Here is a 57,671-nt window from a genome sequence, read left to right on the forward strand (position 1 = left end):
TCCCGTAGCCGATGACCGCGACCTTGCGGCCCTGGATGATGGACAGGTCGGCATCGTCGTCGTAGAACAGCTCGGCCACTTGAGGTCTCTCCTTGGATCTGGCGGGTTGCCCACACAGTACGTCCGTGGGCGGAGAACTAGTTTTGCGGTCTCGCTATGCGGTCCGGTCGAGGGCACGCAGGGACCGGTCGGTGATCGAACGGGCGCCGCGGCCGATCGCGATCGTGCCGGACTGGACCAGCTCCTTGATGCCGAACGGCTCCAGCATCTTCAGCATCGCCTCCAGCTTGTCGGCGCCGCCGGTGGCCTCGATGGTGACGGCCTCCGGGGAGACGTCGACGGTCTTGGCCCGGAACAGCTGCACGATCTCGACGATCTGGGAGCGCGACTCGTTGTCGGCCCGCACCTTCACCAGGACCAGCTCGCGCTGGACGGCGGAACCGGGCTCCAGCTCGACGATCTTCAGCACATTGACGAGCTTGTTGAGCTGCTTGGTGACCTGCTCCAGCGGGAGCTCGTCGATCACGTTCACCACGATGGTGATACGGGAGATGTCGGGGTGCTCCGTGGTGCCGACGGCGAGGGAGTCGATGTTGAAGCCGCGGCGGGAGAACAGGGCGGTGATCCGGGCGAGGACACCGGGCTTGTTCTCCACCAGGACGGAGAGCGTGTGCTTGGACATGTCGCGTCGTTCCTCTGCTTCTCTCGGTCCTCAGTCGTCGGCCGCGTCGCCGAAGTCCGGGCGGACGTCGCGGGCGGCCATGATCTCGTCGTTGGAGGTGCCGGCGGCGACCATCGGCCACACCATGGCGTCCTCGTGGACGATGAAGTCGACGACCACGGGGCGGTCGTTGATGGCGTTGGCCTTCTCGATGATCTCGTCGAGGTCGGCGGGGTCCTCGCAGCGCAGGCCGACGCATCCCATGGCCTCGGCCAGCTTCACGAAGTCCGGGACACGGGTGCCGCTGCGCGGGCCGTCGCTGGCGCCCGTGTGGGAGCCGCTGCCGGCATTGGTCTCGCCGCCGTGCAGGACGGTGTTGGAGTAGCGCTCGTTGTAGAAGAGCGACTGCCACTGGCGGACCATGCCGAGGGCACCGTTGTTGATGACGGCGACCTTGATGGGGATGTTGTTCAGCGCGCAGGTGGTCAGTTCCTGATTGGTCATCTGGAAGCAGCCGTCGCCGTCGATCGCCCACACGGTGGAGCCGGGCATGCCCGCCTTGGCACCCATCGCCGCGGGCACCGCGTAGCCCATGGTCCCGGCGCCGCCGGAGTTGAACCAGGTGTTGGGCCGCTCGAAGGAGATGAACTGCGAGGACCACATCTGGTGCTGGCCGACGCCGGCGGCGAAGAGGGTGCCCTCCGGGGCCAGCTCGCCGATGCGCTGGATGACCTGCTGCGGGGACAGGCTGCCGTCGGCGGGCAGGTCGTAACCGAGCGGGTAGGTGTCGCGCAGACCGTTGAGCAGCTTCCACCACTCGGTGTAGTCGCCGCGGTGGCCGGCGTCGTGGTCGGCCTGGACGGCGACGATCAGGTCGGCGAGGACCTCGCGGGCGTCACCGACGATCGGCACGTCGGCGACCCGGTTCTTGGAGATCTCGGCCGGGTCGATGTCGGCGTGGACGATCTTGGCGTACGGGGCGAAGGAGTCCAGCTTGCCGGTGACCCGGTCGTCGAAGCGGGCGCCGAGGGCGACGATCAGATCGGCCTTCTGCAGCGCGGCGACGGCGGAGACCGAGCCGTGCATGCCGGGCATTCCGACATGCTGGGCGTGGCTGTCGGGGAAAGCGCCGAGCGCCATCAGCGTGGTGGTCACCGGGGCGCCGGTCAGCTCGGCCAGGATGCGCAGCTCGGCCGTGGCGCGGGCCTTCAGGACGCCGCCGCCGACGTACAGCACGGGACGCCGGGCCTCGTTGATCAGCCGGGCGGCCTCGCGGATCTGCTTGGCGTGCGGCTTGGTCACCGGGCGGTAGCCGGGCAGATCGGTGGCCGGCGGCCAGGAGAAGGTGGTCTGCGCCTGGAGGGCGTCCTTGGCGATGTCGACCAGGACCGGGCCGGGGCGGCCGGTGGAGGCGATGTGGAAGGCCTCGGCGATGGTCCGCGGGATCTCGGCGGCATCGGTGACCAGGAAGTTGTGCTTGGTGATCGGCATGGTGATGCCGCAGATGTCCGCCTCCTGGAAGGCGTCGGTGCCGATCGCCTTGGACGCGACCTGGCCGGTGATCGCGACCATGGGGACCGAGTCCATGTGCGCGTCGGCGATCGGGGTGACGAGGTTGGTGGCACCGGGACCGGAGGTGGCCATGCAGACGCCGACCTTGCCGGTGGCCTGCGCGTAGCCGGTGGCGGCGTGTCCGGCGCCCTGCTCGTGGCGGACCAGGACGTGGCGCACCTTCTTGGAGTCCATCAGCGGGTCGTAGGCCGGAAGGATCGCGCCACCCGGGATACCGAACACCGTGTCGGCGCCGACCGCCTCCAGCGAGCGGATGAGGGACTGGGCGCCCGTGACGCGCTCGGCGGTGACGGGCTGCGGCGCGGCGCCGCGGGCCCGCGGCTGCGGGTGGTGGGCCCCGGTGGCCTGCTCGGTCATCTGCTTCTCATCTCTCAGAAGTTTGAGGGTGGAGAGGGTGGTTTGTCTGAATCCCAGGCAACAAAAAACCCCTCGTGCCCAGGGGCAAGCGAGGGGAGCGCGTCGGTGGTTTCCACGAGGCGGGATGCGGCCTCGGGTCAGCCGACGCGCTTTCCAAGTACGAGAATTCGGGTGCGCATGGGACTGACCTTCCTCCCCGGGCCTGGGGGGTGTCAAGCGGGTGGGACGGGCGTCTCAGCATTCGAGAGAATCTCGTCGGTGGTGCAGGTGCCGTGCGCGGGGGTCCTGCCGCCCGCCAGGAGGGCCGTGTCCCCGGGGACGGGGTAGCCGCCGCGGGTCAGCGAGGAACGCAGCCGGTGCTCGTCCAGAGGCCCTGAGAATGCCATGCCCTGGCCGTGCGTACATCGCATCTCACGCAACACGAGCACCTGCTCCGGGCGGTCCACCCCCTCGGCCACCGAGCGGATACCGAGGTCCTCGGCGATGCCCAGCAGCCCCGTGGTGATCTTGCGCAGCCGGGCGGACTCCACGACGCCCTCGGTCAGGCCCCGGTCCAGCTTGAGGACGTCCAGCGGCAGCCGCCGCAGGACGTTCATCGGCGCGTAGCCGGTGCCGAAGCCCTCCAGCGCGATCTTCACCCCGAGGCGGCGCAGCGCGGTCAGCCGGCGCTCCAGCTCGTCGAAGGAGATACGGGGGTCCTGGTCGGCCAGCTGGAGCAGCAGGGCGCCCGGCGGCAGCTCGTGCTGGGCGAGCAGCGCCTCGATGTCCTTGGTGGGCAGCTCGCGGTGCATCAGCCGGCGCGTGGACAGCCGGACGGCGACGGGGACCGGCAGGCCCGCCGCGTGCCGCAGCGCGGCCTGGCTCACGGCCTCCTCCAGCAGCCAGCGGGCCAGCTGGGAGGTGCGGTCGGTGTCCTCGGCGACCCGCAGGAACTCCGCGGGGGTGAAGAGGATGCCCTGGGCGGAACGCCAGCGGGCCTGCGCCTCGACCGCGGTGACCTCGCCGCTGCACAGGTCGACCACCGGCTGGTGGAGCAGCGCGAACTCGCCGTCGCGCAGCGCCGAGCGCAGGCGTCCGGCCAGTTCGGCACGGCGTACCACCTCGGCCTGCATGGCGGGCGCGTACATCTCCACCCGGCCCTTGCCGGCCTGCTTGGCCCGGTACATCGCCAGGTCGGCGTTGCGCAGCAGCTCACCGGGGCTGACACCCGGGTCGGCGAAGGCGACGCCGATGCTGGCGGCCACCCGTACCTCCGTGCCGTCCACGCGGTAGGGCTCGGAGAGCGCGGCCCGCAGCCGGTCGGCGACCTCGTGCACCTGGTACTCGCGCAGATGGCGGTCGGCGCTGGTGCCGCAGATGAGGGCGGCGAACTCGTCGCCGCCGAGACGGGCCGCGGTGTCGCCCGCGCGCACGGACTCCTGGAGCCGGCGGGCGGCCTGGATCAGCAGCTCGTCGCCGGCCTGGTGGCCCACGGTGTCGTTGACCGCCTTGAAGCCGTCGAGGTCGATGAAGAGCACCGCGGTGGTGCCGGGCTCGCCGTCGCCGGCGCGGCGGCCGCCGAGGGCCTGCCGGATGCGCTCGGTGAACAGGGCGCGGTTGGGCAGATCGGTGAGCGGGTCGTGCGAGGCGCTGTGCTGCAGTTGCGCCTGGAGCCGGACGCGCTCGGTGACGTCGCGGCTGTTGAAGATCAGCCCGCCCTGGTAGCGGTTGACGCTGGACTCGACATTGAGCCAGCTTCCGTCGCCGTGGTGGATGCGGCACTCGATGCGGGTGGCGGGCTCCTGCGCCGGATGCGCGGCCAGGAAGCGCCGCACCTCGTGCAGCACCCGGCCGAGGTCGTCGGGATGGATGTGGGAGGCGAACTCGGTGCCGACCATCTCCTCCGCCTCCCGCCCGTACACACCGGTGGCGGCGGGGCTGACGTACCGCAGCACGCCGGTGGGCGAGGCGATCATGATGACGTCGCTGGAGCCCTGCACCAGGGAGCGGAAGTGGTTCTCCTTCTGGGCGAGCTCCTGAGCGAGGGAGATGTTGTCGAGCAGCATGATGCCCTGGCGCACCACCAGGGCGAGGACGACGGTGCAGCCGGCGAACAGCACCACGCGGTCGATCCTGCGGCCGTCGATGGCGTTGTAGAGGATGCCGAGGACGCAGACCGCGGCGGCGAGGTACGGAGTGAGCGCGGCCAGGGAGCCGCTCGCACGGCGCGGCTCGGGAGCGGCCCGGCGCTCGGCGGCCCGCTCCCGGTGGCCCACCCAGGGCGCGTAGGCCAGCAGCATGCTGCCCGCGAACCAGCCCGCGTCGAGGATCTGGCCGGAACGGTAGTGCTCGCGCAGCAGGGGCGAGGTGAACAGGGCGTCGCACAGCACCGTCAGGGCGAGCGACGCGATGGCGGTGTTGACCGCCGCCCGGTTGGCCGAGGAACGCCGGAAGTGCAGCGCCAGCACCATGCTGACGAGCAGGATGTCGAGCAGCGGGTACGCCAGCGACAGGGCGATGCACGCGGTGCTCCGCCCGTCCCACAGCGCGGCCTGGGCGAGCGCGAGGGTCCAGGACAGGGTGACCAGCGAGCCGGCGATGAGCCAGGCGTCGAGCCCCAGGCAGACCCAGCCGGACCGGTTGTCCGGGCGCTTGGCCAGCACGAGCAGGCCGATGATCGCGGGCGGGGCGAAGAGCAGGAAGCAGAAGTCGGCGAGCGAGGTGCGCGGCACGTCCTCGCGCAGCACGACCTCGTACCAGCCCCAGATGCCGTTGCCGAGCGCGACCATGGCGGACGACAGGGCGAACAGCACCCAGGCGGGCCGCTTCCGGCGCGACACGGTGCGGATGTACGCCAGGCACGAGACAGTGGCCGCCAGGGCGGCGCCGGAGAGCCCGAAGTCCCCCATCACCACGGCCATCTGCTCGGAACCCCACCCGAGGGCGGCGCCGATCGCATAGCCGCCGCAGAGCACGGACACGACGACCTGCGGCAGGATCGCCGACCGGCCCTTGGGGACCGGGGGCCCCGCGAGCACGGCCCCCTGGGCACTCACGGCGTCGTCCGGGAATGCCGTGAGCGCTCCCGGCGTGGTGTGCCGTGATCCCGCTTCCGGTGCTCTCTCCATTGGCAGCACATCGCCCGTCGCCCCCCATCAAGTCCTGAGCCGTCCCGCGCCCGTTCGCGGCATTCCACGCCACGCCGGTCGCGTTCCCCCAATCCGGGACGATACACCAGAGCGGTCACTCAGGGACATAGTTCCTCTACACAGCGTGACCGGCAAGCGGTTCCAGGGGTCTTTCCAGTCACCCGGTGCCACAAGGGAGTTAAGGGGCCGTCAGGTCGTGGTCACGATGTTGGCCAGGTTCTCACCGGCCGCGAACCGGCGCAGCTGCTCGCGCAGCAGCAGCCTGGCCCGCGGGAGGAAGGCGGACGTACTGCCGCCGACGTGCGGGCTGATGAGGGCGCCGGGGGCGTGCCAGAGGGGGTGCCCCGCGGGCAGCGGCTCGGGGTCGGTGACATCGAGTGCCGCGCGCACGCGGCCGGACGTCAGCTCGGCGACCAGGGCACCGGTGTCCACCACGGGCCCGCGCGCGACGTTCACCAGGAGGGCGCCGTCCTTCATCCGGGCCAGGAAAGCGGCGTCCACCAGCCCCCGAGTCGCCTCGGTCAGCGGGGTCGACAGGACGACCACGTCGGCGGCGGGCAGCAGCGCGGGCAGCTCCCCCAGGGCGTGCACCGGGCCGCGCGGGGAGCGGCGCGCCAGGCGGGCGACCCGGACGACGTCGCACTCGAAGGGCGCGAGCCGGTCCTCGATCGCGGCGCCGATGGATCCGTAACCGACGATCAGAACGCTCTTGTCGGCCAGGGCCGGGTAGAAACCGTCGTGCCACTCCTCGGCGTCCTGCCCGCGCACGAAGCGCGGGATGCCGCGCAGGGAGGCCAGGGTGAGCGCCAGGGCCAGTTCCGCGGTGCTCGCCTCGTGGACACCGCGCGCGTTGCACAGGCGCACGCCGGAGGGGAGCTCGGCCAGGTGCGGCAGTACGTGGTCCACGCCGGCGCTGAGCGTCTGCACCACCTGAAGGCCCGTCATCCGCGGGAGCGGGCGGCCCGCGACCTCCGCGCCCTTCATGTACGGCACCACGTAGAAGTCCGTCTCGGCCGGGTCGCCGGGGTAGTCCTCGCCGCCGTCCCAGAAGAGGTAGTCGACGCTGTCCGGGAGTCCCCCGATGTCCTCGGCGGGGATCGGCAGCCATGCGGTGGGGCGGTGGTTCCGGGTGATGTCAGCCATGGTCAGGAGGCTATGACACAGTGGGGCGGCGCGAGTGGTCAGCGGAGGTCATCCAGGTGGAGCGCAGGACGGTCGGGGCGGCGGCTCTCGAGGTGGGCGCCGTGGGACTCGGGTGCATGCCGATGAGCTGGGCGTACACCACCTCGCAGCAGGACGGTGAAGCGTCCTTGCGGACGGTGCACGCGGCGCTCGACCGGGGGACGACGCTGCTGGACACCGCCGACATCTACGGCCCGTTCACCAATGAGCTGCTGCTCGGGCGGGTGCTGAAGCAGCGCCGGGACGAGGCGTTCGTCTCCACCAAGTGCGGTCTGCTGGTGGGCGAGCAGCACCTGGTGGCCAACGGGCGGCCCTCCTATGTGCGGCGGGCCTGCGACGCCTCGCTGCGGCGGCTGCAGACGGACGTGATCGACCTCTACCAACTGCACCGGGCCGATCCGGAGGTGCCGGTCGAGGAGACCTGGGGCGCGATGGCGGAACTGGTCACCGCCGGCAAGGTGCGCGCGCTGGGGTGGTGCGCGGTGGGCGCGCGGGCGCCGCGCCGCGCCGGGTCGCGGATCTACGACGAGACGCTCGCCCATCTGCGGCGGGTGCAGCAGGTGTTCCCGGTCAGCTGCGTGCAGGCCGAACTGTCGGTGTGGTCGCCCGGCGCGCTGGCCGAGCTGCTGCCGTGGTGCACGCAGCGCGGGGTCGGCTTCATGGCCGCGATGCCGCTGGGCAACGGCTTCCTGACGGGCACGCTCACCCCGGGCCAGGGCTTCGAGCGCGACGACACTCGGGCCCGGCATCCGCGGTTCACCGCCGAGATGATGGCCGCCAACCAGCCGATCGTGGCGGGACTGCGCCGGGTCGCCGAGGCGCGCGGCGCGACGCCCGCGCAGGTGGCGCTGGCGTGGGTGCTCGCCCAGGGACCGCAGGTGGTGCCGGTGCCGGGGACCAAGCGGGAGCGGTGGGCGGCGGAGAACGCCGGTGCGGCCGAACTCGTGCTGACCGCGGAGGACTTCACCGAGATAGCCGGCCTGCCGCCGGCCCGCGGCTCCTGGGACTGAGCGCACCGCCCCCTTTTCCCGGGTTTCCCGGGTTTTCTGGTTTTCCCGGGTTTCCCGGTCTTCCCGCCGCGGCGGGAACCGGCAACGGCCGGGCGGTGTAGAGACAGATGTGATGTGCTTGAAGTCCGTGCCGCAGGACCGCCGGGAGGGAAGCGTGGGACGCCGTACCGCCGTTGTCACCGCCGTGCTGGCCGCTGCCGCACTGCTGACCGCGGGATGCTCCTCCGGGGACGCGTTGACGGCCTCCGCGACCTCCGCCCCCGCCGCCTCCTCCTCCGGCGCCGCCCCGGCCCCGCCGTCCGGCGGCTCGACGGTCCCCGCCGCGCCCGCGAAGGGCTCGGTGCAGGTCGTCGGCACCGTCGCGACCGGGCTGAACACCCCGTGGGGCGTGGCCGTCCTGCAGGACGGCGGGCTGCTGGTCGCCTCGCGCGACACCGGCAGGATCGTCCGGGTGGACCCGGCCACCGGCCGCACGACCGAGGCCGGCACGGTGCCCGGGGTCTCCTCGGGCGGCGAGGGCGGCCTCCTCGGGCTGGCGGTCTCCCCCGGCTTCGCGACCGACCACCTGGTGTACGCGTACTTCACCACCGACTCCGACAACCGCATCGCCCGCATGCTCTACGACCCTGCCAAGCCGGCCGGCGAGCAGCTCGGCGCCCCCGACACCATCCTGCGCGGCATTCCGCACGGCGCCATCCACAACGGCGGCCGGATCGCCTTCGGCCCGGACGGCATGCTGTACGCGGGCACCGGCGAGAGCGGCGACCGCGGCCTGGCCCAGGACAAGAAGTCCCTGGGCGGCAAGATCCTGCGCATGACACCCGACGGCGAGCCCGTGCACGGCAATCCCGAGGCGGACTCCCTCGTCTACTCCTTTGGCCACCGCAATGTGCAGGGCCTCACCTGGGACGCCGAGGGGCGGTTGTGGGCCTCGGAGTTCGGCCAGGACACCTGGGACGAGGTCAACCTCATCGAGCCCGGCAAGAACTACGGCTGGCCCGTCGTCGAGGGCCTGGCCCACCGCGCGGGCTACGCCGACCCGATCGCCACCTGGCACACTGACGACGCCTCCCCCAGCGGCATCGCCTACGCCAAGGGCTCCTTGTGGATGGCCTCGCTGCGCGGCGCCCGGCTGTGGCGCATCCCGCTGGCGGGCACGAAGGCCGCGGCACCGCCGCAGGCCTTCCTCGTCGGCACCTACGGGCGGCTGCGCACGGTCGTGGCAGAGCCCGACGGCGATCTGCTGCTGACGACGAGCAACACCGACGGCCGGGGGGAGCCCCGCAAGGGCGACGACCGCATCCTGCGGTTGAAGGTCGGCTGACGACGGCACGCCGGGGCGCGATGTTCGACGCGCTCCAGGAGCTGTTCTCTCCGGCTGGGCCGGCACGTCCCGGAACAGGCGATGCGCGACCGCGGCCTCCTCGCCGCGGCCGGAGGCGCCGAGTTCGGCCACCGCCCGATCGACCCGACCTCCGGCGCCGCGGTGATCCGCACGCCCGCGCCAGACCCCCGGGCCACGGAGAACGCCGACACGTCCCGGAAAAGACGCAGGCGGTACACGAGCGCGGACGGAGACGCCGACCCCGCCCCGGCGCCGCGGAGGAACGCCGTCGCGCGAGCTAGGCCGGCGCGTCCGGGAAGAGACGCAGGCGGTGCGCGAGCGCGGCGGCTTCACCGCGGCCGGAGACGCCGAGTTTGGCCAGGATGTTGGAGACATGCACGCTCGCGGTCTTGGGCGAGATGAACAGCTCCTCGGCGATGCGGCGGTTGGTCCAGCCCGCGGCGACCCGGCGCAGTACCTCGCGCTCACGCGTGGTGAGGCCGAAGGGCTCGGGCTCCTCGTCCGCAGGGGCCTCCGCGGCGTCGAGCGACAGGCGGCCGCGGCGGGCGAGCAGTTCCACGGCCTCGGTCAGGGGCGCCGCGCCCAGGGCCGCCGACGCGTCACGGGCCTGCCGGAGCAGGGCGGCCGCACGGTCGCGGGCCTCGGGGCCGCCCTGGGCGAGCAGCGCCTCGGCGTGCCGCAGCCGTACCTGGGCCAGCGGGTGCGGGCGGTCCAGGGCCGCGAAGGCCTCCTCGGCGGCCGCCCAGGGCGCGGGCTCCGTGCCGCCTTCCGCACGCGTCAGTTCGGCGTCGACCAGCAGGGCGTAGGCCGCCCACACCGGGGCGAGGCGGGGCAGCCGCCCCGCGGCGGCGCGGATGAGGGCGAGCGTGTCGGCCCGGTCGGCGTCGGCGCCGGGCAGGCCCAGCGCGTCGGCCTCCAGCGCGGCGGCGGTGTGCAGCAGCGGCCAGGCGTAGCGGTGGACGGCGGCCGGCAACCCGGCGGCGAGTGCGGCGCGCACCCCGGCGCGGGCTTCGAGGAAGCGTCCGTGTCCGGCCGCGGCGGCCACCGCCAAGTGGCACAGCGGCACGGTGTTCTGGGGCTGGCGGTCCTCGGCGCCCAGGTGCTCGCGGGCGGCGGCGACCTCGGCCTCGGCCGCCGCGTGGTCGCCGCGCAGCACGGCGACATGGGCCAGCAGTGTCGCCGCCCAGCCGAGGTAGAGGGCGTGTTCCGAGGTGTCGCGGCCGTGGGCGGCCAGGGCCGCCGCCTCGTCCCAGCGGCCGAGAGCTAGCAGGGACTCGGCCTCGTTGGCGGCGGCGAAGGCGGCGCCGTCGCGCAGCCCGTGGCACAGGGCGTTCTCGACACCCCGGCGTGCGGTGGCCACGGCCTCCTCCGAGCGGCCCACGGCCTCCAGGGCGGCTGCGAGGTTGGCGTCCGCGTTGACCACGAGGCCGGCGTACCGGCCGGAGGCGGCGGCCTGTTCCCGGGCCGCGGCGAGCTCGTGGAGGCCGCCGTCCACGTCGCCGCAGGCGCCGCGCAGGACGCCGAGGGTGATGCGCGCGCGGATCTCGGTCTCCTCCGCGCCGACGAGCCGGGCCAGTTCGACGGCGCGCTCGGCGGTGCCGATGCTCTCCGGCCCCGGATTGTGCAGCATGCCCCAGCCGGCGGCGCTCTCCAGCACGTCGGCGTGGACGGGTGACGGCGGCAGGCCCTCGACCAGTTGCTCGGCGCGGGATATCTCCGCCCACCCGTCGCCGCGCCCCATCGCCACCATCAGCCGCGACCGCTGGATCCAGAACCAGGCGGCGCGCAGCGGGTCGTCGTCGCGTTCGAGCAGCCGCAGGGCGCGTTTGGTGACGTCGTACGCCCCTTCGCGGTCGGCGCTGAGCCGGGCGGCGACGGCGGTCTCGGCGAGCAGGTCGAGATAGCGCAGGGGTGTGCTGCCGGGGTCGCAGCCGCAGGGCGGGTAGACCTCGACGTAGTCCATCGGCCGCAGTGCCGCGCGGACGTCCCGCGGGGCGTCGTCCCACAGTTCCAGGGCGCGTTCGAGCAGGCCGTGCTGCTCGGCGTAGGCGTGCCGGCGGCGCGCCGCGACCGAGGCGCGCAGCACGGCGGGCAGCGCGCGGGTCGGATCGTGGGCGTGGTACCAGTGACTCGCCAGCCGGGCGGGCAGTTCGTCGGCCGGGACGAGGGCGGGCTCGGCCTCCAGCGCCTCGGCGTAGCGGCGGTTGAGGCGGCTGCGCTCCCCGGGCAGCAGGTCGTCGCCGACGGCCTCGCGGACCAGCGCGTGCCGGAAGCGGTAGCCGTCGCCGTCGTCGGTCGGCAGGAGGATCTTGGCGCCGACGGCGGCCCGCAGCGCCTCCAGGAGTTCGTCCTCGCCGAGCCCGGCGACGGCCGCGAGCAGCCGGTACTCGACGGCGGAGCCGCCCTCGGCGACGACGCGGGCGACTCGTTGCGCGGTCTCGGGCAGGGTCTCGACCCGCACCAGCAGCAGGTCGCGCAGGCTGTCGCTGAGCCCGGTGCGGCAGCCCTGCGTGATGCTGCAGGCCAGTTCCTCGACGAAGAACGGGTTGCCGTCGGAGCGGGCGAAGACCCGCTCGACCAGCGACGGCGTGGGCTCCGCGGCGAGGATGCCGGCGACCTGGGCGCGCACCTCGGCCTGGCTGAAGCGGGACAGCTCGATGCGCTCCACGGTGCGCATCCGGTCGAGTTCGGCGAGGAAGGGCCGCAGCGGGTGGCGGCGGTGGATGTCGTCGGAGCGGTACGTGGCCAGCACGACCAGCCGTCCGCGGGACGCCGACCGCAGCAGGTAGGCGAGGAGTTCGCGGGTGGAGCGGTCCGCCCAGTGCAGGTCCTCCAGGGCGACGACGAGGGTGCGGTCCTCGGAGAGCCGCTCCAGCAGCCGCGCGGTGAGCTCGAACAGCCGGGCGCGGCCGTCCTCGTCGTGCCGGTCCTGCGGTGCGTCGGGGCCGCCGGGCGGCCCGATCCCGGGCAGCAGGCGGGCGAGTTCGCCCTCGCGGCCCGTGGCGGCGGCGGTCAGTTCGTCGCCCAGTTGCCGGTGCAGGGAGCGCAGGATCGTGGCGACGGGGGCGAACGGCAGGCCGTCCGCGCCGATCTCGACGCAGCCGCCGACGGCGGTCACCGTGCCGGGACCGCGGGCCGCCGTGAGGAACTCCTCCACCAGCCGGGTCTTGCCGACGCCCGCCTCGCCGCCGATGACCAGCGCCTGCGGCTCGCCCGCGTGGGCGCGGGCGAGCGCGGAGGCGAGCCGGGTCAGTTCGCGGGCACGGCCCACGAACACCGGGCTGACGGACTGGTTCTGCACGGTCCCGAGCATCGCACGGGGGTCCGACAGGGCGGTACCGGTTTGCGCCGGCACCGTGATGGTCATCCGGCCGCGCCCAGCCGGCGCGGTCGCCGGCCGCGCCGGACGGCCCTGCCGGGCCGGTCCTCCCCGTCGTCGGGTGCGGCCTCGGTGCCGCCGCGGCGCGCGGCCCGGCGAACGGCGGTCTCGCGGGCGGCCTCGCGCGCGGCCTGCCGCGCCGCGTGGGCCAGGCGGAACTCCTCGGCCTCGCGCAGCAGTTCCTCGGTGCGGGCCCGGCCGAGCATTTCGTGCAGGTACATCGCCGACTCCTTGGGGACGGGGCGGATGGTCGACCGGCTTCGTTCTCCGGTGACTTCAGCCTCGTCCCCAAGGCGGGGGCGCCGCATCGGGCAACCTCCCAGGGTTCGGCGGCCGGGATGCCTTAGGCAGCCCCGGCGGGTGCCCAGGGTCAGCCGCCGCTTCCGGCGGGCGCGGCAGGCGTGGCGGGCACGGTGGGCAGGGAGGCGAACAGGTCGAAGTACATCCCGACCGCGATGAGCAGGCCCAGGGCACCGAGCACCAGCCCGCCCCAGGCGAGGGCGCGCGCCCACGGGGCGGAGTCCCGCACGGCGAGCAGCACGATGCCGGTGACGATGAGCGCCACCAGCGCGAAGGCCCCGTTGATCGCGGCCACGGTGTGCCACGGCGCGGCGTATATCTGGTTGATCTGCTCCGCGGGGCTCGCGGAGGAGGCGCCGATCTGCCCGACGAGTTCACGGCGGGCGGACAGGACGGTGCCCATCCAGGTGCCGGTCAGGGAGGCCAGGCCGAGGGCGGCGCCCACGACGGCCGCGGCGCCCGGGGCGACCGCGGAGGAACGGCCGGCGGGGGTGTCCCCGTCGCCCTCGTCCTCGGCGAACTCGTCGTCCGCGTCGGTGTTCTCGACGGGCTCTGCCTTCTCGGCCTGCTCCGTGCTGGTGCTGGTGCTGGTCTCGGTCTGCGCGCTGTTCTTGGTGGCGGCGTCCGTCGTGGCGCCGTCGGACACGGTCTCCACGGCGTCGGTGGTCGTGCCGGCTGCCGCGTCCGCGGTCTTGATGGTCTCCATGAGCGGCAACCGTAGGGTCAAATTCTGAGAACTTCCTGAGAATCCGCGCTTTCGGGCCCCCCGGAGCCGTCGCAGGTGCCTCGGGGACCCTCGATGCAGATCCTCGGCAGGCGCCGGTCCAGCCGTTCCGGCAGCCACCAGTTCCACCGCCCCATCATGTGCATCAACGCCGGGACCAGCAGGGTTCGCAGGACGAAGGCGTCCAGGGCGACGGCGGCGGCCAGTCCGATGCCGAACATCGCGATCACCCGGTCGCCGCTGAGGACGAAGGCCAGGAAGACGGAGACCATGATGACCGCCGCGGAGTTGATCACGCGGCTGGTCTCGGTCAGGCCGACCCGGACGGCGCGGCGGTTGTCGTGCGTCTCCCGCCACTCCTCGTACATCCGGCTCACCAGGAAGACCTGGTAGTCCATCGAGAGCCCGAAGAGCACCGAGACCATGATCACCGGGAGGAACGGCTCGATCGGCCCGGCGGCCCCGAGTCCCAGCAACTCGCTGCCCCAGCCCCATTGGAAGATCGCCACCACGATTCCGAAGGAGGAGGCGACCGCGGCGATGTTCATGACCGCCGCCTTGAGCGGGATGCCGATGCTGCGGAACGCCAGCAGCAGGAGCACGCAGCCCAGGCCGACGACCGAGCCGACGAACAGCGGGAGTTTGCCGACGATCACCGAGGCGAAGTCCGCGTAGCCCGCGGTGACGCCGCCGACGTACACCCGCAGCGAGGTGCCCTCGGTGGCCTCGGGGACGACGTCCCGGCGCAGGTGGGTGACGAGCCGGTCGGTCGCCTGGTCCTGCGGGGAGGTGGTCGGCACGACGTCCACGACGTTGAGGCCGTTGCCGTGCTGCGCGGACTCCATGTGGACCGCGGCGACGCCCTCGGTGCGCCGGAGCACGTCGGTGAGCCGCTCCAGGGCGGCCCGGTCGGCCGCGTCGCCGGACGTGGCGACCAGTTGCAGCGGCCCGTTGAAGCCGGGCCCGAAGCCGTCCGACAGCATGTCGTACGCCTGCCGGGTGGAGGTCCCCGTGGCGTCGTTGCCCTGGTCCGAGGCGCCCAGGTGCAGGGACAGGGTGGGCACGGCCAGGAGCAGCATCACGGCGGCGGCGACCGCCGCGAGGATCCGCGGGTGCCGCTCGACGAAGGCGGACCAGCGGGCGGCGAGCCCGGTGGGCAGTTCCGGCGCGGGACCGTGCTCGGCGAGCCGGCGGCGTTCCCGGCGGCTGAGTGCCTTCATGCCGATCACGCCGAGCAGGGCGGGCAGCAGCGTCACCGAGGCGGCGACCGTGAGCATCACGGTGAGGGACGCGGCGACGGCGACGCCGTTGAGGAAGGACAGCCGCAGGATCAGCATGCCGAGCAGCGCCACGCACACCGTGCCGCCCGCGAAGACCACCGCCCGCCCGGTCGTGGCGACCGCCTTCTGCGCGGCCTCGCGCACCGGCAGTCCCTGTTTGAGGCCCCTGCGGTGCCGGGTGACGATGAACAGCGCGTAGTCGATGCCCACGCCGAGCCCGACGAGCAGACCGAGCATCGGCGCGAAGTCGGCCACCCGCATCAGGTGGCTGAGCAGTTCGACGGCCATGTACGCGGTGCCCACGCTCACCAGCGCGGTGACGATCGGCAGGAACATCGCGAAGAGCGAGCCGAAGGCCAGCAGCAGGACCACGGCCGCGACGGCGACGCCCACGACCTCGCTCATGTGGCCGCCGCCGCCCTCGGTGAGCGCGATGGCACTGCCGCCGAGCGCGACCGTGGTGTCGGCGTCGGCGGCCGCCCGCGCGGTGTCGACGACCTTCTGCACCTCGTCCGCGTGCAGTTCCTCCGACGGCCGGTCGAACATCACCGTGGCGTAGGCGGTGTGGCCGTCCCGGCTGATCTGGCCGGCGCCCTCGGCGCCGTACGGGCCGGTGACCGAGGCGACCCCGGGGAGCGCCGCGACCTCCTCCAGGGCTCCGGTCAGCCGCTCCTTGACGGGCGCGGCACTGACGGTGTCCCGGCCGGTGTGCCAGACGATCGTGTCGCTGTCGCCGGAGGAGCCGGGGAAGGCCTCCTTGAGCAGGGCGGTGGCCCTGCTGGAGTCCGTTCCCTTGATGTCGTAGTCGTTGGAGTACGCGGAGCCGGCCACGAGGGCCGCCGAGGACAGACCGACGAGGGCGGCCAGCCAGAGGACGACGACGAGGAGTCGGCGGTCGAGGCACCACCGGGCCAGTGCGGCCATACCTGCTCCTGCTCTTCCCTGGAGGTTGCGTGGATCTTTCCGGGAGGAGAAGGCCCCGCGAAGAACACCACGTTCGTCTTCGACTGAAGCAGGAAGAGGAGATCGTTGGCCGCTTTCGTGCCTCGAATCACATGGCCCCAGGGGAATTTATCGCGGCCTTATCTCCGGCGGACCCGTGACAAAGCCGAAGGGGCGGGCCCCCGTCAAACGGGAGCCCGCCCCTTCCTGCGCCGCCGCGCCGGTCATGCCGGCCGCGCCGGGATCAGCCCTGCACGCCGAGCTTCTCCAGCACCAGTTCGCGCACGCGCTTGGCGTCCGCCTGGCCGCGGGTGATCTTCATGACGGCGCCGATGAGCGCGCCGGCCGCGGCCAGGTTGCCACCGCGGATCTTGTCGGCGACCGCCGCGTTGGCCGCGATGGCCTCGTCGACGGCCGCGCCGAGCGCGCCCTCGTCCGAGACGACCTTCAGTCCGCGCTTGTCGACGACCTCGTCCGGCCCGCCCTCGCCGGCCAGCACGCCCTCGATGACCTGACGGGCCAGCTTGTCGTTGAGCGAGCCCTCGGCCACCAGCGCCGCCACCCGGGCCACCTGGGCCGGGGTGATCGGCAGGGCGGTCAGCTCCACGCCGTCCTCGTTGGAGCGGCGGGCCAGTTCGCCCATCCACCACTTGCGGGCGGAGGCCGCGTCGGCCCCGGCCTCGATGGTGGCGACGATCGGGTCGATCGCGCCCGCGTTGAGCACCGACTGCATCTCGTGGTCCGAGATGCCCCAGTCCTCCTGGAGGCGCATACGGCGCACCCGCGGCAGCTCCGGCAGGCCGCCCCGCAGCTCCTCGACCCACTCCCGGGCCGGCGCCACGGGGACGAGGTCGGGCTCCGGGAAGTACCGGTAGTCCTCCGCCTCCTCCTTGATGCGGCCGGAGGTGGTGGAGCCGGTGTCCTCGTGGAAGTGCCGGGTCTCCTGGACGATCGTGCCGCCGGAGGAGAGCACCGCCGCGTGCCGCTGGACCTCGAAGCGGACGGCCCGCTCGACGCTGCGCAGCGAGTTGACGTTCTTGGTCTCGCTGCGGGTGCCGAACTTCTCCCGGCCGATGGGGCGCAGCGACAGGTTGACGTCGCAGCGCATCTGGCCCATCTCCATGCGGGCCTCGGAGACGCCCAGCGCCTTGATCAGCTCGCGCAGTTCGGTGACGTACGCCTTGGCGACCTCGGGCGCGCGCTCGCCGGCGCCCTCGATCGGTTTGGTGACGATCTCGATCAGCGGGATGCCGGCCCGGTTGTAGTCCAGCAGCGAGTGCGAGGCGCCGTGGATGCGGCCGGTGGCACCGCCCACGTGGGTGGACTTGCCGGTGTCCTCCTCCATGTGGGCGCGCTCGATCTCCACGCGGAAGATCTCGCCGTCCTCCAACTGCACGTCGAGGTAGCCGTTGAAGGCGATCGGCTCGTCGTACTGGGAGGTCTGGAAGTTCTTCGGCATGTCCGGGTAGAAGTAGTTCTTCCGGGCGAAGCGGCACCACTCGGCGATCTCGCAGTTGAGCGCGAGACCGATCTTGATGGCGGACTCGACGCCGGTCGCGTTGACGGCCGGAAGCGCGCCGGGCATGCCCAGGCACACCGGGCACACCTGGCTGTTCGGCTCGGCGCCCAGGGTGGTCGAGCAGCCGCAGAACATCTTCGTCTTGGTGCCGAGCTCGACGTGGACCTCCAGGCCCATCACCGGGTCGTAGGACGCGAGCGCGTCCTCGTAGGACACCAGGTCCGTGACGGTCACAGTCTTGATACCTCTCAGTTCCCCGTCAGGATGACAGCACGTCATCGTCGCCGAGCCGCCGCAGCTGGCGGACCAGCAGGGCGACGCCGGTCGCGATCGCCGCGGCGCTGACGACCGCGTCGATCAGCAGCAGCGTGTCGCTCTCGGCGCGGCTCTTCTTCATCTGCCGCGCGACGCTCACCGCACCGAAGAGCGTGGTGCCGATGGACAGGTAGGTGCCGGACTTGCTCTTCTTGAAGCCCTTGGCCTTCTCGAGCTTGCTCACAGGATCGGTGCCTCCTCCAGCAGCGGGTGCCCCCAGCGTGCGGTGAAGGCCGCCTCGACGGCCGCACCGACACGGTAGAGCCGGTCGTCGGCCATCGCCGGGGCGATGATCTGCAGCCCGACCGGGAGCCCGTCCTCGGAGGCGAGGCCGCAGGGCACGGACATGGCGGAGTTGCCCGCCAGGTTGGCCGGGATGGTGCACAGGTCGGCGAGGTACATCGCCATGGGGTCGTCCACGCGCTCCCCGATCGGGAAGGCGGTGGTCGGGGTGGTCGGCGAGATCACCACGTCGACCTGCCCGAAAGCGCGCTCGAAGTCCCGCGAGATCAGGGTGCGGACCTTCTGGGCGCTGCCGTAGTACGCGTCGTAGTAGCCGGAGCTGAGCGCGTACGTGCCGAGCATGATGCGGCGCTTGACCTCGGGGCCGAAGCCGGCCTCGCGGGTGAGGGCGGTGACGTCCTCGGCGCTGCGGGTGCCGTCGTCGCCGACGCGCAGGCCGTAGCGCAGGCCGTCGAAGCGGGCCAGGTTGGACGAGGCCTCGGACGGCGCGATCAGGTAGTACGCGGCGAGCGCGTACTGGAACGACGGGCAGGACAGCTCCACGACCTCGGCGCCGAGCTCGCGCAGCAGCTCGACCGACTCGGTGAACCGCTCCATGACGCCGGCCTGGTAGCCCTCGCCCGCGAACTCCTTGACGACGCCGATCCGCATGCCCTTGACGTCGGCCTGGCGCGCGGCCTCGACGACCGGCGGCACCGGCGCGTCGATGGAGGTGGAGTCCATCGGGTCGTGGCCCGCGATGACCTCGTGCAGCAGCGCCGCGTCCAGGACCGTGCGGGCGCAGGGGCCACCCTGGTCCAGGGAGGAGCTGAAGGCCACCATGCCGTAGCGGGAGACGCCGCCGTACGTCGGCTTGACGCCGACGGTGCCGGTGACGGCGGCCGGCTGGCGGATGGAGCCGCCGGTGTCGGTGCCGATGGCCAGCGGGGCCTGGAACGAGGCCAGGGCGGCCGACGAACCGCCGCCGGAACCGCCGGGGATGCGGGTGAGGTCCCACGGGTTGCCGGTCGGGCCGTAGGCGCTGTTCTCGGTCGAGGACCCCATGGCGAACTCGTCCATGTTGGTCTTGCCGAGGATGACGATGCCGGCCTGCTTGAGGCGGGCGGTCAGCGTCGCATCGTACGGCGGGATCCAGCCTTCGAGGATCTTCGAGCCGACGGTCGTCGGGATGCCCTTGGTGGTGAAGATGTCCTTCAGGGCCAGCGGGACGCCCGCGAGGGGCCCCAGCTTCTCGCCCGCGGCACGCTTGTCGTCGACGGCCTTGGCCGCCTTCAGGGCGCCCTCGGTGTCCACGTGCAGGAAGGCGTGCACCTTCTCGTCGACCGCGGCGATGCGGTCCAGGTGGGCCTTGGCGACCTCGACGGCGGAGGTCTCGCCGGAGGCGACGGCGGCCGCGGTCTGCGCGGCGGTGAGCCTGGTCAGTTCGCTCATCGTGATCAGTCCTCCCCCAGGATCTGCGGCACCTTGAAACGCTGCTGCTCCTGTGCGGGGGCGCCGGACAGCGCCTCCGCCGGGGTCAGGCTGGGCCGGACCTCGTCAGGGCGCATGACATTGGTCAGCGGCAGCGGGTGGGAGGTCGGCGGTACGTCCTCGCCGGCCACCTCGGCGACGCGGGCGACCGCGCCGATGATGGCGTCGAGCTGTCCGGCGAAGTGGTCGAGCTCTTCGTCCTTCAGCTCAAGACGCGACAGCCGTCCGAGGTGGGCGACCTCCTCGCGCGTGATGCCTGGCATGCAGCGATCCTCTGGGGGTGAGTTCGGTCTTTTCGCGCCCAATCCTATGGGCGCGGGCGCCCCGGGGGCGAAACGGTTTGCGCCGGCCGCCGTCCGCGGGTCCGCGCGGCCGTCCCTGCGGCCCGTGATGCCCGTGCGGCGGGCGGGATCACCGTGCCGGTTTCCCGGGGCAGGGCAGTAGGCCGCACGGGCGCGGGGGGACCGTCACTGGGCGTCGGGGACGGCGGCGCGCTCCGTGGCGGCCTCCAGCTCGGCCGGGCGGTGCCAGCCGACGTGGCTGCGCAGCCGGAGCCAGGCGGTGGCCTCGTCCGGGGGCATGGCGGCGGCGACGAGCCATCCCTGGATGGCGTCGCACTCCAGGTCGCGCAGGCGCTCCCAGGTCCGGTCGTCCTCGACGCCCTCCGCCACGACGAGGAGGCCGAGGGAGTGCGCGAGGTCGATCGTGCAGCGCACGATCTCCGCGTCCTCGGCGTCGACCACGAGGCGGGCGACGAACGAGCGGTCGATCTTGAGTTCGCTCACCGGCAGGCGCCTGAGGTGGACCAGGGAGGAGTAGCCGGTGCCGAAGTCGTCCAGGGACATCTTCACGCCGTGGCCGGTGAGCCCGGCCATCGTGTCCGCCGCGCGCTGCGGGTCGTCCAGGAGCACATGCTCGGTGATCTCCAGTTGCAGCGCCCCCGGCGGGACCCCGTGCCGGGCCAGGCGCGCGGCGACGGCACCGGCGAAGCCCGGCGAGTGGACGTCGCGCGGGGAGACGTTGACGGCGACGGGCACGTCCAGGCCCATCGCGCGCCAGCGGGCGACCTGGCCGAGCGCGGTCTCCAGGACGTACTCGGTCAGCTGCGGCATCAGCCCGGAGGTCTCGGCGATGGCGATGAACTCCTCCGGGCTCACCCTGCCCCGCTCGGGATGCACCCACCGCACCAGCGCCTCCAGCCCGGCGACGTGCCCGTCGAAGCGCACCTTGGGCTGGTAGTGGAGCTCGACCTCGCCGCGGTCCAGGGCGCGGCGCAGGTCGCCGAGGAGGCCGAGCCGGTCGGGTGTGTTGCCGTCGCGGGAGGACTCGTAGACCTCGACCCCGCTGCGGTCACGTTTCGCCTGGTACATCGCGACGTCGGCGCGGCGCAGCAGTCCCTCGGCGTCGGAGGCGTGGTCGGGGAAGACGGCGACCCCGGCGCTGGCCTCCAGCACCAGGGTCAGGCCGTCGAGACTGAGCGGTGAGCCGAGCGCCGCGACCAGGGCCCGGGCGATGCGCTGGGCGCGGGTGGGCGAGTCGCAGGTCGGCAGCAGGACGGCGAACTCGTCCCCACCGAGCCGGGCGGCCTCCGCGCCGCGCGGCAGCGCCAGCCGCAGCCGGTCCGCGATCTGCAGCAGCAGGCGGTCGCCGGCCATGTGGCCGAGGGTGTCGTTGACGGAACGGAACTTGTCGAGGTCGATCAGCACGAGCGCGGTCCGCGCGCCCTCGCGGTCGGCGTCCTCCAGTGCCGTCCAGGTGCGTTCCAGCAGCCACTGACGATTCGGCAGCCCGGTCAGCGGATCGCGCAACTGCTCCTCGGCGCGCGCGTGGGCGATCCACAAGGTGGAGTCCAGGGCGATGAGCGGCACGGCGAACAGCGGCAGCAGCAGCGGCAGATCGGCCGCCACGATGATGATCAGCGGGGAGATCCCGAGCAGCGCCACACCGACGAAGCCCTGGCGTATCAGGGCGGTCCTGGCCACCGTCGGCAGGGCTCCGGCGCGCGGCACGATGGCGTACCACAACAGGGTCCGGGTCGCAGCCAGGTAGGCGAGCGCGGCGCCGAACACCGACGGGATCGCTCCCATCCCCCACGTGGCGGGTTGCCAGGGGTGCTCGACCGTCGGGTGGATGCCGAAGCCGGACAGCGCGAGCGAGGCCGCGCCGATGCCGAGGATGTCCACCGCGCCGTGCAGCAGGGCCTGCCGCCAGCGGTGCCGGCGGGCCGTGCCGACGAGCACGACGACGGCCAGGCTGACCAGCACCGCGGGCACCCAGCCGTACAGCAGCAGCATCGCCAGGGTCAGGGCGGCGCCGGAGCCCGTGCCGCCCCACCAGCGGTCGCGGCCCATCGCCACGAGGTGGCCGACGATGATCCCGGTGAGCACGGCGAACGCCCAGCCCACGTCACCGCCGGGGAAGAACGCGGCGCCGTCCAGCACCATCCGGACGACACCGACCAGGAGGGCCGCCGTGGCCGCCCCCACGACCGCGTAGCGCAGCGCCGCGGCGGGCAGCACCGGCACGGTCTGCCTGCGCAGCCGTGGCGCCGGTGCGGCGCTGTCCGTCGGTTCCATGCCCGTCCCTCTCGCAGCCGCGTGTGCCGTCGAACCACACGCCCTGCCCGCGGCACGGAGCCGCGGAACCGCTGCAGGGCTGATGCCCGGAAGGCGCGCCTCTCAACAGTAGGCCGCCAAAGGCTGTCACGGGCACCGATCGGCGGGGGTTGCCCGATTGGATCCCGGTCGACCGGATCGTTCTGGTATGGGCCGAACGGGTGGTGATGGGACGTCATTCCGCGGGGTTCACGGTGGCCTCCCGGGCGGCGTCGGCGCCCTGCTCCAGCAGGACGGCGAACCCGGCCTCGTCCAGGATCGGCACCTTGAGCTGCACGGCCTTGTCGTACTTGGATCCCGGGCTGTCACCGACCACCACGAAGTCGGTCTTCTTGGACACCGAGCCGGTGACCTTGGCGCCGCGGGCGGTGAGTTGGTCCTTGGCGCCGTCGCGGGTGTGCGTGGCGAGGGTGCCGGTGACGACGACGGTCAGCCCCTCCAGGGGGCGCGGCCCCTCGTCGGAGCCCTCCTCGGTGAAGCGGACGCCGGCCGCCTTCCACTTGCGCAGGATCTCGCGGTGCCACTCCTCCTCGTGCCACTGCTTGAGGGAGGCCGCGATGATCCCGCCGACCCCGTCCACGCCGGCCAGCCGCTCCTCGTCCGCGGCGAAGACGGCGTCCAGGTCGCGGAACTCGCGGGCCAGCGCCTCGGCGGCGACCGGGCCGACGTGACGGATCGACAGCCCGGCGATGACGCGGGCGAGCGGCTGCTCCTTGGCCTTCTGGATGTTCTCCAGCATCGCCACGGCGTTCTTCTTCAGCTCGCCCTGCTGGTTGGCGAAGACGGAGACGACCTTCTCCTCGCCGGTCTTCGGGTCGCGCTTGGGCAGGCCGCTGTTCTGGTCGAGCACATGCGCGCGGATGGGCAGCAGTTGTTCGGGGGTCAGGTCGAACAGGTCGCCCTCGTCGCGCAGCGGCGGGTCGGCGGGCTCCAGCGGCCCGGTCAGCGCGGCGGCCGCGACGTAGCCGAAGTTCTCGATGTCCAGGCATCTGCGGCCGGCCAGGTAGAACACCCGTTCCCGGATCTGCGCCGGGCAGCCCCGCGCGTTGGGGCACCGCAGGTCGATGTCGCCCTCCTTCATCGGCCGCAGCGGGGTGCCGCACGCGGGGCACTCGGCGGGCATGACGAACGCGCGCTCGCTGCCGTCGCGGAGGTCCACCACCGGGCCGAGGATCTCCGGGATGACGTCGCCGGCCTTGCGCAGCACGACGGTGTCACCGATCAGCACACCCTTGGCCTTGACCACATCCTGGTTGTGCAGGGTGGCGAACTCGACCTCGGAGCCGGCCACCGTGACCGGTTCGACCACGGCGTACGGCGTCACCCGGCCCGTGCGGCCGACGCCGACCCGGATGTCGACCAGCTTGGAGTTGACCTCCTCCGGGGCGTACTTCCAGGCGATCGCCCACCGCGGGGCGCGGGCGGTGGAGCCGAGCCGGCCCTGCAGCGGGATCTCGTCCACCTTGACGACGATGCCGTCGATCTCGTGCTCGACGTCGTGGCGGTGCTCGCCGTAGTAGGCGATGGCCTCCTTGACCCCGGCGATCGTGCCCACGACGCGGGCGTACTTGGTCGTGGGCAGGCCCCACTCGTGCAGCAGCTCGTAGGCGTGCGACTGGCAGTCGATCGTGAAGCCCTCGCGGGCGCCGATGCCGTGCACCACCATGTGCAGCGGCCGGCTCGCGGTGACCCGCGGGTCCTTCTGGCGCAGCGAACCGGCGGCGGCGTTGCGGGGGTTGGCGAAGGGCTTGTCACCCGCCTCGACCAGGCGCGCGTTGAGCTCCTCGAACTTCTCCATGGGGAAGAAGACCTCGCCGCGGATCTCCACCAGGGCCGGCACCCGCTCCCCCGCCAGCCGGTCGGGGATCTCGGCGATCGTGCGGACGTTGGGTGTGATGTCCTCACCGGAGCGGCCGTCGCCGCGGGTGGCGGCCCGCACCAGGCGCCCGTTCTCGTAGGTGAGGTTGACGGCGAGGCCGTCCACCTTGAGCTCGCACAGGAAGTGGTAGCCGCCGCCCTCTCCCGCCGGGGGGCCCAGTTCGCCGGCCAGCCGCTCCGCCCAGGCGTCGAGCTCCTCCTCGGTGAAGGCGTTGTCGAGCGAGAGCATGCGCTCGCGGTGCTCGACCGAGGTGAACTCGGTCTCGTAGGCACCGGACACCTTCTGCGTCGGCGAGTCGGGGGTGCGCAGCGAGGGGTGCTCGTCCTCCAGCGCCTCCAACTGCCGCAGCAGCTTGTCGAAGTCGGCGTCGCTGACGACCGGCTGGTCCTTGACGTAGTAGCGGAAGCGGTGCTCCTCGACCTGCTCGGCCAGCGAGGCGTGCAGCTCGCGCGCCTCCGCCGGCACGTCCTCGTTCCGGGCGGCCTCGGGGATCTCGGAGTTCTCCACGTCCACGTCCTTCCTCACTCAGGGCTCACTCTGGGTTGTCGACGAGCGAGCGTGCCGCCTTCGCGCAGTGCGTGAGCGCGGCACGGGCATAGGCCGGGGAGGCCCCTGCCAGACCGCAGGCCGGCGTCACCGCCACGGAGGTGCCCAGAGCCTCCGGGGACAGCCCCAGCCTGCGCCACAGCGCCCGAACACCACTGACGCTACCGGCAGGGTCGGACAATGGGGCGTCGGTGCCCGGCACGACACCGGTGAAGAGCGCGGTCCCCGCCTCGGCCGCCTCACCGAAGGCGTCCCAGTCACGCTCCGTGAGCAGCGAGAAATCGAACGACACCCCGGCCACCCCGGCCCGGCGCAGCAGCGCGAACGGCACGTCCGGCGCGCACGAGTGCACGATCACCGGGGCGCCACCGACACCGCCGGCGGCCGCCATGACGTCCCGCAGCGCGCCCTCGACCACTCCCCGGTCGGCCGCGCGGTGCGTGCGGTAGCCGCTGGCCGTCCTGACCTGCCCGCGCAGCACGGCGGTCAGCGACGGCTCGTCCAGCTGCAGTACGGGCTGCGCGCCGGGCACGCGCCGGCGGACGTCCTCCAGGTGCAGCCGCAGTCCCTCGCCGAGCGAGGCGGCCAGGTCACGGCAGGCGCCCGGGTCGGACAGGGCCGCCTCGCCGTTCTTCAGCTCGACCGAGGCCGCCAGCGTCCAAGGGCCCACGGCCTGGATCTTCAGCGGTCCCCGGTAGCCCTGGGTGAACTCCTCCAGCGCGTCCAGGTCCTCCACCAGCCACGCCCTGGCCCGCCGGGTGTCGCGCCCCGGCCGGTCCCCGAACCGCCAGCCGCTGGGCTCGACCCGCGCGTACAGCTCGACCAGCATCCCGAGGGTGCGGCCGATCATGTCGGCGCCCGGTCCGCGCGCGGGCAGTTCCGGCAGGAACGGGAGCGCCTCCAGCGCCCCCGTCGCCGTGCGCGCCGCCTCGCGCGCGTCGCCGCCCGGCAGGGAGCCGACGCCGGTGGCCGTGCCGGGGTGCAGCACGAACCGCTTCTCCTCGCCCATGGCCACCGGTCAGGCTCCCGGGCGGATCGTCAGGTCGTTGACCTCGGCGTCCCGCGGCAGGTCCAGGGCGGTCAGGACCGCCGTCGCGACCGACTCCGGGTCGATCCAGCGGGAGGCGTCGTACGGCTTGCCCTCCTGCTGGTGCACCTTGACCTGCATGGGCGTCGCGGTGCGGCCCGGGTAGACGGAGGTGACCCGCACCCCGCCGGCGTGCTCCTCCTCGCGCAGCGAGTCCGCGAGCGCCTTGAGTCCGTGCTTGCTGGCCGCGTACGCACCCCACTGCGCGTGGGCGTTCAGACCCGCGCCGGAGTTGACGAACACCACGTGGCCGCGGGAGAGCCGCAGTTGGGGCAGGACGAGACGGGTCAGCTCGGCGGGGCCGACAAGGTTGGCCGCGAGCGTCTGGTTCCAGGTCTTCGGGGTCAGCTCGCCGACCGGCGCGAGGTCCACCACGCCCGCCACGTGCAGCAGGGAGTCCAGCCGGTCCGGCGGCTCCTGGTGGCCCAGGGCCCACGACAGCCGCTCGGGCTCGGCCAGGTCGCCGACGAGCGTACGGGCCCCGGGGAAGCTGTCGGCCAGCTCCTTGGCGCGTCCGGCGTTGCGGGCCAGCAGCCACAGCTCGTCGCCGCGGTCGAGCAGGCGCCGCGCCACGGCGGCGCCGATGCCGGAACCGGCTCCGGTGATCAGGTGAATCGACATGGCCCCATGCTCGCATCACCCGGGCTCACAGGATGCCCGCGGTCTCCTCCAGCCAGGCGAGCGCCGCGACCTCGTCCTCCGCGAAGAACACCAGGTCGGTCAGCGGCAGCGGCAGGAAGCCCTCCGCGTCCATGCGCTGGAACTGCTGCTTGAGCCCATCGTAGAAGCCCGCGGTGTTGAGCAGGACGACCGGCTTGGCGTGCAGGCCGTGCTTCTTCAGCTCCAGGATCTCGGTGGCCTCGTCCAGCGTGCCGGTGCCGCCCACCATGATCACGACGGCGTCGGCGCGGGCCAGCAGCTGCGCCTTGCGCTCGGCGAGGTCGGCCGTGATCACCATCTCGTCGGCGCCCTTGCGGGTCTTGGCCGCCAGGAACTCCACCGAGACCCCGACCAGGCGTCCGCCGTGCTCCTGCACGCCGTCGGCCACCACCTTCATCAGGCCCACGTCCGAGCCGCCCCACACCAGGGTGTGGCCGCCCTTGCCGATCAACTCGGCGAACCGTCGGGCCGGTTCGGTGTAACGGACGTCCAGGTCGGCGGCGGAGAGGAAGACACAGATGTTCATACGGGCCAGTCTCCCGCATCGGCCGGTCAGGCCGATGCGGCGGCCCTTGCCCGGCGCTCCGTGGCGGCGATGGTGGCCGAGCCGACGACGCGGGTGCCGTCGTACAGCACGACCGCCTGGCCCGGTGCGACGCCCCGGACGGGGTCGCCCGTGAAGCGGACGCGCAGCTCCTCACCGGCCAGTTCCGCCACGACCGGCACGTCCTCGCCGTGCGCGCGCAACTGCGCGGTGTACGCCCGCGGGCCGTCCCCGACGGGGGCGGTGCCGCACCAGCGCGGGCGGATCGCGGTGAGCGCCGTGACGTCGAGCGCGTCGGCCGGGCCGACGGTGACGGTGTTGTTCACCGGCGAGATGTCCAGCACGTAGCGGGGCTTGCCGTCGTCGGCCGGGACGCCGAGCCGCAGGCCCTTGCGCTGGCCCACGGTGAAGCCGTAGGCGCCGTCGTGGGTGCCGAGGCGGTTGCCGTCCTCGTCGAGGATGTCGCCCTCGGCGGTGCCGAGCCGCCGGGCGAGGAAGCCCTGCGTGTCGCCGTCGGCGATGAAGCAGATGTCGTGGCTGTCCGGCTTCTTCGCCACGGACAGGCCGCGGCGGGCCGCCTCCGCCCGGATCTCGTCCTTGGTGGTGAGCGTGTCCCCGAGCGGGAACATCGCGTGCGCCAGCTGCCGCTCGTCCAGCACGCCGAGGACGTACGACTGGTCCTTGGCGGCGTCCGAGGCGCGGTGCAGCTCGCGGCTGCCGTCGTCGTTGACCATGACCGCGGCGTAGTGGCCGGTGCACACCGCGTCGAAGCCGAGGGCGATCGCCTTGTCCAGCAGCGCCGCGAACTTGATCTTCTCGTTGCAGCGCAGGCACGGGTTGGGCGTGCGGCCGGCGGCGTACTCGGCGACGAAGTCGTCGACGACGTCGGCCCGGAAGCGCTCGGCCAGGTCCCAGATGTAGAAGGGGATGCCGATCACGTCGGCGGCCCGGCGGGCGTCGTTGCTGTCCTCGATGGTGCAGCAGCCGCGCGCGCCGGTACGGAACGACTGGGGGTTCGCGGACAGCGCCAGGTGCACGCCGGTCACGTCGTGCCCCGCTTCTGCGGCACGGGCGGCCGCGACGGCCGAGTCGACGCCGCCGCTCATCGCGGCGAGCACACGGAGGCGACGCCCGTCGCCAGGGCCTGTGGGTGCACCGGGGAAGTCAGTCATAGCGCTGTCCAGAATACGCGCGCCTCAGGACAGCCCGGCGCTCCGGGCGCGGGCGACGACCGGCGTGATGGCGGTCACCAGGGCGTCCACGTCGGCGGCGGTGGAGGTGTGGCCCAGCGAGAAGCGCAGGGAGCCGCGGGCGAGGTCGGGGTCGGCGCCAATGGCCAGCAGGACATGGCTGGGCTGCGGCACACCCGCGGTGCAGGCGGAGCCCGTGGAGCACTCGACCCCCTGGGCGTCCAGCAGCAGGAGCAGGGAGTCGCCCTCGCACCCGGGGAAGGAGAAGTGCGCGATGGACGCGAGACGGCCCTGCGGGTCGGGGTCGCCGTTGAGGATCGCGTCGGGGACGGCGGTACGGACCCGGTCGACCAGGTCGTCGCGCAGGGCGCCGACGTCCCGGGTGAACTCCTGGCGGTGCTCGGCCGCCAGGGCGCCGGCGACGGCGAAGGAGGCGACCGCGGGGACGTCCAGGGTGCCGGAGCGCACACCGCGCTCCTGGCCGCCGCCGTGCAGCAGCGGCACGGGACCGACCTCGCGGCGCAGCACCAGCGCCCCCACCCCGTAGGGGCCGCCCACCTTGTGGGCGGTGACGGTCATCGCGTCGAGTCCCGAGGCCGCGAAGTCCACTTCGGCCTGGCCGAGCGCCTGCACCGCGTCGGAGTGCAGGGGCACGTCGAACTCCCGTGCAACGGCGCTGAGTTCCTTGATCGGCATGAGGGTGCCGACCTCGTTGTTGGCCCACATCACCGTGGCCAGCGCGACATCGTCCGGGTCGCGCGCGATCGCCTCGCGCAGCGCCTCCGCGTGCACGCGCCCGTGTCCGTCGACGGGCAGCCACTCCACACGCGCGCCCTCGTGCTCGGCGAGCCAGTCGACGGCGTCCAGCACGGCATGGTGCTCGACCGGGCTGGCCAGTACGCGCGTACGCCGGGGATCGGCCTCGCGCCGGGCCCAGAACAGGCCCTTGACGGCGAGGTTGTCGGCCTCGGTACCGCCCCCGGTGAAGACGATCTCGCTGGGCCGGGCGCCGAGCGCGGCGGCGAGTGCTTCACGGGACTCCTCCACCGTGCGCCGGGCCCTTCGGCCGGCCGCGTGGAGGGAGGACGCGTTGCCCGTGACGGCGAGTTGCGCGGTCATCGCCGCCACGGCTTCCGGCAGCATCGGTGTCGTGGCGGCGTGGTCGAAGTAGGCCATGGTGACCTTGATTCTACGGGTCCGGCGGCCTCCCGGACCCGCCCCGGCGCCCCGTCAAACCCCGGTCCCGGGCCGCACAAGCACCGTCCGGCACCCGCCGTGGCACGTCTCACACGGCGGCGTCCTCCTCGGCCCGGCTGCGCCGGTGCCAGGCGCGCGGGGCGCGCCAGTGGAAGCGCATCGCCAGCAGTCGCAGCCCGAAGGCGGTCACGACGGCGACCACGCCGGTGGCCGGGGTCAGCGACCCGAAGTGGATGAGCAGGGCCACGAGGGAGGCCCCGGCGATGGCCGGCACGGCGTACAGGTCGCGGTCCCAGCGCAGCAGGGACGGCACCTCGTTGCCGAGCAGGTCGCGCAGCACACCGCCGCCGACCGCGGTGGCCAGCCCGAGCGTGGCGGAGGCGGTGAGGTTCAGGCCGTACGCGTAGGCCTTGGTGGTGCCGGTCACACAGAACAGGCCGAGCCCGGCGGCGTCGAAGACGCTGATGGTGGGGTTGATCCGCTCCACCTGCGGATGGAGGAAGAAGACCACCGCGGTCGCGATCAGCGGGGTCAGGAAGGACCCGAGGTCGGTGAACGCGGCCGGCGGGACCGCCCCGATGATCAGGTCCCTGAACAGCCCTCCGCCCAGCGCGGTGACCTCGGCGAGCACCGCCATGCCGAACACGTCGTAGTTCTTGCGTACGGCGAGCAGTGCGCCGGATATCGCGAAGACGAAGATTCCGGCGAGGTCGAGTATGTGCTGGACGGAGTGGCTGAACAGTTCGGTGTGCACCGGTCCCATTGTGCAGGGGCGGCCCGGTGCGGCCGGTCGGGCCGGTCAGGCCGGTCAGGCCGGTCAGGCCGGTCAGGTCCGGGTAGCCGCCTCCGGTGCCGGAGCGGACTCCCCACCGGTGTTCTCGGGGTGGTGGCAGGCCACCTGGTGGCCGGTGGCCAGGGCGACCAGCGGCGGCTCGGTGGTCTTGCAGACCTCCGTCGCCTTCCAGCACCGGGTGTGGAACCGGCAGCCCGGCGGCGGCGCGATCGGCGACGGGACGTCGCCGGTGAGCAGGATGCGCTCGCGCGCGGTCCGCCGCTTGGGGTCCGGCACCGGCACCGCGGAGAGCAGGGCGTTGGTGTACGGGTGCATCGGCTTGGTGTAGAGGTCCTCGCGGTCGGCGACCTCGACGACCTTGCCGAGGTACATGACCGCGATGCGGTCCGACACGTGCCGGATGACCGACAGGTCGTGCGCGATGATCACGTACGTCAGGCCGAGCTCGGACTGGAGGTCGTCCAGGAGGTTGACCACCTGGGCCTGGATGGAGACGTCCAGCGCGGAGACCGGCTCGTCCGCCACCACGAGCTTCGGCTTGAGCGCCAGCGCGCGGGCGATCCCGATGCGCTGCCGCTGGCCGCCGGAGAACTCGTGCGGGTAGCGGTTGTAGTGCTCGGGGTTGAGGCCGACCAGCTCCAGGAGGTTCTGGACCTCTTTCTTCACCCCGTTCTCCGTCTGCACCTTCTGCAGCTTGAAGGGCGCCCCGACGATCGTGCCGACGGTGTGCCGCGGGTTGAGCGAGGAGTAGGGGTCCTGGAAGATCATCTGCACGTCGCGGCGGAGCGGGCGCATACCGCTCGTGCCGAGGTGTGTGATGTCCCGTCCCTCGAACTCGATGGTCCCGCCGGTCGGTTCGAGCAGCCGGGTGATCAGCCGGCCCATGGTGGACTTGCCGCAGCCGGACTCGCCGACCACGCCCAGGGTCTCGCCGGCGTTGACGTGGAAGTCGATGCCGTCGACGGCCTTGACCGCACCGACCTGGCGCCGCAGCAGGCCCTTGGTGATCGGGAAGTGCTTGACCAGGCCGCTCACCTTGAGCAGGGCGTCCGACCCTTCGGCGGTCGGCTGCTGGGGGATCGTCATCTCCTGGCCTTTCACAGCTTCGGCGCAATCTCTTCGGTCCAGATGCGCTCCCGGTCCGCCGTGCGCAGGTGGCACGCCGCGAGGTGCCCGGCGCCGACGTCGCGCAGCTCCGGCACAACCGTGCTGCTGGCGCCGTCGGTGAGCTCCGCGTACGGGCAGCGCGGGTGGAAGGCGCAGCCGGACGGCACGTTGATGAGGCTCGGCGGCGAGCCCTTGACCGGGTTGAGCCGCTCGGTGCGCTCGCGGTCCAGGCGGGGCATCGAGCCCAGCAGGCCCCAGGTGTAGGGGTGCTGCGGCTCGTAGAAGACCTTCTCGGCCGTGCCGCGCTCGACGCAGCGGCCGCCGTACATCACCAGGATGTCGTCCGCAAGCTCGGCGACGACGCCGAGGTCGTGGGTGATGATGATGACGGCCGAGCCGAACTCCTTCTGCAGGTCCCGGATGAGGTCCAGGATCTGCGCCTGCACGGTCACGTCGAGCGCGGTGGTCGGCTCGTCCGCGATCAGCAGATCGGGGTTGTTGGACAGGGCCATCGCGATCATCGCGCGCTGCCGCATACCGCCGGAGAACTGGTGCGGGTAGTCGTCGACGCGCTTGTCCGGCTGCGGGATGCCGACCCGGTCGAGCATCTCGACCGCGCGCTTGCGCGCCGCGGCCTTGGACACGTCGTGGTGCACCCGGTACGCCTCGACGATCTGGGCGCCGACGGTGAAGTAGGGGTGCATCGCGGACAGCGGGTCCTGGAAGATCATCGCGACGTCCTTGCCGCGCAACCGCCGGACCTCGTCCGGGTCGGCCGTGATCAGTTCCTTGCCGTCCAGCCAGATCTCACCGGACATCCGGGCCTTGTTGCGCCCGTACTGCCCGGCCCGGTGCAGGCCCATGATGGCCAGCGACGTGACGGACTTGCCGGAGCCGGACTCACCGACGATACCGAGGGTCTTGCCCTTCTCCAACTGGAAGGACAGGCCGTCGACGGACTTCACCAGACCGTCGTCGGTCGGGAAGTGCACCTTCAGGTCGCGCACTTCCAGGAACGCCGTGGGCTTGGACGCCGTCCCGGAAACCGGCTCGTTCGGCGCGGTGAGCGCCTCGGCGCCGGCCTTCTGGATGGGGAGGTCCGTCATGAGAGCCTCACTCGCGGGTCGATCACGGCGTACAGCAGGTCCACCACCAGATTGGCAAGGACGACCGCCATCGCGGCGATCAGGGTGATGCCCAGGATCACCGGGAAGTCCTTGTCGGAGATGGCCTTCACCGCGGCCTGGCCGAGACCGGGCAGGCTGAACGTGGTCTCGGTGAGGATCGCGCCGCCCACCAGGGCGCCGAGGTCCATGCCGAGGATGGTGAGGATCGGGGTCATCGTGGAGCGCATGGCGTGCTTGCCGATGACCACCGGTTCGCGCAGACCCTTGGCCCGCGCGGTCCGTATGTAGTCCTCACCGAGGATTTCCAGCATCGTGGCGCGGGTCATCCGGGCGTACATGGCCGCGTAGAGGAAGGCCAGGGTGACCCAGGGCAGCAGCATGCCGCCGAACCACCCTGTCGGACTCTCGCTCAGTTCGACGTACTGACCGTCGATCCAATGGAATTTGAAGACGACCACCGCCGCGGCGAGCATGCCGGTGAAGTAGATCGGCAGCGAGACTCCCGCCAGAGCGACGGTCATGAGGCCGCGGTCGAGCGCGGAACCCCGCCTGAGGGCGGAGACCACGCCGGTGCCGACGCCGACCAGCACCCAGATGAAGACCGCGCCGGCGGCGAGGCCCAGGGTCACCGGCAGCCGGTCCGTCAGGATCGGCCAGACCGCCTGCTCGCTGCGGAACGAGTAGCCGAAGCACGGCGCCGCGCAGTGCGTGACGTCCACGCCGTTGGCGTAGTCACGCCCGGCCACAAGTCCCCACAGGAACTTGCCGAACTGGATGAGGACGGGATCGTCGAGGCCCATCTTCTTCCGGATGCCCTCAAGGGAGGCCGGGTCCGCCTGCTTCCCGATGAAGTAGGTCGCGGGGTCGACACCGACCCATTTGGGGATCAGGAAGAAGATCCCGAAGGTCACCAGGATGATGACCAACAGCATGACGACGACAGCGAACAGTCGTCGAATGAGGTATGCAAGCACTGTGCTCGGCCCGGCGGCGGCCCGGGGGTCCCCCGGGCCGCCGCACGCGGCCATCACCTGCCCTTCGTGCCTAGCGGGTGTGGCACTCGATCGATTCGAGGGTGTTTACTGCACGCCCAGCGAGGCGTAGTCGTAGCGGCCGTTGTACGTGTCGGCCGTGTAGACGTTGGTCAGGCGCGAGCTGCGCCAGATGATGTTCTTCTCGAAGGTGAAGGGCAGGTAGTACGCGCCCTCGGAGACCTTCTGGTTGATCTGCTTGTACAGCTCGCCGGCCGCGTTGGCATCGGGTGCCTGCAGCGCCTGGTCGAACAGGCCGTCGATCGTCTTGTCCTTGATCTCGGCGAAGTTGTTGTTGCCGCTCTCGAGGATGAACCGGCTGTCGACCAGCGGCTGGAGGAAGCCCTGGCCCGACGGGAAGTCGGCGCCCCAGCCCATGATGATGATGCCGTAGTTCTTGGACTTGACCGTCTTCGGGGCACCGATGATGCCGGAGGTCTGCGCACCGTCGAACTCGTCGAGCTCGGTGGTGATGCCGACCTTCTTCAGCGACTCCTGCAGCGACTCGGCCGTGGCGATCTCGATCGGCTTGTTGTTGCGGACCGCGATCGTGGTCTTGAAGCCGTTCGGCTGGCCGCAGGCGGCGAGCTCCTTCTTGGCCTCCGCGACGTTGCCCGTGGTGTCCTTGAGGACGTTGTACGGGTCGTAGCTGCCGTCGGCGCCCTTGATGCCCAGCGGGAGCATGTTGGGGGCGACCGAACCACCGGCCTGCGGGCCACCGCGGGCGGTCTGCAGCGACTTGTGGTCGGCGGCGAGAATGACCGCCTTGCGGCAGTGGATGTTGTCCATCGGCTTGACCGTGGTCGGGAAGACCGCGTAGCGGATGAAGCCGGTGTCCGGGTTGTCGGCGTTGCCCTTGTTCTTGCCGAGCACCTCGGCGCGAGCGGCCTGGCCGACGCCGGTGGCGTTCAGGTCCAGGTCGTAGTCGCCGTTGATCAGACGCTTGTCCATGTCGTCGGCGTTCGTGGTCAGCGTGACCGTGATCTTGTCCGGCAGCGCCTTGCGGAGGTCGTCGGTGGACGCGCTCCAGTTGGTGTTGCGGACCAGCACCATCGACTTGTTCGGCGTGTACGACTCGAACTTGTACGGGCCGCTGGAGAACGGCTTGAGGCCGTACTTGGCGCCGGTGTCCTTGGCCGCGGGGACCGGGGAGCCCGACGGCATCGCGAGCATCTGCTCGAAGTCGCTGTTCGGCGTCGCCAGGTGGAAGACGATGGTCTTGTCGTCCGGCGTCTCGATGGCCTTCAGGCCGAGCTTGTCGGGCGAGGTGTCCTTGTACGGGCCCTTGTACTCACCCTTGGGGTCGAGCACCTGCTGCAGGTAGATCGGGCCGCCGGAGATGACGTCCTGCGCCCAGATCCGCTCGATGCCGTACTTGATGTCCTTGGAGGTCAGCGCGGAGCCGTCCTCCCACTTCAGGCCGTCCTTCAGCGTGTACGTGTACGTCTTGCCGCCGTCGGCGACCTTGGCCAGGGAGCTGGCCAGGTCCGGCTTCAGCGTGGTGCTGGCCGCGCCGGGCTCGGGCGTGAAGGAGACCAGCTGGCGCGTGTAGTAGCGGGCGAAGTCCCACATGAAGCCGTAGTAACCACGCTGCGGGTCCCAGGAGTCGGCGTCCTGCGTACCGACGAACTTGAGCGTCCCGCCCTTCTTGTCGGACGCGTTCGCGACCTTGTTGACGGCCGCGTTGAAGCCCGGAGCCTTGGCCTTGCCCTCGGACTTTTCACCGCCGCCGCCGCCGCAAGCAGCGGTGGACAGCAGGGCGGCGACCACGATGGCCGTTCCCGCGGCCAGGCGCCTCGATGAGCGTGGGGATGTCACTTTGTCGCAACCTCCGTGATTCGCGGTCCGCGGTTTTGGCGGACCTGCGTTCCTATCGGTGAGAAGCCACCTGACGAGAGCGGCAGGGGCGGGCGAGCAAGGGCTAACGGGAGCCCTTCGGGTCCAGCGCATCCCGTACACCGTCTCCGAAGAGATTGAAGGCGAGCACGGTGATGAAGATCGCCAGACCCGGGATCAGCATGAAGAGCGGGTCCGTCTCGTAGAACGACAGCGCCTTGTAGAGCATCTGGCCCCACGAGGAGGTGGGCGGCTTCACGCCGACCCCGAGGAAGCTCAGTGCGGCCTCGGTGAGGATGTTGGTCGGGATCATCAGCGTCGCGTAGACGGTGATCGGCGCGACCAGGTTCGGCAGCAGCTCACGGAAGAGGATGTACGAGCGGCCGGCGCCCAGGCTGCGCGCGGCGTCGACGTACTCGCGCTCGCGCAGGCTCAGCGTCTGGCCGCGGACGATGCGCCCGACGTACGGCCATCCGAAGAAACCGATGACCACGACCAGGACGCCCATACGGACGCCGGTGCCGCTGAAGCCGAGCAGCGAGTTCGGCATGACCGAGACCAGGGAGATGATGAAGAGGAGTTGCGGGAAGGCCAGCAGGACGTCCATCACACGGCCGATCGCAGCGTCGACCCAGCCGCCGAAGTAGCCGGCCACGATGCCGAAGAAGGTCCCGAGGACCACGGCCACCACGGCGGACAGGAATGCCACCAGCAAGGAGATCTGGGTGCCGTAGACGATGCGGCTGAAGACGTCGCGGCCGTTGACCGGCTCCACACCGAAAAGGTAATCGCCGCTGATACCGCCCCATTTGCCGGTGGGGGTACCGAAGAGCGGGTCGATCTTGTCCTCGTGGAAGTCGTTCGGCGGATGGCCGAACGCGCTGACGATCAGGGGCGCGAAGATCGCGACGAGGACGAGGAGGACGACGATGACGCCGCCCGCCAGCGCGACTTTGTCGCGCTTGAGGCGCATCCATGCGATTCGCCCGGGCGAACGCCCCTCGATCGCCTTCGCGGGTATGTCGGCGGCCACGTCGGCGACGGCCGTTTCAGCGGTGTCGTGCAGCGGTGCTGTCATGTCTCCTCGTGCATCCCCCTGCCGGCGGTGGCCGGCTTCGCCTGGCCGTCCGCCCGGGTCGACGGAGCGGACCGACCATGTCGGGCGCAGCTCTTGGTGGTGGTGCGGTGTCGCTGGGCTGTGTGCTGGACGTGTGATGAGTCGTTAAGGCCTGGTGAGCAGCAGCCTTGAGGCGTGAGTCTTCAACGGGGCATCGATCAGGCGCCAGACCTGGCGGTGAATGTATGCGCAACCGTGATGTGGTGACCCTTCGCCTGCTATTACCGCAGTGTTACGCGCGTTGACAGATCGCCGGGAGTGCTCCGGACTCGCTACCGTCGGGGCCATGAATGATCGGCTGCGCGCGGTGTGCGACCTCATGGTTCCCGTCGTCAGGGAGATGGCGGGGCTGCACGAGTACGACGGTCAGGTCCAGGATCTGTCCCCGGACGGCGTGCGCCGCGGCCTGTCCGCGCTGGCCCTCGCACGGCGCCGCGAGACGGCCCTGGAGGACCCGCACGACGAACGGCACCTTTCGGTCTTCGAGGACACCCTCAAGGTCCAGTACGGCGAGCTGGAGCTGCACCGGCGCGACCCCTATCCGCATCTGTCGAACCTCGAACTGACCGCCTACGACCGGGAGTACGCGCCGCGCGAGGAGCTCGCCGAGGCCCGCAGACGGCATCTGGTGCAGTGGCCGGACGCCGTGGACGCGGCCGTCGCGTCCCTCGACCGGGTGAGTGCGCCCGTCGCCGGGGCACTCCTGGGGGCGGTTCGCGGGCTGGCCGCCGGCCTCGACCCGGACCAGGAACCGGAGGCCGGTCCCGCGCTCGCCGCGCACCGCCGACTGGTGGACCACATCGCCCGCGCCGCCGAGACCGGCGACCCCGACCCGCGGCTCGGCGGTGACGCCCTCGCCCTGCTGATGAGCAGTCAGGAAGGCCTGCCGGTCGACCTGTCCGCGCTCGCGCGGGAGGCCGAACGGGAACGCGACCGGCTCACCGAGCTGCTGACCGAGTCCTGCCGGCGGCTCGACCCGGAGCACACCGTCGACGAGCTGATCCCGCGGCTGCTCGCGGACCACCCCGGCGCGGAGGGGGTGATCCCCGAGGCCGCCCGGCTCACCGAGGAGGTCATCGAGTTCACCCGGCGCCGGCGGCTCGTGCCGTGGCTCGACGGGGACTGCCTGGTGGGTCCCGCGCCGCCGTCGCGGCGCTGGTCGATGGCGATGATGACCTGGGCGGCCCCCGAGGAGGCCGACAGCGCCTCCTGGTACCACGTCACCCCGCCGGAGCCGGAGTGGCCGGAGGAGGAACGCGAGGAGTGGCTGTCGGTCTTCAGCCGCACCAGCCTGCCCGCGATCACCGTGCACGAGGTCGCACCGGGGCACTTCGCCCACGGCCGGGCACTGCGGCACGCACCCACCCAGGTCCGGCGGGTGCTGCACTCGCTCTCCTTCTGCGAGGGCTGGGCCCACTATGTGGAGGAGGTCTGCCTGGAGGAGGGCTTCCGCTCCCGCGACCCCCGCTTCGCGATCGGCGTCGCCCTGGAGGCGCTCGTCCGCGTCACCCGGCTCGCCTGCGCCATCGGGCTGCACACCGGGGCGATGACGCTGGAGGAGGCCACCGCGCGGTTCATGCGCGACGCCCACCTGCCGCGCGCGGGCGCGGCCTCCGAGGCCCGCAGGGGCACCTTCGACGCGGCCTACGGGCGGTACACCTGGGGCAAGTTGGAGATCATGCGGCTGCGGGAGCGGGCCCGGCAGGAGTGGGGGCGGGACTTCACGCTCCAGCGGTTCCACACGTCCCTGCTGGAGCTGGGCAGCCCTCCGCTCGGACTGATCCCCGCGGTGCTCTGACGGGCCCGGGAGGACGGACGGACCCCGGGGCGGCCGGGGCGGACCCCTCGGCCGCCTGCTGGGGCCTCAGTAGCGCTGCGGCGCCCAGCCCCCTTGGACGGCGCCGGCACCCCCGCCGCCCACGTGCGCGTCACGGTCGTAGAAGGGCTGCGCGGCGGACCGCATCCACATGCCGACGGGGTCGTACTCGTCGGCGAGGGCCACCGCGGCGACGGGCAGCCCCTGAGGCACCGCGGGAAGGGCGGACTGCATCATCTGGCGCACCGTCTCCGCGGACTGGGGGCCCGCGTCGTAGAGGTCGACGCCGATCGCGAGGTACGGCTCGCCGAGGACCGGCTGGACCCAGGCGCGCCGCAGGGAGCGCACCGAGGGGGTGCGGTGGGCCTGCTGCGACAACAGGGCGTAGTACTGCGGGATCTGCAGCGCGGGTTCGGCTATCCGCAGCGGTCCGGCGGGGGCCTGGTCCAGCCCGAGACCGATCCGGCGCAGGTCGAGCCAGGGAACACCCACCCCGCCGCCGGGCGCGTGCGGGTTGAGCCACAGGCCCCAGCGGTCCGGGAAGAGGGAGGCGGCGACCTCCCGTCCGGACACGACCTCGTGGGCGCGGGTCCAGCCGCTGGCGGCCAGTTCGCGCGAGGAGGTCACGCAGGGGGCGTAACCGAGGCCGCCCACCTCCATGTTGCCGTACTGCGCGTCCGCACCGCCGGGCGTGCCCTGCCACAGCAGCATCCACACCTCGCCGTCGGCGAGCGCGCCCAGCAGTGTCTCGTACGCGTCGAACCCACCGGGCGTCACCTGCCGCAGCGCATGCTCCAGCCCACCGTCCCCTCCCGCGCCCGCGCCCACGTGACCCGTCCTTCCGCCGCTGCGTCGTCTGCTGCTTCGCCTGCCGGACCTAGGTTATGCGCCGGCACCGACAAAGAAGGGTCGCACGCGTTCGACCATCCAGTCCCCCACGGGGTCCTGTGCGACGTCGAGCAGGACGAGATTGACCGGCCACGGCACCGGGACGGCGCCGAGCGCCGTGCCGAGCGCGGTCATCGCGGCGGCCCGGTCCTCCTCCTGCCAGCGGTCGAGTTCGACGCCGATGAAGAGCACGGCCGGGTCCCCCTCGACGCTGGCCAGGGCACGGCGGGCGGTGAGCACGACGGGGGTGACGGCGAACTCGCCCGCGGCGACGGCCAGGAACTCCACCGGCTCCTCGTCCGGCGAGGGCTCCCACAGCCGCACCCGGGCGCCGGTCGGCGTGCCGGGCTCGCGGGCCGTGCGGCACAGTTCCATGACGGCGGGCGGGGGCAGCGGAATCCCCACCGCGCCACCGGGGTTGACCGCGATGCCGACCTGCGGCGGCAGTCCGCGCGCGAACTCGCGGGCCGGGGCGACGGCGAAGTCCATGCCCTGCGCGGCGTGCAGGAACTGCTGCTCGGAACTGAACACCGGGACGAAGGCGCCGCCGCCGAGCTCGATGGTGGGCAGGTCCAGATCGGCGCTGGCCTGGCTGCCGCCGGCCGGCAGCGGGATCCACAACTCCGAGCGGCCGAGCACCTCCAGGACCCGGGCGGTCGCGCCGGGATCGCCGAGGGCGGCGGTGAGGACTTCCTCGAGTTCGTTGGCGGGCCAGGTACCGGCGGCCTGCTCGCCGGCGAACGCCGGGGCGAATCCGTCGGGTATCCGCTGCCCAGGGATGTTCACTGCGTCTCGCCTCGCAATAACCGGTCGTGGTGCCCTCTGCCAAAACCCTATCCGCAGGCGGGTCCCGCGGGCCCCTCCGGGCCCGGAACCGTCACAGCAGGCGACCGTCCGGTTGCGAGGGGTCACGACTTCTCACAAGGTGGGGCAGGCAAGGACAAAACCCTCACTTGGGAGATTCCTCAATATGCGCATCACCAGGACCACCTCCGCCCTCATAGCGGCCGCCGTCTGCGGCTCGCTGACGATGGGCCTCACCGGCGGTGTCGCGAGTGCCCACGCCCCGGTCCGGATCACGGCCGTTCACCTGGCGCCTGCCGCCGATGCGGCGGATTCCGGCCGTGCCGACCTCATCGCCAAGCTGGGTGACACGCTGTCGATCGGCGCGAAGCTCACGCAGGAGGCCCAGGCCCAGGCTCCCGACTCCGCGAAGCTCGACGAGCTCCGCCAGGGCCTGGAGGAGGCGACCCAGCAGCTGTCCTCGGTCGTCGACCAGGCGGCCGCCTCGGCGGACCCGTCGGCCGAGGACTCCTCCGTCCCCGCCGACCCGGCCGCCGACCCTCAGTTCGCCGGGGTCGCCCAGCCCGCCGACGGCAGCGAGCGCGCGGCCGACGCCGTGTCCGACGTCCAGGCCCAGCTCAAGAAGCTGGTGGACGACGTCACCGCGCTGGTGGCGGCGGTCGTGGCCAAGGACCTCGCGGGGGTCACCGCCGGTGTGACCAAGGTCGTCGCCGACCTTCAGGCGCTGCTGCTGTCCGTGCCGAAGCTGCTGACCGGTCTGCTTCCCCTTCCCCTTCCGATCCCGCTGCCGCTGGAGGACGAGTCGGCGCAGGACCCGCAGGCCGCCCCGGGCGTGCCCGTGGCGCCCGAGGCCGCTGCCCCGCCGGTCCAGTAGTCCGCCGGCAAGGCAGGTGGCGCCCGGTCACCGCAGCACCGTGGCGGCCCGGCCGCTCAGCCGTCGAAGTCGATGGCCTCGAGCTGCCGGGCCGCTTCGCGGTCCAGCAGCACCGCCGAGGTGCACGCGGCCGGCAGCCGGCTCTCCTCGGCCGCGCGCAGCAGCAGCCGCGAGGCCCGCTGGTGCCGGGCCATGGCGTACGCCGACACCCCCCGCCCCCGCGCCCGCTGCCCGTCGCGGGCGGCCTCCACGGGCACGTCGAGCAGCACCAGGTGCATGCCCCGGCCGCGGCGCCGGGCCTCCCGTCCGACCCAGGCGCGCACCCACGGCAGGGTGCCGCAGTCGTGCAGGGCGACGCCGGCCCCGGAGCGCAGTGCCCGCCACAGCCCCAGGTAGTGCGCCAGCCGCACCAGGGGGCGGTAGACGGCGTACGGCAGCAGCCGCGGCATGCGGGCCTGCCAGCGTTCGCGGACGTCCTGGGAGTCGATCAGCACGGTGTCACCGGACACGCGGCGCATCAGCGTGCTCTTGCCGCCGCCGGGGAGCCCGGAGACGATCAGCACGTCGCCGGCGGGGTAGCGCAGCCGCCGTACCCGGGTGCGCCCCGCGCGCAGATCCACCAGCCTGCGCGGGCGCACCGAGCGTGCGGCGCGGACCGCGCCGCGGGAAGGGACCGCCGGCCGTGCGGCCGCCGGAGGGGAAGCGGCCGGTGCCCCGGCCGTCGCATACGCACTCTGCCACCGCACAGTCGCCCTCCCGGTGAGACTTTCAAGAAATGGTAAATCCTCGGTATGCACCTACCCAGGGAAGCGACGCGGTGACGACACGATCGGGACCCGACCGGGACATCGGGGACACGACCGCGACAAGGCGGAGCGGCCGTGCAATGATGGCGGCCTCAATCACATATCGGCCGTTCGAGGCCGCGCGGGAGAGTTCCCCGCTCCCGCCGTGGCGGGCGGGGCGCCGAAGGAGCAAGTCCTCCCTTGAATCTCTCAGGCACAGATACCGCGCGTCCGAGGCACATCTGAAAAGCGGGCGAGCCCTCCCGGTCGGGGGCGGCCGCCCCACCCAAGGTGCAAACCGGGGCTCCTCCGCGCGGAGGGTCCAGGTGAACCTCTCAGGTTCCGATGACAGATGGGGAGGGCACGCCCCCTTCCTGTCATCGTCCGACCTGTTTTCCATGTCCTTGGGAGCCCGCCCGATGAGTGAACCCCGCCGTACCGCGCTGGACGCCCTGCACCGGTCCCTCGGTGCCACCATGACCGACTTCGCGGGCTGGGACATGCCGCTGCGGTACGCCAGCGAGCGCGACGAGCACACCGCCGTACGGACCAGGGCCGGTCTGTTCGACCTCTCCCACATGGGCGAGATCACGGTCACCGGCCCGGCCGCGGGCGAGGCGCTGGACTTCGCGCTGGTCGGCCACATCTCCGCGCTGGCCGTCGGCCGCGCGCGCTACACGATGATCTGCGCCCCCGACGGCGGCATCCTGGACGACCTGATCGTCTACCGCCTCGGCGAGCAGGAGTACATGGTCGTCGCCAACGCCTCCAACGCGCAGGTGGTGCTGGACGCCGTGACCGAGCGGGCGGCCGGCTTCGACGCCGCCGTGCGCGACGACCGTGACGCGTACGCGCTGATCGCCGTCCAGGGGCCGCAGTCCCCCGGCATCCTGAAGTCGCTGACCGACGCCGACCTCGACGGGCTGAAGTACTACGCCGGACTGCCCGGCACGGTCGCCGGCGTCCCCGCGCTGATCGCCCGGACGGGGTACACCGGCGAGGACGGCTTCGAGCTGTTCGTCGACCCGGCCGACGCCGAGAAGCTGTGGCAGGCGCTCACCGACGCGGGCGCGGACGCCGGCCTGGTGCCGTGCGGCCTGTCCTGCCGGGACACGCTGCGCCTGGAGGCGGGCATGCCGCTGTACGGGAACGAACTGACCACCGCCCTCACGCCGTTCGACGCCGGCCTCGGCCGGGTCGTGAAGTTCGACAAGCCCGGTGACTTCGTGGGCCGGCAGGCGCTGGCCGCCGCGGCGGAGCGCGCCGCGGCCCAGCCGCCGCGCACGCTGGTGGGCCTGGTCGCCGAGGGCCGCCGGGTCCCGCGCGCGGGCTACCCGGTGGTGGCCGGCGGCGCCGTGATCGGCGAGGTCACCTCGGGAGCCCCGTCCCCCACCCTGGGCAAGCCGATCGCCATGGCCTACGTGGACGCCGCGCACGCCGCGCCGGGCACCTCCGGTGTGGGCGTGGACATCCGCGGTACGCATGAGCCGTACGAGGTGGTGGCCCTGCCGTTCTACAAGCGGCAGCGCTGAGGCCCCGTCCGTACCCCGGGCACAGCCGTCCCACCTGTCAAGACAGCCGTTCACCAGCACATCCCGTCATCCAGGAGAATCACGTCATGAGCAACCCCCAGCAGCTGCGTTACAGCAAGGAGCACGAGTGGCTGTCGGCCGCGGACGCGGACGGCGTGTCCTCGGTGGGCATCACCGAGCACGCGGCGAACGCCCTCGGCGACGTCGTCTACGTCCAGCTCCCGGCGGTCGGCGACTCGGTGTCCGCGGGCGAGACCTGCGGCGAGCTGGAGTCCACCAAGTCGGTCAGCGACCTGTACTCCCCCGTCTCCGGTGAGGTCACCGAGGTCAACGAGGACGTCGTCAACGACCCCTCCCTGGTGAACTCGGCCTCCTTCGAGGGCGGCTGGCTGTTCAAGGTGAAGGTGTCCGAGGAGCCGGCCGACCTGCTCTCGGCGGACGAGTACACCGCCTTCACCGGCAGCTGACGCCGCCGCGGCGCCCCGCCGCCCCGACCTGCCCACCCCGACCTCCGGACGGATGACCCCCCAGATGTCGCTTCTCAACAGCTCCCTGCACGAGCTCGACCCCGACGTCGCCGCCGCCGTCGACGCCGAACTGCACCGCCAGCAGTCCACCCTGGAGATGATCGCCTCGGAGAACTTCGCTCCGGTCGCGGTGCTCCAGGCCCAGGGCTCGGTGCTGACCAACAAGTACGCCGAGGGCTACCCCGGCCGCCGCTACTACGGCGGCTGCGAGCACGTCGACGTCGTCGAGCAGCTCGCCATCGACCGGGTCAAGGCGCTGTTCGGCGCCGAGCACGCCAACGTCCAGCCGCACTCGGGCGCGCAGGCCAACGCCGCCGCGATGTTCGCGCTGCTGAACCCCGGCGACACGATCCTGGGCCTGAACCTCGCCCACGGCGGGCACCTGACCCACGGCATGAAGATCAACTTCTCCGGCAAGCTCTACAACGTGGTCGCCTACCACGTGGACGCCGAGACCGGCCAGGTCGACATGGCCGAGGTCGAGCGGCTGGCCAAGGAGTCCCGGCCGAAGCTGATCATCGCCGGCTGGTCCGCGTACCCGCGGCAGCTGGACTTCGCGGCCTTCCGGCGGATCGCCGACGAGGTCGGCGCCTACCTCATGGTCGACATGGCGCACTTCGCCGGCCTGGTCGCGGCGGGGCTCCACCCCTCCCCCGTGCCGCACGCGCACGTTGTCACCACGACCACGCACAAGACCCTGGGCGGCCCGCGCGGCGGCGTCATCCTGAGCACCGCCGAACTCGCCAAGAAGATCAACTCGGCGGTCTTCCCGGGCCAGCAGGGCGGCCCGCTGGAGCACGTCATCGCGGCGAAGGCGGTGGCCTTCAAGGTCGCGGCGAGCGAGGACTTCAAGGACCGCCAGGTCCGCACCCTGGAGGGCGCGAAGCTGCTCGCCGAGCGGCTGACGCGGTCCGACGTCGCCGAGGCCGGCGTCTCGGTGCTGTCCGGCGGCACGGACGTGCACCTGGTCCTGGTCGACCTGCGCGACAGCGAGCTCGACGGCCGGCAGGCCGAGGACCGGCTGCACGAGATCGGCATCACGGTCAACCGCAACGCCGTCCCGAACGACCCGCGCCCGCCGATGGTCACCTCCGGTCTGCGGATCGGCACGCCCGCGCTGGCCACCCGCGGCTTCGGCACCGACGACTTCCGCGAGGTCGCCGACGTCATCGCCGAGGCGCTCAAGCCCGGATTCGACGCGGAGACCGCCAAGGCGCTCGGCGCCCGGGTCGCCGCGCTCGCCGGGAAGCACCCGCTGTACCCCGGCCTGAAGTAACGGCCGTCACCCGGTGTGCGGGACCGCCCGGGCGGGCGGTCCCGCACACTGGACCTTGCGCGCCACACCCGTGCACGCCATCCGCACCACCCGGCGGCGATCCCGCCGGCCACCCACGGACAACGGGGTCCGTGAACCCGAGGAGTCCTTCACCGTGGCCATCTCCGTCTTCGACCTCTTCTCGATCGGCATAGGCCCCTCCAGCTCGCACACCGTGGGCCCGATGCGGGCCGCCCGGATGTTCGCCCAGCGCCTGAAGAACGACGGACTGCTGGTCGGCGTGGCCTCCGTGCGCGCCGAGCTCTTCGGGTCCCTCGGGGCCACCGGGCACGGCCACGGCACCCCCAAGGCGGTCCTGCTGGGCCTGGAGGGCGAGTCCCCCCGCACCGTCGACGTGGAGACCGCCGACGAGCGTGTCGAGCTCATCCGCAGCAGCGGCCGCATCAACCTGCTCGGCGCCCACGACATCCCGTTCTCCGCCGACAACGACCTGGTCCTGCACCGGCGCCGCTCCCTGCCGTACCACGCCAACGGCATGACGCTCTTCGCCTACGACGAGTCCGGTGCGCCCGTGCTGGAGAAGACCTACTACTCGGTGGGCGGCGGCTTCGTCGTCGACGAGGACGCGGTCGGCGAGGACCGCATCAAGCTCGACGACACCGTGCTGAAGTACCCCTTCCGCACCGGTGACGAGCTGCTGCGCCTCACCCAGGAGACCGGCCTTTCCATCTCCGGCCTGATGCTGGAGAACGAGAAGGCCTGGCGCTCCGAGGCGGAGATCCGGGCCGGGCTGCTGGAGATCTGGGGCGTCATGAAGGAGTGCGTCGCCGCGGGCATGACCCGCGAGGGCATCCTCCCCGGCGGCCTCAAGGTCCGCCGCCGCGCCTCGGCCACCGCCCGGCAGCTGCGCGCGGAGGGCAACACGGCCGCCCACGCCATGGAGTGGGTGACGCTGTACGCCATGGCCGTCAACGAGGAGAACGCGGCGGGCGGCCGCGTCGTCACCGCGCCGACCAACGGCGCCGCCGGCATCATCCCGGCCGTCCTCCACTACTACGTGAACTTCGTGGCCCAGGCGTCGACGGAGGCGGAGAAGGAGGACGGCGTCGTCCGCTTCCTCCTCGCGGCGGGCGCGATCGGCATGCTGTTCAAGGAGAACGCCTCGATCTCCGGCGCCGAGGTCGGCTGCCAGGGCGAGGTCGGCTCGGCCTGCTCGATGGCCGCGGGCGGGCTCGCCGAGGTCCTCGGCGGCGGGCCGGAGAAGGTCGAGAACGCCGCGGAGATCGGCATGGAGCACAATCTGGGCCTCACCTGCGACCCCGTCGGCGGCCTCGTCCAGATCCCCTGCATCGAGCGCAACGGCATGGCGGCGGTCAAGGCCGTCACGGCCGCGCGGATGGCGATGCGCGGGGACGGGCGGCACCACGTCTCCCTCGACAAGGTCATCAAGACCATGAAGGAGACCGGGGCGGACATGAAGGTCAAGTACAAGGAGACCGCGCGGGGCGGTCTCGCGGTGAACGTCATCGAGTGCTAGCCCGCGGGGCGGGTCCCCGCGGGGTCATGCCTGGCCCGGAGCCCCCCGCGAGAACCTCGCGGGGGGCTCCGCCGTTCCATGTGCCGTGCCGTCAGGCCGCTTCGCGCTCGAGCAGTTCCACCAGGCTGCCGAAGTAGGGGCCGTTGCCGGCGTCCCAGCCCTCCTGGGCACCGAGCTCGATCTGCAGTTCGCGAGCCGCGGCGAGGAGTGCCCGCGCCAGGGGACGGCGAATGTGCTCCGGGTGCGCCTCGAAATCCACGCCGTAGTCGAAGATCTCCCACTGCAGGCTGTCGAGCCCCTGCGCGCGAAGCTGCTCACGGGTCCGGTCCAGCAGGCTGTTCCAGCCGCGCCGGCCGACCGACCAGTCGCTTCCGTCGCTGAATCCCACTATGGCGGACATCAGTACCCGTCTCCCGGAAACGCAGTCGTCAGCTCTCGTAGTGGTATCGGCACTGCGCGACCAGAATCGAGTCGTCCGTGACTTTGTGGATCAGTCGGTGCTCGTCATTGATGCGGCGCGACCAATAGCCATGGAAGCCGTGCTCGAGAGGTTCGGGTTTGCCGATTCCCTCATTGCCGTTGCGTGCCACATCTGCGATGAGCGTGTTGATCCGCTTCAGAAGCCTGCGGTCCTGGACCTGCCACCAGAGGTAGTCCTCCCAGGCACGGGAGGAGAAGGTGATCTTCACTCCGGGTCCGTCAGCTCCCGCACCGTGCCGCCGCCGTTCTCCAACTCCTCGACGGAAGCCAGGAGGCGGCGTGCGTTCGCGGGGCTGCGCAGGAGATACGCCATCTCCTTCAAGGACTCGTAGTCCTCGAGGGAGACGATGACAACCGGCTCGTGCCCGGCGCGCGTGATCACTATCTCTTCGCGGTCGTCGGTCACCGCGTTGAGCACTTCCGCGTACCTCGCCCGCGACTCCGAGTACGACATGGTCTTCACAGTCGGCCTCCTACAGGTACAAAAAATTGTACGTCCTGCGGTGCGAGCGGGCAACGGCACGGGCGCCGGGGGTGCCGTCGCCCCACACGGCGGCACGCCCGGCGCCCTTCGGCCCCGCGATCGGTCGGTCGGCGCCTACTCCTCGCCGGCGGGGAGCGCGTTCTCCCGGATCACGTTCGCGTACCAGTGCGCGCTCGCCTTCGGGATGCGGCGCTGGGTCGCGTAGTCGACGTAGATCGTGCCGAAACGCTTGGAGTAGCCGTAGGACCACTCGAAGTTGTCCAGCAGGGACCACAGGAAGTAGCCGCGGACGTCCGCGCCCTGGGCGATGGCCTCGCGCACCGCGTCCAGGTGGGCGTGGAGGTAGCTGATCCGCTGCGGGTCGTTGACCACGCCCTCGGGCGAGACGTAGTCGTCGAAGGCGGCGCCGTTCTCCGTGACCATCAGGGGGAGTTCGGGGTGCGAGGCCGCCAGGTCGGTCAGCAGGGTGCGCAGTCCGCTGGGGTCGATGGCCCAGTTCATCGCCGTGAGGTTGTCGTTGGCGAGGTGGAAGGCGATGTGCTCGGAGCCGCTCCACGGCGAGTGGTCGCTCGCGCCGTGCCCGTCGTTCTTCGTGGTGCCGGCGCCGTCGGCGGGCAGCGAGACGACCGTCGGGGAGTAGTAGTTGACGCCGAGCACGTCGATCGGACGGGAGATCTCCGCCAGGTCGCCGTCGTGCACCAGGTGGTCCCAGTCGACCAGGTGCCGGGTGTCCTGGCGCAGGTCCTCGGGGTAGGCGCCGTCCAGGATCGGGCCGGTGAAGACCCGGTTGCCGACGGCGTCGATACGGCGTGCGGCCTCGATGTCGCCGGCGCTGTCGGTGAGCGGGCGCACCTGGTGCAGGTTGAGCGTGATGGAGGTCTGCGCGGACGCCGGCAGGGCGGCCCGCAGGGCACCGATCGCCAGGCCGTGGCCCAGGTTGAGGTGGTGGGCGGCGCGCAGGGTGGCGGCCGCGTCGGTGCGGCCCGGCGCGTGCACGCCGGAGCCGTAGCCGAGGAACGCCGAGCACCACGGCTCGTTGAGGGTGGTCCAGACGCCGACCCGGTCGCCGAGGGCGCGGGCCATGATGTCGGCGTACTCGGCGAAGCGGTGGGCGGTGTCGCGGTGCGGCCAGCCGCCCGCGTCCTCCAGCTCCTGGGGCAGGTCCCAGTGGTACAGGGTGGCGACCGGGGTGATGCCGGCCTCCAGCAGCTCGTCGGTGAGCCGGCGGTAGAAGTCCAGGCCGCGCTCGACCGCGGGCCCGCGGCCGGTGGGCTGCACGCGGGACCAGGAGACGGAGAAGCGGTACGCCTGGAGTCCGAGGTCCTTCATGAGCGCGACGTCGTCGCGGTAGCGGTGGTAGTGGTCGGCGGCGATGTCCCCGGTGTCGCCGTTTCTGACCTTTCCGCGGGTGTGGCTGAAGGTGTCCCAGATGGAGGGGGTCCGGCCGTCCTCGGCTGCGGCTCCCTCGACCTGGTACGAGGCGGTGGCGGCTCCCCAGATGAAGCCCTGCGGGAAGGAAGAGGCCGAGGCCGGCCGGGGGCTCGCCTCGGGTCGTACGGCGGTCATCGTGAGAACGCTCCCAAAGTATCGGGTGAACGGCCGGGACAGCGGGGTCCGGCTCGCGGGACGTGCGGCGGGGACGTGGGCGTGGGCGCCCGCCTGGTGCGGCCCGCCCTCGGGGCGGGCCGCGGGGGACGGTGGACGCGGCGGCACCTGGGCTGCCGCGGCCTCCGGCCCGGTGCGGGTGGTGTCAGCCCTTCACGGCGCCCGCCATGATGCCTCCGACGATCTGCTTGCCGAAGATGACGAACACCAGGAGCAGCGGCAGGGTGCTGATCAGGGCGCCGGCCATGACGATGCTCTGGTCCGGGGTGTAGGAGGCGCTGAGCTGGCCGAGGGCCACCTGGATCGTGGGGTTCTGCTGGTTCAGCGCGAGGAAGGGCCAGAAGAAGTCGTTCCACGCCTGGACGAAGGTGAGCATGCCCAGCACCATCATCGCGGGCCGCGCCACCGGCAGGACCACGCTCCAGACGATCCGGAGGTTGTTCGCGCCGTCCACCTTGGCGGCTTCGATCAGTTCGTAGGGCAGTGCCTCGATGAGGTACTGGCGCATGAAGAAGACACCGAAGGCGCCGACGAGAGTCGGGAAGATCACCGACTCCAGCTTTCCGCCCCAGCCGATGTCCGACATCATCATGAACAGCGGGACGACGCTGAGCTGCGGCGGAATGGTGAGCGTGGCGATGACGGCCGTCATCAGGGCGCCGCGCCCGCGGAACCGCATCTTGGCGAAGGCGTATCCGGCCAGGGTGCAGAAGAACAGCGTGGCGAGCGTGATGCAGCCGGACACCACGATGCTGTTGACGATCGCCTTGCCCAGGTTCGCCTGTTCCCAGGCCGCCTGGAGGTTGCTCCACAGGCGGCCGCCCGGCACGAGCGGCGGCGGCGTGTCCAGGATGCGCTGCTGGTCGTGCGAGGCGGCGACCAGGGTCCAGTACAGGGGGAAGATCGAGCCCAGGCCGACGACGACGAGAGCGGTGTAGGTCAGCGGGCCGGCCTTGAGTTGCTGGCCGGCGCCGAGCTTGAGGCGGCCCCGGCCCCGTCCCTGGGGCTTGGGCAGACCTGCCGCACGAAGGTCCGGTGCGGTGCTGGTGGGACTGGTCGTGGTCATCGAAGTCGCTCCCGTCAGGCCGCGCTCTTGCGCACGAGCCGGCCGACGATCCAGTTGATCAGGGCAATGAGCAGCAGCAGGACGAGCATCGCCCAGGCCACGGCCGCGGCCGGGCCCAAGTGCCCCAGCTTCCAGCCGTAATTGAAGAGATAGATGCTGAGGGTCTCGTACTGGTGCTCGCTGCCGCCGATGGATCCGAGGGTTCCGCCCTGCAACAGCAGCGGCTCACCGAAGAGCTGCATCGAGCCGATGGTGGAGATGACGATCGTGAACAGGATCGTCGGCCGCAGCGAGGGGATGGTCACCTTGCGGAACTGCTGCCACCGCGAGGCCCCGTCGATCGCCGCCGCCTCGAACAGGTCGGCCGGCACGGCCTGCATGGCCGCCAGGTAGATCAGCGTGTTGTAGCCCGTCCAGCGCCAGATCACGATCACCGAGATGGCGATCTTGGACGTCCACTCCCCGTTGCCCCAGTCGATGTTGTGGAACCCGACGAAGTGCAGCACCCAGTTGAGCAGACCGCCGTCGGCCCGGAAGACCAGGGCGAACACCAGGGCCGCGGTCGCGACCGAGGTCGCGTACGGGGTGAGGATCACGGTCCGCCACACGGTGCTGGCGCGCAGCTTGTAGTTGAGCAGGTGCGCGAGCCCCAGCGCGACGAGCAGCTGGGGGACGGTGGAGATGACGCCGATCACGAAGGTGTTGCCGACGGCCGTCCAGAACTCGGAGTCCTGGAGGATCTTGGTGAAGTTGTCGAAGCCCACCCACTGGGACTGGTCCAGGCTCGTCATCTCCACCCGGTGCAGGGCGATCCACCCGGTGTAGAGCAGCGGGTAGAGGCCGAAGGCGCCGAAGATGAGGAAGAAGGGCGCGATGTACGCGTAGGGGGAGGCCTTGTCGTCGAAGCGCCACAGCCGGCTGCGCCACGCCTGCCTGCTGTTCGACGCGGCGCCGGGGCCGCTGGGCGGCGGGCTGACGGCGTCCGGGGTGGGGGTCGTTGTTGCCACGGAGGAGGTCCTTCTCTGGGGTTCGGCCGGGTACGTTCGGGACCGAAGTCGCGTCCTTGGGCCGGGCGCCGGTCCCCTCATCCCCCGAAGCGGGTCGGTGCGGTTCCGGGCGCGGCACGGCCGGCACGGCACCGGGGCCGCACGGCGGGCGCCGCGACGCCCTCGCCCTCACGGGCCCGGGTGCCCCGCCCCCGCGGCGGGCCCGAACCCGCCGCGCGGCCCGGGCACCCGGGCCGGTGCGGGCGGCAGCCAGGGCCGCCCGCACCGGAGTGCGTCAGCCGATCGCCTTGTCGATCGCGTCGGTCGCGGCCTTCCACGCGTCGTCGGGCTTGGTGCCCCGCTGCTCCATGTTGTTGATCTGCGTGGAGATCGTGTCCTTGATCACGCCGTCCTTCGCGCCGAGCACCGCCTCGGGGATGGACTTGGCCTCCTCGGCGTAGAGCTGGCCGATGGGGGCGTCGCTGAAGTACGCGAGGGTGGCGTTCTTCACGTCGGGGAGCTCGTAGGCGCCCTGGTTCGACGGGAAGATGCCGGCCGCCTTGAACACGGCGGCCTGCTGCTCGGGGGCCGTCAGCCACTTGACCAGGTCAGTGGCCTCCTTGACGTGCTTGCCGCCCTTGGGGACGGCCAGGAAGGAACCGCCCCAGTTGGCCGCGGTGGTGCCGGGCGCGCGGGAGATGTCCCACTTGCCCTTGTAGGCGTCGCCGGAGTTGTTGGAGATCTGGTTGGCCATCCACGCCGGGCAGGCCACGGTGGCCACGGAGCCCTTGCGCAGCGCCGCCGTCCAGGCGTCGGTGAACTGCGGCAGGCCCTGGGTCAGCTTCTTCTGCGCGGCCTCGGCGGCCAGGTTCCAGCCCTGCTGCACGGCTGGGCTGTCCTTGTAGATCGGGTTGCCGTCGGCGTCGTAGTACTGCTTGGCGTCCGAGCTGACGACCGCGTTGTACATGGCGCTGGCGGAGTCCATGAAGAAGGTCCCGGCGGGCGCCTTCGCCTTGTACTTCTCACCGAGCTTGAGGTAGTCCTCCCAGCCGCCCGCGACCGCCTTGGCGACCTCCGCACGGTCGGTCGGCAGGCCCGCCTGCTGGAAGAGGTCCTTGCGGTAGCACAGCGACATCGGGCCGATGTCCGTGCCCGCGCCGATGACCACGCCGTCCTTGGTGGTGGCCTGCTTCTCCTTCCAGGACACCCAGTCGCTCACGTTGATCGACTTGCTCAGGTCGGCGAACTTGTCGGCCTGGGTGTCGACGACCTCCTTGATGCGGCCGACCTCGATGCCGGTGACGTCCCCGAGACCGCTCCCCGTGTTCAGCTGCTGAAGAAGCTTCGGGTAGTAGTCCTGCTCGTTCGCAGTGACTTCTTCCTTCACCGTGATGTTCGGGTGGAGCTGGTGGTACTTGGCGAACAGGTCGGCTTCCTTGTAGCCGAACTGTCCGAAGTCGGCCACGGTGAGAGTGATGCCGCCGTCGGAGGCGGACGCGTCCGAGTCGCCGTCGTCACTGCTGCTGCATCCCGTGAGCAGCAGAGCCGAGGCCGCCAGGACCGACGTGGTCAGGACCGCCACTTTGCGGCCGCGACCGCCGCCGGTGCCAGTTATGCGCATTTCCACTACTCCTTGTTCCAGTGGGGGAACGGACCTCAGGATTCGGGCCGCCAGCGGTCGACGGTCCTGACCAGTCCCTCGCGGGTCGAGCGCCGACCAGCGCGAGAGCGCCACGCACGGCGCAAAAGCACTGGTCATACGGCATTCGTTGCACGATCGGAGGGAAAGGCCTGCGGTTCTTCGGCGCCGCGCGAGACGCCCCCGGCGAACCGTGGGACCGCTCCCATGCGGCATGCCGGAAGACTCGTTCGTGACGGGCCGGATGTCAAGAGTTGAAAACGACGTCGTTGCGCAAGCGTGTCCGTCGCGTCACATCGATGTGTCGCGCCGCGGAAGCGTGGTGCACAATCCTCGCAGGTCACGGTCGACAGGCCGCGGGAGTGCGGCCGGTGGGCCACCCCAGGACCCCCCTCCCGGTTTCCGGGGTCACAATGAAGCAGCCCGCGCAGTACGCCGGAAGGTGAATCATGAGTCCTGCCGCACAGCCACCAGAGGTCACCCGAGCCAGACGCCCCACGCTGAACGCGGTGGCCGCTCGCGCCGGTGTGGGCCGCGGCACGGTCTCCCGGGTGATCAACGGCTCGCCCAAGGTCAGCCCGCAGGCCCGCGCCGCCGTCGAGAAGGCCATCGCCGAACTCGGCTACGTCCCCAACCGCGCGGCACGCTCCCTGGTCACCAGCCGTACCGACTCCATCGCCCTGGTCGTCCCCGAGTCCGAGACCCGGCTCTTCTCCGAGCCGTACTTCTCGGCCATCATCCGGGGCGTCAGTTCCGGCCTCGCCGACTCCGACATGCAGTTGCTGCTGGTGCTCGTGCGTGACGAGAGCGAGCGGGCCCGGCTCGCCACGTACCTGACCGAACAGCGCGTGGACGGCGTGCTGATGGTGGCGGTCCACCGCGACGACACGCTCCCCGACCTGCTGGCCGAGCGCGCCATTCCGACGGTGCTGGCCGGACGCCGCGGCGCCGAGGAGCCCCTCGGGCACGTCCGCGCCGACAACGAGGGCGGCGCGCGGGCCGCGGTCCGGCACCTGCTCGACGGGGGCCGGCGCACCATCGCCACCATCACGGGCCCGCTGGACATGGACGTCGCCCGGGGGCGTCTCGACGGCTACCGCAACGCCCTGCACGCCGCCGGGGTCGTGGCCGACGAAGAGCTGATCGCGGCCGGTGACTTCACCGAGGACGGCGGGCGGGCCGCGATGCGCGAACTGCTGCGGCGGCGCCCCGGACTGGACGCCGTCTTCGCCGCCTCCGACGTGACGGCGTCGGGCGCCATCCTCGAACTGCGCGCGGCAGGGCGCCGGATACCCGAAGACGTCGCCGTCATCGGCTTCGACGACTCGATCGTGGCACGGCACACCGAGCCCCCGCTGACCAGTGTCCGCCAGCCGATCGAGGAGATGGGCCACACCATGGCGAAGCTGCTCCTCGACGAGATCGCCCAGTTCGGCACGGGCCGGCGGGAAGTCGTCCTGCCCACGCGGCTGGTGGTGCGGCAGTCGGCGTGAGCGCTCCCGGACGGTGAGTCCGGGCGCGCCGGAACGCGCCGGCCGCGGACTCGCGGCCACGGCGCCGCCGGCGGGGCGACCGGGAGGACCCGGACCCGCGCGCGGCACCGGCCGGGGCCCCGCGTGCCCTCGGGGCGGCGGATGCGGAACCCCGCGGCGACGCGCCGCCACGCTCAGACCACGATCTTGCGCGGGTTGAAGTTGCCGCCCGGGTCGGCGGCCTCGAAGAGCCCCGCCATGACCGCGACGCCCTGCGCCGAGATGTCCTCCGCCAGCCACGGCGCGTGCTCCAGGCCCACCCCGTGGTGGTGCGAGACCGTGCCGCCGGCGTCCACGAACGCCTGCTGGATCGCGCGCTTGACCGTGTCGTACTCGCCGAGCGGGTCGTCGCCGAAGACGAAGGCGAAGGTGAAGTACAGGCAGGCACCGGAGCGGTACGAGTGCGACAGGTGGGACATCGTCCAGCCCCTGCAGCCGATCTCCTCGTACGCGCGGTCGGCCGCCGCGTGGACCGCCGCGTGGATGTCGCGCAGCTTCGACCAGGGACCCGCGGTCTCGCTCACGTCGCCGGCGGCGCCGCGGTCGAGCAGGAAGTCGCGGATGTACGGCGTGTCGAACTTCTTCCGGTCGTAGAGCGCGCCGGGTCCCTTGCCGACGCCGATGCCCTGGTGCTTGCGCACGATCCGGTCGATGTGCGACTTCTGGAGCTTCACATGCGCCTCGCCGCCCTCGAAGCCGATGAAGGACAGGCACATCTCGTCGAGCTTCCAGCCGCGCCTCTTCAGGTACGCCGTCAGCGCTGCCTGGGCCGCCTTCCTGACGCCCTTGGACTCCTTGCCCGTTGCCAGGGAGAAGCCCGTCTCGTGGGCGTCCGAGACCCGGGTGACCGAGGGCGAGACGTCGCTCTCGGCGATCTCCCGCATCGCGGCGAGGCCGTGGTCGAAGTCCTTGAAGAAGTACGCGTGGATGGCCCGCCGTTCGGGGATCCGGTGCACCTGCACCGTGATCTCGGTGATGACGCCGAGCCGCCCCTCCGAGCCCACCACCATCTCCCGCACGCTCGGCCCGGTCGACGCGCTCGGAACGGGGCGGATCACCAGGACCCCGCCGGGCCGCACGACCCGCAGCCCCTTGACGATGTCCGCGATGTCGCCGTACTTGTCCGACTGCATGCCGGACGAGCGCGTGGCGACCCACCCGCCGAGCGAGGAGTGGGTGAACGAGTCGGGGAAGTGGCCCATCGTCCAGCCGTGCCGGTTGAGTTGCTCCTCCAGGTCCGGTCCCAGCGTCCCGGCCTGGATGCGTGCCAGGCCGGAGTCGGTGTCGATCTCCAGCACCCGGCGCAGGCGGCCGAGGTCGAGCGAGACGACCACCCGCGGCTCGTCCGGGTGCGGCTCCAGGCTGCCCGCGATGTTGCTGCCGCCCCCGAAGGGGATGATCACGGCGTCCGCCGCGACGGCGGCGTCGACGACGTCCCGCACCTGCGCCTCGTCGGCCGGGTAGACGACCACATCGGGACAGCGCGCGATCTCGCCGGCGCGCAGGCGGACGAGGTCGCGCAGGCTCTTGCCGTACGTGTGGACGACCCGGTCGAGGTCGTCCACGACGGCGTTCCCGGGCTCGACGATGCCGCGCAGCGCCGCGACGAACTCCTCCGGTGCCGTCGAGGCGGGCACGTCGACCCGCGAGAAGTCGGGCCGTTCGGTGCGCGCGGCCGCGCGGAGGTCGAGCCCGACGGCCCGGTGGACGAACGGGGCGAAGGCGGGCTTGTCCTCGTGGTGGAAGCCGACGCCTTCCACGCCCCAGCCCCACCACTTCATGTGTGCCACCTCAGCGGTGCGCGGTGCCTCGGTGCGACGGGCGGGTTCGGTCACGGCGGTCTCCTTCAGGTGTGACGGCGTGCGGTGGTGCGCGCGCCGAGGATCCGGTCGGTGTGCTCCTCGGCCAGGGCGGCGACCGCCGAGCGGATGCGTTCGCTGAACTCGCCCACCTGCTCGCCGGGACGGGCGGTGAGCGGTTCGCCGAAGACCACCCCGACCGGCAGGCGGCCCGGCTGGGGCCAGTTCGATCCGCGGGGGTGCGCCGCGTGCGCGCCGATGACCGCGACGGGGAGCACCGGCACCGCGGCCGACGAGGCGAGCGCCGCCGCCCCGGGCTTGAACGCCCCGAGCGATCCGTCGCGCGAGCGGGTGCCCTCGGGGAAGATCAGCAGCGGCACTCCCCGGTTCAGCAGCGATCTGGCGCTCACCTTGCGGGCGCCTGTCCCGCTGCGGTCGACCGGGAAGGCGTTGAAGAACAGGGCGGTCAGGCCCCGCCGCCGCCACACGTCGAAGAAGTAGTCGGCGGCCGCCCCCACCGCGAGGTAGCGCGCCAGCCGGCGGGGCAGCGCGCCCATGATGAGGGGCGTGTCGAGGTGCGAGGTGTGGTTGGCGACGACGACGTACGTGTCCTCGACGGCCGCCAGCCGCTCGCGCCCGAGCACCGTGACGGTGGTCACGCTCCAGACGACGGGCTTCAGCAGCCCGCGCTGCGCGACGAATCGCGCGGCGGCGTGGGAACGTGACGTGAAACGGTCGCGCATCGTCGCGGCCATCCGCTTCCTTCCGGTGCGGGATCGCCCGCACTGCTTCTTTCAGGGAGTGGGAATGTCATTGCGGCTGGACGAGATCCGCCGCGAGATCCACCGCACCGAGCGGCGCGGAAGATGGCGCGTGCACCAGATGAGCAGCCGGTACCGGAAACTCGGTACGGAAATGACCCGTCCGCGCCGTACGTCGCGCAGGCTCGCCTCCACGAGCCGGTCGACGTCGAGCCAGAGGAAGTCCGGAATGCCCGACGAGCGGATTCCGGCCCTGGTGTGGAATTCCGTGCGGACCCAGCCCGGACACAGCGCGGTCACGGTGACGCCCGTGCCGTGCAGTTCGTTCGCCAAGCCTTCGGTGAGCAGGGTCACAAAGCCTTTGACGGCCGAATAGCTGCCCATCGTGACGAAGCCGGCCGTGCTCGACACATTGATGATCGTGCCCCGGCCGCGCTCGCGCATGGCCCGCCCGGCGGCGCCGGCGAGCACCATGACCGTGCGCCCCATGACCTCGATCGCCCGGTCGTGCGGAACGGTGTCGGCCGAGGTCATCGATGCGTGCACGCCAAAGCCGGCGTTGTTGACCAGCATGTCCACCGGACGGGCGCGGTCCACCAGCCGGGCGGCGACCCGCTGGACGTCGGCGCGGTCGGACAGGTCGGCGCGCAGCACCTCGACGGTGCGGCCCCGGGACGCGAGCTCGGCCGCCGTCCGGTCGAGCCGCTCGCGGTCGCGCGCCACCAGGACGAGGTCCCATCCGCGGTCGGCCAGAGCGCGTGTGTACGCCGCGCCGATTCCCGACGTGGCACCGGTGACAAGTGCGACCCGCGTCCCGCTCAGCATGGTTTCACAGGGCATCTGATCGGCATACGAACTCCCCGCTCGTGACGGCGATATGAGGTGGCAAGCGCTTTCACACCGGTGGTCCGGAACCGTTCTTCCGCGCCACCTGACGGGCGGGCCGGAAAGCGGGCATGGCACACCCCTGTTTTCCGGCCCACATCCTTCGACCGGGCACGCGCCGATCCTGTGACACCCGTTTTCGGGCCGCGATCACGCGAACTCGGGAATCGTCCCGGCTGTCACAGATCGGCCCCCTGCCCGGTCGCAGCTCATGGCCCCGGCGGCGTTTCGCCGCGTTC

47 protein-coding genes and 1 riboswitch are annotated in these 57,671 nt (G+C 71.9%); of the genes, 9 read left to right on the forward strand and 38 right to left on the reverse strand.

The features are described from left to right. Positions 1 to 154 precede the first annotated feature (154 nt). From ilvN to ABZ883_RS24890, 4 genes are all read right to left on the reverse strand, one after another. Positions 155 to 682, reverse strand: coding sequence for an acetolactate synthase small subunit (gene ilvN, locus ABZ883_RS24875; RefSeq protein ID WP_360909613.1), 528 nt, complete (start codon positions 680 to 682; stop codon positions 155 to 157). A 30-nt stretch (positions 683 to 712) separates the two neighbouring features. Continuing rightward, positions 713 to 2,590 (reverse strand): acetolactate synthase large subunit, encoded by a 1,878-nt coding sequence (locus tag ABZ883_RS24880; protein ID WP_360909615.1) that lies wholly within the window; start codon positions 2,588 to 2,590, stop codon positions 713 to 715. 212 nt (positions 2,591 to 2,802) lie between these two features. Beyond that, positions 2,803 to 5,625 carry an EAL domain-containing protein gene (locus tag ABZ883_RS24885; protein ID WP_360909618.1) on the reverse strand — a complete coding sequence of 941 codons (2,823 nt, stop codon included), beginning with the start codon at positions 5,623 to 5,625 and terminating at the stop codon, positions 2,803 to 2,805. A gap of 282 nt (positions 5,626 to 5,907) precedes the next feature. Continuing rightward, on the reverse strand, positions 5,908 to 6,861 hold the full coding sequence (locus ABZ883_RS24890) for a 2-hydroxyacid dehydrogenase (protein WP_360909620.1): 954 nt from the start codon (positions 6,859 to 6,861) through the stop codon (positions 5,908 to 5,910). A 56-nt stretch (positions 6,862 to 6,917) separates the two neighbouring features. Here ABZ883_RS24890 and ABZ883_RS24895 point away from each other — a divergent pair, with 56 nt between their 5' ends. Both ABZ883_RS24895 and ABZ883_RS24900 read left to right on the forward strand, forming a co-directional pair. Then, complete coding sequence (locus ABZ883_RS24895) at positions 6,918 to 7,910, forward strand: aldo/keto reductase (protein WP_360909932.1); 993 nt, start codon at positions 6,918 to 6,920, stop codon at positions 7,908 to 7,910. Between the two features lie 154 nt (positions 7,911 to 8,064). After that, positions 8,065 to 9,234, forward strand: coding sequence for a PQQ-dependent sugar dehydrogenase (locus tag ABZ883_RS24900; protein WP_360909622.1), 1,170 nt, complete (start codon positions 8,065 to 8,067; stop codon positions 9,232 to 9,234). 298 nt (positions 9,235 to 9,532) lie between these two features. Here the strand turns inward: ABZ883_RS24900 and ABZ883_RS24905 are convergent, their stop codons facing one another. From ABZ883_RS24905 to ABZ883_RS25005, 21 genes are all read right to left on the reverse strand, one after another. Continuing rightward, complete coding sequence (locus ABZ883_RS24905) at positions 9,533 to 12,568, reverse strand: AAA family ATPase (protein WP_360909934.1); 3,036 nt, start codon at positions 12,566 to 12,568, stop codon at positions 9,533 to 9,535. 50 nt (positions 12,569 to 12,618) lie between these two features. Further along, positions 12,619 to 12,855, reverse strand: coding sequence for a hypothetical protein (locus ABZ883_RS24910; RefSeq protein ID WP_360909624.1), 237 nt, complete (start codon positions 12,853 to 12,855; stop codon positions 12,619 to 12,621). A 149-nt stretch (positions 12,856 to 13,004) separates the two neighbouring features. Beyond that, on the reverse strand, positions 13,005 to 13,640 hold the full coding sequence (locus tag ABZ883_RS24915) for a hypothetical protein (protein ID WP_360909627.1): 636 nt from the start codon (positions 13,638 to 13,640) through the stop codon (positions 13,005 to 13,007). A 17-nt stretch (positions 13,641 to 13,657) separates the two neighbouring features. Further along, positions 13,658 to 15,862 carry an MMPL family transporter gene (locus ABZ883_RS24920; RefSeq protein ID WP_360909629.1) on the reverse strand — a complete coding sequence of 735 codons (2,205 nt, stop codon included), beginning with the start codon at positions 15,860 to 15,862 and terminating at the stop codon, positions 13,658 to 13,660. A 262-nt stretch (positions 15,863 to 16,124) separates the two neighbouring features. Then, complete coding sequence (gene gatB / locus ABZ883_RS24925) at positions 16,125 to 17,678, reverse strand: Asp-tRNA(Asn)/Glu-tRNA(Gln) amidotransferase subunit GatB (protein ID WP_360909631.1); 1,554 nt, start codon at positions 17,676 to 17,678, stop codon at positions 16,125 to 16,127. Further along, positions 17,659 to 17,898, reverse strand: a complete 240-nt coding sequence (locus ABZ883_RS24930; protein WP_360909633.1) for a hypothetical protein — start codon at positions 17,896 to 17,898, stop codon at positions 17,659 to 17,661. The genes gatB and ABZ883_RS24930 overlap by 20 nt, the downstream gene beginning before the upstream one ends. After that, a complete protein-coding gene (gene gatA / locus ABZ883_RS24935; RefSeq protein WP_360909635.1) occupies positions 17,895 to 19,388 on the reverse strand; it encodes an Asp-tRNA(Asn)/Glu-tRNA(Gln) amidotransferase subunit GatA in 1,494 nt (497 codons plus the stop codon). The genes ABZ883_RS24930 and gatA overlap by 4 nt, the downstream gene beginning before the upstream one ends. 5 nt (positions 19,389 to 19,393) lie before the next feature. After that, positions 19,394 to 19,690 carry an Asp-tRNA(Asn)/Glu-tRNA(Gln) amidotransferase subunit GatC gene (gene gatC, locus ABZ883_RS24940; protein ID WP_319659825.1) on the reverse strand — a complete coding sequence of 99 codons (297 nt, stop codon included), beginning with the start codon at positions 19,688 to 19,690 and terminating at the stop codon, positions 19,394 to 19,396. 204 nt (positions 19,691 to 19,894) lie between these two features. Further along, entirely contained in the window at positions 19,895 to 22,003 is a 2,109-nt protein-coding gene (locus tag ABZ883_RS24945; protein WP_360909637.1) for a bifunctional diguanylate cyclase/phosphodiesterase, read from the reverse strand. 214 nt (positions 22,004 to 22,217) lie between these two features. After that, positions 22,218 to 24,446, reverse strand: a complete 2,229-nt coding sequence (gene ligA, locus ABZ883_RS24950; RefSeq protein WP_360909639.1) for an NAD-dependent DNA ligase LigA — start codon at positions 24,444 to 24,446, stop codon at positions 22,218 to 22,220. Positions 24,447 to 24,453: 7 nt separating this feature from the next. Beyond that, positions 24,454 to 25,476 carry a methionine synthase gene (locus ABZ883_RS24955; protein ID WP_360909936.1) on the reverse strand — a complete coding sequence of 341 codons (1,023 nt, stop codon included), beginning with the start codon at positions 25,474 to 25,476 and terminating at the stop codon, positions 24,454 to 24,456. A gap of 9 nt (positions 25,477 to 25,485) precedes the next feature. Then, the gene (locus ABZ883_RS24960; protein ID WP_360909641.1) at positions 25,486 to 26,175 is read right to left on the reverse strand and encodes an SDR family oxidoreductase; all 690 of its coding nucleotides are present in this window, start codon (positions 26,173 to 26,175) and stop codon (positions 25,486 to 25,488) included. Between the two features lie 25 nt (positions 26,176 to 26,200). Further along, positions 26,201 to 26,740, reverse strand: a complete 540-nt coding sequence (locus ABZ883_RS24965; protein WP_360909643.1) for a TIGR00730 family Rossman fold protein — start codon at positions 26,738 to 26,740, stop codon at positions 26,201 to 26,203. Positions 26,741 to 26,766: 26 nt separating this feature from the next. Continuing rightward, entirely contained in the window at positions 26,767 to 27,930 is a 1,164-nt protein-coding gene (gene mnmA, locus ABZ883_RS24970; protein ID WP_360909645.1) for a tRNA 2-thiouridine(34) synthase MnmA, read from the reverse strand. Positions 27,931 to 27,954: 24 nt separating this feature from the next. Then, on the reverse strand, positions 27,955 to 29,124 hold the full coding sequence (locus ABZ883_RS24975) for a cysteine desulfurase family protein (RefSeq protein ID WP_360909647.1): 1,170 nt from the start codon (positions 29,122 to 29,124) through the stop codon (positions 27,955 to 27,957). Between the two features lie 109 nt (positions 29,125 to 29,233). Next, on the reverse strand, positions 29,234 to 29,899 hold the full coding sequence (locus ABZ883_RS24980) for a trimeric intracellular cation channel family protein (protein WP_360909649.1): 666 nt from the start codon (positions 29,897 to 29,899) through the stop codon (positions 29,234 to 29,236). A gap of 72 nt (positions 29,900 to 29,971) precedes the next feature. After that, positions 29,972 to 31,024, reverse strand: a complete 1,053-nt coding sequence (locus ABZ883_RS24985) for a dipeptide ABC transporter ATP-binding protein (RefSeq protein WP_360909651.1) — start codon at positions 31,022 to 31,024, stop codon at positions 29,972 to 29,974. A gap of 11 nt (positions 31,025 to 31,035) precedes the next feature. Then, on the reverse strand, positions 31,036 to 32,151 hold the full coding sequence (locus ABZ883_RS24990) for an ABC transporter ATP-binding protein (protein WP_360909653.1): 1,116 nt from the start codon (positions 32,149 to 32,151) through the stop codon (positions 31,036 to 31,038). Next, positions 32,148 to 33,146, reverse strand: coding sequence for an ABC transporter permease (locus ABZ883_RS24995; protein WP_360909655.1), 999 nt, complete (start codon positions 33,144 to 33,146; stop codon positions 32,148 to 32,150). The genes ABZ883_RS24990 and ABZ883_RS24995 overlap by 4 nt, the downstream gene beginning before the upstream one ends. Before the next feature lie 105 nt (positions 33,147 to 33,251). After that, on the reverse strand, positions 33,252 to 35,021 hold the full coding sequence (locus ABZ883_RS25000; RefSeq protein ID WP_360909657.1) for an ABC transporter substrate-binding protein: 1,770 nt from the start codon (positions 35,019 to 35,021) through the stop codon (positions 33,252 to 33,254). Between the two features lie 103 nt (positions 35,022 to 35,124). Beyond that, on the reverse strand, positions 35,125 to 36,117 hold the full coding sequence (locus ABZ883_RS25005) for an ABC transporter permease (protein ID WP_360909659.1): 993 nt from the start codon (positions 36,115 to 36,117) through the stop codon (positions 35,125 to 35,127). 325 nt (positions 36,118 to 36,442) lie between these two features. Between ABZ883_RS25005 and ABZ883_RS25010 the strand changes: the two genes are divergently transcribed. Next, positions 36,443 to 37,954, forward strand: a complete 1,512-nt coding sequence (locus ABZ883_RS25010; RefSeq protein WP_360909661.1) for a DUF885 family protein — start codon at positions 36,443 to 36,445, stop codon at positions 37,952 to 37,954. A gap of 66 nt (positions 37,955 to 38,020) precedes the next feature. Here the strand turns inward: ABZ883_RS25010 and ABZ883_RS25015 are convergent, their stop codons facing one another. Then, a complete protein-coding gene (locus ABZ883_RS25015) occupies positions 38,021 to 38,800 on the reverse strand; it encodes an enhanced serine sensitivity protein SseB C-terminal domain-containing protein (protein WP_360909663.1) in 780 nt (259 codons plus the stop codon). Between the two features lie 54 nt (positions 38,801 to 38,854). Then, the gene (locus tag ABZ883_RS25020; RefSeq protein WP_360909938.1) at positions 38,855 to 39,625 is read right to left on the reverse strand and encodes an enhanced serine sensitivity protein SseB; all 771 of its coding nucleotides are present in this window, start codon (positions 39,623 to 39,625) and stop codon (positions 38,855 to 38,857) included. 205 nt (positions 39,626 to 39,830) lie between these two features. On the opposite strand from ABZ883_RS25020, the gene ABZ883_RS25025 reads away from it, so the two are divergent. Then, a complete protein-coding gene (locus ABZ883_RS25025; protein ID WP_360909665.1) occupies positions 39,831 to 40,538 on the forward strand; it encodes a hypothetical protein in 708 nt (235 codons plus the stop codon). A 56-nt stretch (positions 40,539 to 40,594) separates the two neighbouring features. Here ABZ883_RS25025 and ABZ883_RS25030 read toward each other — a convergent pair whose 3' ends face one another. Next, positions 40,595 to 41,176: an AAA family ATPase gene (locus ABZ883_RS25030; protein WP_360909666.1), complete on the reverse strand. Its 582-nt coding sequence runs from the start codon at positions 41,174 to 41,176 to the stop codon at positions 40,595 to 40,597. A 280-nt stretch (positions 41,177 to 41,456) separates the two neighbouring features. Further along, positions 41,457 to 41,559: riboswitch (glycine riboswitch) on the forward strand. 183 nt (positions 41,560 to 41,742) lie between these two features. Between ABZ883_RS25030 and gcvT the strand changes: the two genes are divergently transcribed. From gcvT to ABZ883_RS25050, 4 genes are all read left to right on the forward strand, one after another. Further along, a complete protein-coding gene (gene gcvT / locus ABZ883_RS25035; RefSeq protein WP_360909668.1) occupies positions 41,743 to 42,855 on the forward strand; it encodes a glycine cleavage system aminomethyltransferase GcvT in 1,113 nt (370 codons plus the stop codon). Positions 42,856 to 42,941: 86 nt separating this feature from the next. After that, positions 42,942 to 43,322: a glycine cleavage system protein GcvH gene (gene gcvH / locus ABZ883_RS25040; protein WP_360909670.1), complete on the forward strand. Its 381-nt coding sequence runs from the start codon at positions 42,942 to 42,944 to the stop codon at positions 43,320 to 43,322. 64 nt (positions 43,323 to 43,386) lie between these two features. Continuing rightward, a complete protein-coding gene (gene glyA, locus ABZ883_RS25045) occupies positions 43,387 to 44,658 on the forward strand; it encodes a serine hydroxymethyltransferase (RefSeq protein WP_360909672.1) in 1,272 nt (423 codons plus the stop codon). Between the two features lie 154 nt (positions 44,659 to 44,812). Then, positions 44,813 to 46,195: an L-serine ammonia-lyase gene (locus ABZ883_RS25050; protein WP_360909674.1), complete on the forward strand. Its 1,383-nt coding sequence runs from the start codon at positions 44,813 to 44,815 to the stop codon at positions 46,193 to 46,195. 91 nt (positions 46,196 to 46,286) lie between these two features. Here ABZ883_RS25050 and ABZ883_RS25055 read toward each other — a convergent pair whose 3' ends face one another. The 7 genes from ABZ883_RS25055 to ABZ883_RS25085 form a co-directional block, all read right to left on the reverse strand. After that, complete coding sequence (locus ABZ883_RS25055) at positions 46,287 to 46,595, reverse strand: hypothetical protein (RefSeq protein WP_360909676.1); 309 nt, start codon at positions 46,593 to 46,595, stop codon at positions 46,287 to 46,289. 28 nt (positions 46,596 to 46,623) lie between these two features. Next, positions 46,624 to 46,884 (reverse strand): Txe/YoeB family addiction module toxin, encoded by a 261-nt coding sequence (locus tag ABZ883_RS25060; protein ID WP_360909678.1) that lies wholly within the window; start codon positions 46,882 to 46,884, stop codon positions 46,624 to 46,626. After that, positions 46,881 to 47,138: a type II toxin-antitoxin system prevent-host-death family antitoxin gene (locus tag ABZ883_RS25065; RefSeq protein ID WP_360909680.1), complete on the reverse strand. Its 258-nt coding sequence runs from the start codon at positions 47,136 to 47,138 to the stop codon at positions 46,881 to 46,883. Before ABZ883_RS25065 ends, ABZ883_RS25060 begins: the two co-directional genes overlap by 4 nt. Positions 47,139 to 47,273: 135 nt before the next feature. Next, positions 47,274 to 48,725 carry a GH1 family beta-glucosidase gene (locus ABZ883_RS25070; protein ID WP_360909682.1) on the reverse strand — a complete coding sequence of 484 codons (1,452 nt, stop codon included), beginning with the start codon at positions 48,723 to 48,725 and terminating at the stop codon, positions 47,274 to 47,276. A gap of 184 nt (positions 48,726 to 48,909) precedes the next feature. After that, positions 48,910 to 49,830, reverse strand: coding sequence for a carbohydrate ABC transporter permease (locus ABZ883_RS25075; RefSeq protein ID WP_360909684.1), 921 nt, complete (start codon positions 49,828 to 49,830; stop codon positions 48,910 to 48,912). A 14-nt stretch (positions 49,831 to 49,844) separates the two neighbouring features. Then, positions 49,845 to 50,837, reverse strand: a complete 993-nt coding sequence (locus ABZ883_RS25080; protein ID WP_360909686.1) for a sugar ABC transporter permease — start codon at positions 50,835 to 50,837, stop codon at positions 49,845 to 49,847. 274 nt (positions 50,838 to 51,111) lie between these two features. Continuing rightward, a complete protein-coding gene (locus ABZ883_RS25085) occupies positions 51,112 to 52,437 on the reverse strand; it encodes an extracellular solute-binding protein (protein ID WP_360909688.1) in 1,326 nt (441 codons plus the stop codon). Positions 52,438 to 52,904: 467 nt separating this feature from the next. Here ABZ883_RS25085 and ABZ883_RS25090 point away from each other — a divergent pair, with 467 nt between their 5' ends. Beyond that, positions 52,905 to 53,948 carry a LacI family DNA-binding transcriptional regulator gene (locus ABZ883_RS25090; RefSeq protein ID WP_360909690.1) on the forward strand — a complete coding sequence of 348 codons (1,044 nt, stop codon included), beginning with the start codon at positions 52,905 to 52,907 and terminating at the stop codon, positions 53,946 to 53,948. A gap of 173 nt (positions 53,949 to 54,121) precedes the next feature. On the opposite strand, the gene ABZ883_RS25095 is transcribed toward ABZ883_RS25090, so the two are convergent. Genes ABZ883_RS25095 through ABZ883_RS25105 form a run of 3 tightly spaced genes read right to left on the reverse strand, consistent with a single transcriptional unit; the run spans position 54,122 to position 57,387 of the window. Then, positions 54,122 to 55,822: an FAD-binding oxidoreductase gene (locus ABZ883_RS25095; RefSeq protein ID WP_360909692.1), complete on the reverse strand. Its 1,701-nt coding sequence runs from the start codon at positions 55,820 to 55,822 to the stop codon at positions 54,122 to 54,124. An 11-nt stretch (positions 55,823 to 55,833) separates the two neighbouring features. Continuing rightward, positions 55,834 to 56,541 (reverse strand): lysophospholipid acyltransferase family protein, encoded by a 708-nt coding sequence (locus ABZ883_RS25100; RefSeq protein WP_360909694.1) that lies wholly within the window; start codon positions 56,539 to 56,541, stop codon positions 55,834 to 55,836. 39 nt (positions 56,542 to 56,580) lie between these two features. After that, entirely contained in the window at positions 56,581 to 57,387 is an 807-nt protein-coding gene (locus ABZ883_RS25105; RefSeq protein WP_360909696.1) for an SDR family oxidoreductase, read from the reverse strand. Between the last annotated feature and the right edge of the window lie 284 nt (positions 57,388 to 57,671).

The sequence above is a fragment of the Streptomyces sp. NPDC046977 genome, from assembly GCF_040644455.1.
In the GTDB taxonomy this organism is placed as follows: Bacteria; Actinomycetota; Actinomycetes; order Streptomycetales; family Streptomycetaceae; genus Actinacidiphila.

Bases quoted from the DNA above. Each gene is read 5' to 3' on its own strand.
- ABZ883_RS25055 (WP_360909676.1), bottom strand. From the start codon at position 46,595: ATGTCCGCCATAGTGGGATTCAGCGACGGAAGCGACTGGTCGGTCGGC.
- ilvN (WP_360909613.1), bottom strand. From the start codon at position 682: ATGTCCAAGCACACGCTCTCCGTCCTGGTGGAGAACAAGCCCGGTGTC.
- ABZ883_RS24880 (WP_360909615.1), bottom strand. From the start codon at position 2,590: ATGACCGAGCAGGCCACCGGGGCCCACCACCCGCAGCCGCGGGCCCGC.
- ABZ883_RS24965 (WP_360909643.1), bottom strand. From the start codon at position 26,740: ATGAACATCTGTGTCTTCCTCTCCGCCGCCGACCTGGACGTCCGTTAC.
- ABZ883_RS24955 (WP_360909936.1), bottom strand. From the start codon at position 25,476: ATGGGCGAGGAGAAGCGGTTCGTGCTGCACCCCGGCACGGCCACCGGC.
- ABZ883_RS24920 (WP_360909629.1), bottom strand. From the start codon at position 15,862: ATGGCCGCACTGGCCCGGTGGTGCCTCGACCGCCGACTCCTCGTCGTC.
- gcvT (WP_360909668.1), top strand. From the start codon at position 41,743: ATGAGTGAACCCCGCCGTACCGCGCTGGACGCCCTGCACCGGTCCCTC.
- ABZ883_RS24960 (WP_360909641.1), bottom strand. From the start codon at position 26,175: ATGTCGATTCACCTGATCACCGGAGCCGGTTCCGGCATCGGCGCCGCC.
- ABZ883_RS24915 (WP_360909627.1), bottom strand. From the start codon at position 13,640: ATGGAGACCATCAAGACCGCGGACGCGGCAGCCGGCACGACCACCGAC.
- glyA (WP_360909672.1), top strand. From the start codon at position 43,387: ATGTCGCTTCTCAACAGCTCCCTGCACGAGCTCGACCCCGACGTCGCC.
- ABZ883_RS25025 (WP_360909665.1), top strand. From the start codon at position 39,831: ATGCGCATCACCAGGACCACCTCCGCCCTCATAGCGGCCGCCGTCTGC.
- ABZ883_RS24990 (WP_360909653.1), bottom strand. From the start codon at position 32,151: ATGACGGACCTCCCCATCCAGAAGGCCGGCGCCGAGGCGCTCACCGCG.
- ABZ883_RS25075 (WP_360909684.1), bottom strand. From the start codon at position 49,830: ATGACCACGACCAGTCCCACCAGCACCGCACCGGACCTTCGTGCGGCA.
- ABZ883_RS25005 (WP_360909659.1), bottom strand. From the start codon at position 36,117: ATGACAGCACCGCTGCACGACACCGCTGAAACGGCCGTCGCCGACGTG.
- ABZ883_RS25010 (WP_360909661.1), top strand. From the start codon at position 36,443: ATGAATGATCGGCTGCGCGCGGTGTGCGACCTCATGGTTCCCGTCGTC.
- ABZ883_RS24910 (WP_360909624.1), bottom strand. From the start codon at position 12,855: ATGTACCTGCACGAAATGCTCGGCCGGGCCCGCACCGAGGAACTGCTG.
- ABZ883_RS24985 (WP_360909651.1), bottom strand. From the start codon at position 31,024: ATGACGATCCCCCAGCAGCCGACCGCCGAAGGGTCGGACGCCCTGCTC.
- ABZ883_RS25100 (WP_360909694.1), bottom strand. From the start codon at position 56,541: ATGGCCGCGACGATGCGCGACCGTTTCACGTCACGTTCCCACGCCGCC.
- gatC (WP_319659825.1), bottom strand. From the start codon at position 19,690: ATGCCAGGCATCACGCGCGAGGAGGTCGCCCACCTCGGACGGCTGTCG.
- ABZ883_RS24905 (WP_360909934.1), bottom strand. From the start codon at position 12,568: ATGCTCGGGACCGTGCAGAACCAGTCCGTCAGCCCGGTGTTCGTGGGC.
- ABZ883_RS24890 (WP_360909620.1), bottom strand. From the start codon at position 6,861: ATGGCTGACATCACCCGGAACCACCGCCCCACCGCATGGCTGCCGATC.
- gatA (WP_360909635.1), bottom strand. From the start codon at position 19,388: ATGAGCGAACTGACCAGGCTCACCGCCGCGCAGACCGCGGCCGCCGTC.
- ABZ883_RS24945 (WP_360909637.1), bottom strand. From the start codon at position 22,003: ATGGAACCGACGGACAGCGCCGCACCGGCGCCACGGCTGCGCAGGCAG.
- gcvH (WP_360909670.1), top strand. From the start codon at position 42,942: ATGAGCAACCCCCAGCAGCTGCGTTACAGCAAGGAGCACGAGTGGCTG.
- ABZ883_RS25090 (WP_360909690.1), top strand. From the start codon at position 52,905: ATGAGTCCTGCCGCACAGCCACCAGAGGTCACCCGAGCCAGACGCCCC.
- ABZ883_RS25105 (WP_360909696.1), bottom strand. From the start codon at position 57,387: ATGCCCTGTGAAACCATGCTGAGCGGGACGCGGGTCGCACTTGTCACC.
- ABZ883_RS25085 (WP_360909688.1), bottom strand. From the start codon at position 52,437: ATGCGCATAACTGGCACCGGCGGCGGTCGCGGCCGCAAAGTGGCGGTC.
- ABZ883_RS25070 (WP_360909682.1), bottom strand. From the start codon at position 48,725: ATGACCGCCGTACGACCCGAGGCGAGCCCCCGGCCGGCCTCGGCCTCT.
- gatB (WP_360909631.1), bottom strand. From the start codon at position 17,678: ATGACGTGCTGTCATCCTGACGGGGAACTGAGAGGTATCAAGACTGTG.
- mnmA (WP_360909645.1), bottom strand. From the start codon at position 27,930: ATGACTGACTTCCCCGGTGCACCCACAGGCCCTGGCGACGGGCGTCGC.
- ABZ883_RS24975 (WP_360909647.1), bottom strand. From the start codon at position 29,124: ATGGCCTACTTCGACCACGCCGCCACGACACCGATGCTGCCGGAAGCC.